This is a genomic window from Peteryoungia rhizophila, from assembly GCF_004912145.1.
Classification (GTDB): Bacteria; Pseudomonadota; Alphaproteobacteria; order Rhizobiales; family Rhizobiaceae; genus Allorhizobium; species Allorhizobium rhizophilum.
In genome coordinates, this window is record NZ_STGT01000003.1 from 891,070 (window position 1) to 944,742 (window position 53,673).

A 53,673-nucleotide genomic window follows, 5' to 3' on the forward strand; every position below is an offset into this window, starting at 1 on the left:
GTTCGACAGGATGTCGAACCCGACCCAGATCAGCCCCAGTGCGATCACCATGCCGAGCAGGCGCGTGTCGATCTCTGTGGCCTGGAAGAAGCGCTTCAGCGCTGAAACATTGGATGCCCGGGCTCCGTGCGCGGGTGTGGCAAGGCTGTGATCCGCCATACGAATTATTCTCCCCAGTCGTTTGTCGGCTTGCGAAGGCCACGCGTCTCGCGCGGGCTTGCGGACTTCGTGTCCGCCATGCGGATCGAGGCATCTTTTCTGTGGCGAAACCCGATGGAAGACAGCCCCTTAAAGCCGCGTTCCCGGTCCGTGCCGCAATGCTCCCGACCAGTCGAAACGCCGCAGCGCAATGGCTGCGGCGTCCCGGCTCAAGCTCTGTGCTCAGTCACTTCAGGATCAGTTGCAGGCTGCAACGGAACCGGCGGCAACGCCCTGGCATGCTTCTTCCTTGGAGATCCAGCCAGCGTCGATGACGGTGGCGAGGTTTTCCTTGGTGATCGGCAGCGGAGCGATGAAGAAGGAGTTCATTTCGGTGCCCTTCGGGCCGCCGGAGAACTTCACGGTGCCGGCGACTTCGTCCATCGACTTGCCAGCGGCCAGTTCGTTGGCGATTTCAGCAGCCTTCTTGCCGAGTTCGCGGCTGTCCTTCCAGACAGACACGGTCTGCGTGCCGAGAGCGACGCGGTTCAGAGCGGCCTTGTCGCCGTCCTGACCGGAGACCGGAACGGAACCGGCGAGACCCTGGGCTTCGAGAGCTGCAACCACACCGCCGGCCATGCCGTCGTTGGACGAAACAACGGCGTCAACCGCGTTGTTGTTGGCGGTCAGGAACTGCTCCATGTTCTTCTGGGCAGCTTCCGGCTTCCAGCCGTCGGTATAGGCTTCGCCGACATTCTTGATCTTGCCCGAGTCGATGGCTTCCTTCAGCACTTCGACCTGGCCGGAATAGAGGAAGTCGGAGTTCGGATCGGTCGAGGCGCCCTTGATGAAGACGTAATTGCCTTCCGGCTTCGCCTTGAACACTTCGCGAGCCTGCATGCGGCCCACTTCCTTGTTGTCGAACGTGACGTAGTAAGCGTCGGGGTTCTCGATCAGGCGGTCGTAACCGACGACCGGGATGCCTTCGGCAGTGGCCTTTTCAATGGCCGGGCCGATTGCTTCCGAATCCTGGGCGAGAACGATCAGGGCGTTTGCACCCTGCGCGATCAGGCTTTCGATGTCGGTCAGCTGCTTGGCGGCAGACGTCTGGGCGTCGGCCGAGATGTACTTGTTGCCGGCGGCTTCGAGGGCTGCCTTGATCGCGGCCTCGTCCGTCTTCCAACGCTCTTCCTGGAAGTTCGACCAGGAAACGCCGACGGTCAGACCTTCGGCATTGGCGACGGAATGCAGGCTCACGATGACGGCAGTCGCTGCCATCAGCTTCAATACGGATTTCATTTTAAACCTCCCAAGGTGAAAGCGGACCGTCGGAAGACCTCCCAACCTACGACCCGCTGCGAAACTGCCATTACCCCATGGACCCCCGTCCAATGGTTTTTCTCGACAGTCGAGAAAATAACTGTCAGAAGATTCTCACGCTGTCAACACGGGCCGGAGGAGCCTTGCAAAGACAGTGACCAAATGCTTTGGGAGGAGCATGCGGTGGACCAGACGAGAGCGGGCGACAAACCCAACATGACAGCCAGTCCGAGGGCGAGCACGGAAGCGGTTCGCCACCAGAACAACGGGCTCGTGCTGAAGGTGCTCCGGCGCGAGGGGCCGCTTGCGCATACCGATCTCTCGGCCGCCACCGGGCTTTCCTCGGCCACCGTTTCGGCCATCACCGCTCACCTCGAAAAGAACGGATTGCTGGACCGGCGCGAAGTCGCCAATGCCGGTCAGCGCGGGCGGCCGCGGGTTCTGTTCGCTCGGCGGCGAGACGCAGCGCATGTCATTGCGGTGCGCATTTCCTCGCATGCCGTCCAGTATTCGCTGGCCGATTATCGCGGCACGATGATCGACCGGTTCGAAGAGGCACGCGAGCAGGGTCCGGAAACGCCCCGACGTTTCCTCGAGGGCTTTCGCGCTGCGATCGCCAGGATCATCCAGCGCTCGCGCCTGCCCGCTTCGGCCATCTCGACGGTCTCGATCTCCAGCAAGGGGCTGGTCGATCGCGAAGGGGCGAAGCTCTTGTGGTCGCCGGTCTTCGGCTATCAGGAACTCGACTTTCAGACGGCCCTTTCCGACTTCGGCGAAAGCCGCATCCATCTCTTCAACGAGAGCCTGCTGGTCACCCATGCGCTGGCGCTGCGCCTGGAGAAGACCCGCGGCACGCCGCTGGTCTCGCTCGCGACACTGTCGCTCGGCCATTCGATCGGGCTCGGGATCGCCTATCGTGACCAGCATGGCGATCTCGAGATCCGGGCGCCGAATTTCGGCCATATGCTGCATGCCAATGACGGCAAGCTCTGCCGCTGCGGGGCGATCGGCTGTATAGAGGCCTCGGCCGGTTTCTACGGCATCCTGCGCATGGCCTTCGAAGTACCGCCGGACACGATCCCGGCGAAGTTCGTGCCGCTTTCGGAAATGGAAAAGATCGCGAGCCGCGCCCGCCAGGGCCACCGCGCCTCCGAATACGCCTTCCGCCAGGCAGGCCTGGCGCTCGGCCAGGGCCTTGCGCGGATGCTCAGCCTCGCCGAGGAAACCATGCCGATCGCGATCACCGGTCCCGGCACGCGCTTCATGGATCTGCTCACCCGCGGCCTCGACGAGGGGCTGGCGCAATCCCAGCATGTGCGGGTGCGCGGGGCGCCGGAGATTTTGATCATTACCGAGGAAGAGACGCTCGTCTTCGAGGGGCATGTCGATCGGGCGCTGACCGAGATCGATCAGGATCTGGGCGGGTGATGGCCTTTCTTGAGTGACGTCAACGCACAGGCTTTGCCCAGACGGTCCAGAGCCTCGTGGGCGACAAGGCGTCTCCGGCACCGGCAAGATAGAGCCCCCTGATCGAGCGAACTGCCGCCCATAACGAAAAGATGTATCCCACGTTGAGGAGCGAAATGTTTCGCATCCTGGCATGCGCTGCTTCGAGGGCATTCGTCGGCGGGAAGCCGAAAATCATCACGAGGAAAATCACCAGGAGCAGACCCCCGCTCACCAGCGCGACCGAACTGGTCTGGTACTGAAAGACAGCATGGCTGCGCACCCGCTCATCTTCGGAGGATCTTGCCCGAGAGGATCTCGCATAGGCCACCAGCAGCAAGGGCCAGAAGAACAGTCCAAACAGGATGAAGGCATAGTTTCGAGCCGTGTTGAATTCCCTGGCCTTGGATCCGATGGTCTCCGCCTCCGACATTGACACCTCCCATGATTGCAAGAATGATTTAGCTCCCGCAGCTCGATGGCACAATCCGACATCGATCCGACTCTCTTGGCGGGATTAACAAGGAGTGACCGCAAACTGTCGGATCCGAGCAACGCGGCGGCGAAATCTCGAGCGACACGATGCTGCTTCCGATTGGGTCGAAGGGAAACGAGGGTGGACAATGACGACGAGGCGCCAGATCTGACGCTGCCCCCGTGGCGCGAGAAGCTCGACGCTGTGCAGGTTGTGACTGGCCCTCCGGAAAGCCCAATGACCAAGGCCTCCACCGCGGTCCGGCGCGGGGACGATAAGAAGCGCTGAGGCACTGCCGGGGCCGCCGCCCCTCTGAACATGCCGATGAAGGCATGACGCAACGCCCATTTTCAGATCGACCTTTTAAGAAAGCTCATGCATAGGGGGCGGATCAAGTTTCGACATGCAAAGACGCGCGCGGCTGAGAGGTGAGACGCCATCCGAGCAGTTGAACCATCTCGTGGCCGTGCTTAGAGAGAGACCCCGATGATCAAGATCATGGTATTGCTGCATTCGGCTCAGGGCCGGGACTGGCAGACGCCGCCAAAGGGCACGAGCCTGAAGACCCTGGCTGAGGCTGAGGAACAGGGACTGATCGAGGTCCGTGGCGAATTTCAGAAGCGCCAGTTCCGGCTGACGACCCGCGGCTTTTCGACTGTCGAACACGACCGAAAGCGGCTTGCGGCACGTCTTAGCTGACATAGAATTGACCTTTCGGGCGGCTTGATCGCCCTGAGACCGCACCCTACCCTCATCCGACAAGGAGGAGGCGTTGCATGGCAAAGAATATTGCATCGGACGAATGGGCAAAGACTGGCGCCGGACCTTCGGCTTATGTCTTCGATGCCTATGGCACTCTGTTCGATGTGCATGCTGCCGTGCGCCGACATGCAGAGGCCATCGGGCAGGATGCGCAGGCTTTTTCCGATCTCTGGCGGGTCAAGCAATTGGAATATACCTGGGTGACGAGCCTGATGGGGCAGTACCGGGATTTCTCATTGCTGACCGAGGATGCGCTCGACTTCTGTCTCGCCCGGTTTCCCGCTGTCGATCGTGATCTCAAAGCCGACCTCCTGGAGGCCTACAGCAAGCTCGACTGCTTTGCCGAAGTGCCTGATGTCTTGAGCAGGCTGCGGGCAAGCGGTGCGAAGATCGCGATCCTGTCCAATGGCACGACTGCCATGCTGCAAGAGGCGGTCGCGGCGGCCGGCATCGGCCATCTCGTCGACGACATCTTTTCGGTGGATGCGCTGAGGATCTACAAGACGGCCCCGGCGGCCTATGCGCTGGTCACCTCGACCTACCGGATCGCGGCACCCGACATCGCTTTCCAGTCTTCCAACCGCTGGGATATCGCCGGCGCCAAGGCCTTCGGCTTCAACTGCCACTGGATCAACCGGTCCGGCGCGCCGGAGGAGTATATCGACCTTCCGCCGGACATGGTGTTTTCCTCGCTGGCAGGCCTGGTGGAGGCCTGACTGTGATCCGATGGCGGCGCCACTTGGTGTTCATCGCGAATGGCGCACCGACCATGGCGCAATGCGGGTCTCGCCGCTATAGAGGCTGCCACGAACAGGCGCCGATGCGCCGTTGAGCACGAGAGAAAGACGCGAGAGATGAGCCAGACCTGGAGCAAGCCCGTGATCCTGCATGGGATCGGCGAAGAGGGCGAGGATGTGGTGGTCGACTGCTCGCTCGGCGCCTCCTGGGCGCTGATCGAGGACTGGCCGGAGGAAGAGAGCGAGGTGCTGGACAAGGCGCTGCTGGTGCTCGGCGCCGTCGCGCAGGGCAAGGCCAAGGAAGAGGACGGCCGCAAGGCGCTGATTTCGGCAGCCCTCGCAGCCGGGGTGAAGATCACAGCCTGAGACGCGGCTGCCGCCTTTGCCTCACATCAGGCCGAGTGTCAGTGCTGCCAGCACCGCATATCGCCCGGCCTTGGCGATCGTCACCAGGAGAAGGAAGGTCGGGAAGGGCGTGCGCAGGATACCGGCGACAACGGTCAGGGGATCGCCGATGATCGGCACCCAGGAGAGAAGCAGAGACCAGATGCCGAAGCGGCGATACCAGGCTTCGGCGCGCGCGAGCTTGTCTTGCGATACCGGAAACCAGGGGCGGTGCCGGAAATGCTCGATGAAGCGGCCGAGCAGCCAGTTGACCACCGAGCCCAGCACATTGCCTGTCGTGGCCACGAGAAACAGGAGAAGCACCGGCTGGTCGCCCGCGAGGATGAGGCCGACGAGCACGGCTTCCGACTGGGCCGGGACAATGGTCGCAGCGAGGAAGGCAGCGAGGAAAAGTCCGAGATAGGTGGCGAGAGCGGTGATCACCGCCGAGCACTAGCGCGGCGCGGTCAGTCTGGCAATCGTGAGCGAAAGGCAATTCCCGAGCGTCCGGCGCTGCCATCCGCAGTCGGCTTCCATATACAAAGAGGCCGCCACGCATCCAGGGATGATGCGTGGCGGCCGGACGACCTGGGGGCTGGCCATCGAAGTTCGAGGTGATCAGACGACGCGGCGGGCGGCATCCTCGATTTTCTCGGAGGACGGCGTATCGACTTCATCCGCGTCCTTCACGGTCGTGCCTTCCACGCGGGCACCTGGCTTGAGGCCGGTGGGCGCCTGCTCGCGCACGGCATGCGGGGTCGGCGTAGTGATGGCACCGTGGTCGGGATCGTTGACGTCCTGTCCACGCACGCCGCCTGCGCCGGCCGTGTTTTCCTCCGGCGCATGGCGGCCCCCGCGCTCGCGGGTCGCATCCGTGATCAGCCTGTCGAGCTCGTCTGCGCTCATCGCGCTCAGATCGAAGTTCTGCATGTCGGTCTCCCTTTTGCCTGGCGGGCCGTAACTCTTGCAGTTCATCCGCCGTGTTCGTGCATTCAACGCGCGAGCGGCCGAAAGGTGCCGGGTGTCGGGATCACAACCTGCAACCGAATGCCGTATCGGACGTTCCAGTTTCCAAGAGGAGGACGCGCAATGGACTTTGCCGGCATCATGCATGTCATCACCCGGATGATCGAAGCTGGCGGCGTGGCGGTCATCGTGATCGGGATTGCGGTCGCGGCAATCGCCTATCTGAAGGCGCCGGGCTCGCTCGACGCCTACAGAAAGTTGCGGGCCGGCATGGGGCGGGCGATCCTGCTCGGGCTCGAACTGATGGTCGCGGGCGACATCATCAACACGGTGGCGGTGGAGCCGAGCCTCGATTCGGTGCTGGTTCTGGCAGTAATCGTGGTGATCCGCACCTTTCTCAGTCTCTCTCTGGAGGTGGAAATCTCCGGCCGCTGGCCTTGGCAGGGCGTGCGCAGCTCACAGTCGCTGCATCGGGGGAAAGAGAATGGGGACAAGACGGAGGACACGGAGTGACCGGCGAAACGGTTCCTACCGCAGGTCGTCAGCTCTTGATGATGCTGAGCGTTCCGTCGCTCTCGAGGATCACCGACCCGATGCCACTCAGTTCTGCGCTGCCATCGGCGCGTACCGCGCTCATGATCTCATCTTCTGTCAGGCGCTGGCGCATCATGGCGGCGTGACAGAAGCTGCCGTTTCTCACGAGAAGACTTGGCTCGGAGCGGACGACCCTGGCAATCCCGCGGGAGCGAACCGAGGCATAGGTGACGAGATATTGCAGAAGGATCAGCAGGCCGAGGGCCGTTGCGCCTTCCGCAAGCGCAATCGATTCCTGCAACAGGATCGCAGAGAGTGTGGAACCGAGCGCCACGGTCACGACGAGGTCGAAGGCATTGAGCTTGGACAGGGTGCGCTTGCCGGAAATGCGCAGGAAGAGAACCAGGGTGGCATAGGCGAGCGTTCCGACGAGAAGCGTGCGGATGATGGCGGGCCACCCCTGGTACAGCATGTTTTGCCAGTCCATTTCAGTCTTCCTCTCAGATCAGCCTCGGCCCGTCTCGTCCGGCCGGCGCTCTGCCGCATCTTTCATGTTCTGGTTCAAGCGGTGATTGGTCGGTTTGTCCGCCGTCGCGCGGTCCCTCGCCATCGCCTTCCACCTTCGTCAACGGCACGGCGCATGCTTCGTTCCCCGGTTGCGTGACGGAACCATTGATGCTCTAAAAGCGACATCGGCGAGGAGGCTTTGTCGCAGGAGGTGTGGCTGGCGTGACAAACTGGGGTCCCGACATGGTGCTGCGCTGGTTTCGAACCATCCAGATCGGCAGTGTCGTGCTGCCGGTCATTGGCTGCCTCACCTGGGGGTTCATCGCCTGGCAGGAGCAGAAGGCCATCGCCATCGACCATGCGGTCGATACGGTCGGGCTCGTCCGACAATATTCTCAACGGGTGATCGAGACAGAGATCATCAAGCATGGCGCGGCGCGCAGCCGGGCCTCGGGAGAGACGGCGGAGTTTCTCCGGTCTGAAGCCTTTCACAGTTTTCTCGCCGGCATCGATGCCCGCCAGCCGGACAATTTCGGCCTCGTGGTGATCAGCAACGAGGGGCGCATGGTCGCCTCCAGCCGCATGTTTCCCGTCGATTTCAACGTCGGTGCGCGTGACTATGTTCAGGCGATTCGGGACGGCAGCCGGCTCTTCATCGACCGCATCCGGCTGGAGCCGAGCGGCGAGGACGCCCTGATCGTGGCAACACCCTTCATCACCAATGATTTCCGCGGCATGATCGTTTCTTCGGTGGCCACCGAAACCACGCGCAACTTCCAGCGCACGGCGGCGATGAAGCAGGACGAGGCGGCCTCGCTGATCCGCGACGACGGCAAGCTTCTGGTGCGGCAGGTCCCGGGCGAGCCGATCATTCTTGCACGCGACACGCCGGCGCGGCAAAACATGATCGCCGCACCCGAAGGCGTTTACGAGGCATTGGCCGTTTCCGATGGGGTGAACCGCATTTATGCCTTCAGCCGGCTGGGGCGCCTGCCGCTCACCGCCAATTTCGGCGTTCCGACCCATGTCATCGCCACCGCCACATTCTGGAGCGCCCTGCCCGTCTGGCTGCTGATGGTCGCCATGGGCGCCTTCACGCTCGTGGCCACCGCGCTCGCCCGGCGCAGCATGCTGGCGCAGCGGGATTCCGACCTGCAGGCGCTGAAGCTGATCGAAGCGGAGAACCTGGCGCAGCAGCGGGCCGAACTGGTGCGCGAGATGAACCACCGGGTGAAGAACAATCTGGCCCTGGTGACCAGTCTCATCAACATCCAGGCACGGCGCGGCAGCATCGATGCGAAGGATCTTCAGCTGCGGGTGCGGGCGCTGGCGGAGGTGCACGACCTGCTCTACCGCTCGAACCATGGCGAAACGATCGATCTCGGCGACCTGTTGCGCCGGGCGCTCGACCCGGCGACGCTGGTGCCGGAAGACCGGCAGATCACACTGCAGACGAGCCTGCCCGACGGCGTCATGGTGTCGGCCGACCGTGCCTCGCCGCTGACGCTCGCAGCCCTCGAACTGGTGACCAATGCGGTGAAACATGCCTTTTCAGGGCGCGAACGGGGGATGATCCGGCTCTGTCTCGAGGAGACCGGGAATGGCGCGGCGCGGCTTACCATCGCAGATGACGGGATCGGCATGCAGGCGGATACCAAGCGCCGCTCCGGCACCGGTCTCGTGGATGCCTTCGTCCGGCAGGTCGGCGGCGAAATGACCCGCGAGACGAAGGACGGGACGCGCTACGAAATCCGCTTCAGCCTGTGAGGGAGACCGGGTCGGGGGTGCCCCGACCTCCCTCGCCTCCCCTCATAGCGTCATTTTTTCCTTCGGATGCGGGCTGTCCTCATAGGCACCCCAGATCGACTGGTCGAAATTGATCGTGGCGCCGGTCATCAGACCGCTTTCCTCCGACGACAGATAGGCGCAGGCGCGGGCGACCTCGGCCGGGTCGACGAGGCGGCCGAAGGGCTGGCGGGCGGCGGCTTCCTTCAGCCAGTCCGCCGGCGCGCCGTGATGTTCGCGCTGGATGCGATCCTCTCCATCGCTCGCCATCCAGCCGATGTTCAGTGCATTGCAGCGGATGCGGTTTTTCAGCAAGCCGAAGGCGACATTGCGCGTCAGCGTGTCGAGCGCACCCTTGGACGCGCAATAGGCGGCGATGAAGGGCTGTCCGGCCATTGCAGACATTGAAGATATGTTGACAATGGTGCCTTCGACACCGTCGCGCAGCATCAGCTTCACCGCATCCTGGATGAGGAAGAAGGGCGCGCGGGTGTTGATCGCGAACATGCGGTCGAACAATGCCTCGTCGGTATCGAGGATCGTGCCGCGGTCGGTGATGGCGGCGACATTGACCAATGCGTCGATGCGGCCGAATTTTTCGTCGGCGGCTGCAATGACCCGGCGGCAGTCGGCGACCTCACCGAGATCGGCGGCGACGAAATGCACCGGGGTGCCGTAGCGCTCCGTGATCTCACGCGCCTTGGCCTCGCCCTTGTCGCGGCTGCGGCCGCAGATAACGAGGCCCGCTGCCCCGCGCTCGGCAAACAGCCGGGCAACTTCCGCGCCGAGCCCCTGCGTGCCGCCGGTGACGACGGCGATCTTTCCATCCAGTCTTCCCATGGTCTTCCTCATGCCCTGCGCTTGGCAGCCTGTGTGTCGATCAGCGCTGCGAAGGCCTCAGGCTCCATCCCCGCCTGCAGCGCTTCCGCCATCATGGTATTCTGCGTCTTCGGCGCAAGCCCGCCTGCCGGCGGATCGCTGTCGAGATTGGTCGGGAAGGCGTAGCCTTCGGCGGTTGCGGCCATGGCATTGGCGATCTCGGCCGAGGTCAGCCTGCCTGCCTTCCGGGCGGCGAGAAGTGCCGGGTAGACCGCCTTGCACATGGCGTCCCGGTCGATGCTTTCCATGGCGCGGCCGAAGGCGGAGGAGACCTGCAGCAGGTTCGCCATCCGCCAGATGTCGGCCGACACATTGTTGCCGGCGCCATGCATCAGGGCCGGATTGAAGAAGACGGCATCGCCTTTCGACAGGGGCAGCTGCACATGGTGCTCGGCGAACACCGCCTGGAATTCCGGCCGACCGAAGGCGAGGTAACCTTCGAAGAAGGATTGCGAATAGGGCAGGAAGAGCGTCGGGCCGCTTTCGACCGGCATGTCACAATGGGCGACCGCCCCCTGCAGGGTGAGAAGCGGCGATACCGCATGGATATGGCCCGGATAGGCCTGCATCTGCGTGGGCGACATGAAGCCGAGGTGGTAGTCGCGGTGCGGGACCTGCGCCTTGCCGCCGGGGTTTACCCGGTTCATCTGGGCCGTCATCTGATAGCCCCGGCCGAGCCAGGCTTCAGAAGCCATGGCAATGGCGTCCGAGGCGTAATAGCGGGCGAAATTGTCGGGGTCGGTGAGTGCGTGTTTCTGCAGCGAATTCCAGATGCGGTCATTGGCGCCGGGTTTGGCGAAATGGTCGGCGGCTGCCTTGCCGCCTTCCTTCTCGGCCTGGACGATGGCGTTGAAGACCTCCGTCGCGCGGTCGACGACAGACAGGTCGGCAATCGCGTTCTTGATGACGATGACGCCGGGGCCGGTCGAGAAGGCATCGACCCATTCGGCCATCAGCTCGAGGCGGGCATCGGGTTCGCCTGCGAGCTCGCGGACTCTCGATCCGTCATAGATCAGCACGTTCTTCTCGACACCGATGGCGAAGGGCCAGTCGGCGGGATTGGTCTTCTGTCCAACAAGCGTTCGGAATGCCCCGACGTCGCCGGCCTGGCTGTCGAGCCAGACCTTGTCACGGCGGCGGCCGGTCAATGTCCTCTGGTCCATGATATCCTCCCGAAATCCTCTTGCCGCTTGACCATAGCCAAGAGGCGGGCGAGACATGAGCGGCCAGACACCTCAAAAACACCTCAATCAGACCTGAAGGCTCATGCCATGCGCCCGCCCTTTCCGCTCAAGGAGATCGCCCTGCAATCGGGTCTCAGCCTCGCCACCGTTGATCGGGCACTGCATGGGCGCAGGCATGTGGCGAAGGCGACAGGCTTACGCATCGAAGCGGCGATCGCCGAGCTGGAGCGGCAATATCAAGAGGTGCAAATCGGGGGCAGGAGGTTGGTGATCGACGTCGTCATGGAGACGCCGCAGCGTTTTTCGAACGCCGTGCGCGCCGCCTTCGAGGCGGAACTGCCGGGCATGCGGCCGGCGTCGCTGTCGGCCCGCTTCCATGTGGCCGAGACCATGGCGGAACGGGATCTGCTCGCCATCCTTACGCGCATTCGCCGGCGCGGCAGTCACGGCGTGGTGTTGAAAGTGCCCTCGACACCGGCGATTGCGGAGATGGCGGGGGACCTGATGGCGAGCGGCATTCCCGTGGTGACGTTCGTGACCGACCTGCCCCTCCCCGTGCGCCAAGGTTATGTCGGCATGGACAACCGGGTGGCGGGCTCGACGGCGGCCTATCTGCTCGCCCGCATGGCGGGAACCGCCGATGGCAAAGTTCTCGTGACCTTGTCCAGCGCCCGTTTTTCCGGCGAGGAGGAGCGCGAGCGCGGCTTTCTCGATGCACTGCAACGGGATGCGCCGCAGCTGGGGGCGGTGACGATCTCCGAAGGGTTTGGTGTGGACCGCACCACCGAACAGCTGGTGAAGGCAGCACTCGCAGCCGATGCCGACATCCGCGCGGTCTATTCGATCGGCGGTGGCAACCGGGCGATCCTCAGGGCCTTTGCCGAAGACAAGCGCCGGATCGACGTCTTTGCCGCCCACGACCTCGATGCCGACAATCGCGCGCTGCTGGCTGAGGGACAGCTGACCTTCGTCATCCATCACGATCTGCGGCAGGACGCGCGCAGCGCCTGCCAGATGGTGATGGCGCATCACCGCATGCTGCCGAGGGATTTCAGGATTGCCCCGTCGCGGGTGGCGATCGCCACGCCGCATGAAGTTCATCCAGCCTAAAAGGAGAAGCTTCCCGCCCCCTCAGGCCGCCCTGCCCACCGCATGCTGCATCTGGCCGGGCTTGAGCGCCGAGGTCTGGAAGCGGGAGACGAGGGCGTAGAGGTCTCTTGCGCCGTCGGCGAGGGAATTGGCGGCAGCACTTGCCTCTTCGACGGTCGCCGCACTCTGTTGCGTCACCTTGTCGAGCATGTTGATCGAGCCGTTGATCTCGCCGATCCCTTGCGCCTGGTCGCGGGCCGAGAGCGAGATCGCGTCGACATTGCCGTCGATTTCCTGGACCTGGTTGACGATCGATTCCAGAGCGTGGCCGGTCTTGTCGACGAGGGCCACACCATGGCGCACGGCTTCCGCCGACTTGGCGATCAGGCCCTTGATGTCCTTGGCAGCACTTGCCGAACGCTGGGCGAGTTCACGCACTTCCTGGGCGACGACCGCAAAACCCTTGCCCGCTTCGCCAGCCCTTGCGGCCTCGACGCCGGCATTGAGCGCCAATAGGTTGGTCTGGAAGGCGATCTCGTCGATCACGCCGATGATGTTTTCGATCTCGCGCGATGAGCCGGCGATCTCGTCCATGGCCGTCGTCGCCTGGGTGACGACGGTGCCGGAAGCTTCGGCATTGGCGCGGGTCTCGCTGACGAGACGGGTGGTGGCAAGCGTCCGGGTGGTCGTGTCCTTGACCGTACGGTTGATTTCTTCGAGGGCTGCCGCTGTTTCCTCGACGGTCGCGGCCTGGCGTTCGCCGTTGGCAGCGATGCTGTTCGACACTTCGCTGATGACGGCTGCGTTTTCCGACAGGGCCTGGGCGGCGCGCACGATGCCGGTCATGGTCTGGTCAAGCGCCTCGGCGGCGGTGTTGACGTCGATCCGGGTGTTCTCCAGAACCGGATCAAGCGGCTCGGTCAGGCGGACGGTGAGATCGCCATCCGCAAGGCGCTTGATGGCCTGGCCTATGATCTTGACGGCGCGCATGCGCGGGCTGATGTCGGTGGCCACCTTGATCACCTTGTAGACCTTGCCGCGGGAATTGAAGACCGGCGTGTAGGCCGCCTGGATCCAGACCTCGCGACCGCCCTTGCCGTAACGCACGAAGTTGGAGGCGATGAATTCGCCGGCGCGCAGGCGTTCCCAGAACTGGGCATATTCGGTGGTCTCACCATAGGCCGGATCGCAGAACATGCGATGATGCTTGCCGACGATCTCGGCATGATCGTAGCCCATGGCTTTCAGGAAATTCTCGTTGGCCTGGACGATGGTGCCATCCACCTCGAACTCGATGATCGCCTGGGACTGGTCGATTGCGCGCAGCCGGTTGCCATCATGCAGGGAGGCGATCTTGCTGGCCGTAATGTCGGAGGCGATCTTCAGGATGCGCACCACACGGCCGCCGCTGAAGACCGGATTATAGGTCGCCTCGATCCAGACATCGTCGCCAGCCTTGCTCTGCCGGCGGAACTGGCCGCTCTGGAAACGACCGGCCGCAAGCTCTGACCAGAAGCGCTGATAATCGGGAGAATTGCGGATCGCCTCCTCGCAGAAGATGCGGTGATGTTTGCCGACGATCTCCTCGAGACTGTAGCCGAGGGTCTTCAGGAAGTTCTCGTTGGCGTCGAGAATGGTTCCATCCGGCTTGAACGAGATCATCGCCTGCGCCGTGGAAAGCGCCTTCATGTCATCGGCAAGCTTGTTCGCGTTCAGGTAGTTCGACAGCATGTTTGCCCCCAGGCGTGAATACATGCCTCAATCAAACCTGCGTTATGTTAACGCCTGCTAAATGGCGGGGCGTGTTTTGCCACAAATGACGAACGTTAAACGGGAAATCGATGCGATAGACCCAAAAAAGGTTGAATTCGAAAAATCTCACAGGGCCTGGAAAGCAAGGCGACCCTCATTTTTGAGGGGTGCGGACTTGGGGTCCCGCCACTTTTCCCGGCCCGCGCGGCTCGGGGTCGCCAGATGTTCCATGCAGGGAACAATGGCCCTTGACGGAAGGCCGTAAAAAAACCGCCGGATCTGCACCCGGCGGTTGAAGGCGAATTTTCTGACGGCAATTCGTCTCAGACGAACTGGCTGAGGCCCGGGACCGAGGCGACGACTTCGTCGACCACGTCGGCGCCGGCGTATTCGCGGGCGACGGCCATGGTTTCCTTGGCCAGCGTGGAGATCTCACCCATGCCGAGGCCTTGCGACATCAGCTGCTGGCCGAGGCCCATGATGCCGCCGCCGCCGATGGCGCTCATCAGGCCGCCGAGCAGGCCGCCGCCGCCGGCGCCTTCGCCATTGTGCTTGGCGACGAGTTCAGCGGCACCGGGGATCGCTTCGATCATGCGGGCGACCGGGCCGTCTGCTGCTTCGCGCTGCAGGAAGCCGAGCATCATGCCGAGTGCGGTTTCGGCCTTGTCGGGGGAAATGCCGACACTGTCGGCGATGCGGGTGACGATTTCGCTCATTCTCGAAGTCCTCCTGAGGTGTTCTTTGACGTTAACGTCAACGTAATGGATGTCGTTTCCGAACTCAAGCGTCAGAGGAGCCGAGCCGGCGGAATTGCCGGAAACCGGAGGCGCCGACCGCCGGACGTTCCCGCAGCCGAGACGCATCATCATGGCGAGACATCCGACCGTTGTCGATGTCTCACACTGCTCCTATAAGAGCAAGCTGAAGTCCTGATGACGAAGGGGAGACACGTCCGCATGCTGCAAGAAGGTTCGCTCTATCTCGGCACCAGCCGCAATCCGGACGACAGCCTGAACAAGGCCGAATATCTGGCGCTGAAATACGGCAACCGCCACGGCATCGTGACCGGGGCGACGGGTACGGGCAAGACCGTCACCCTGCAGGTACTGGCCGAAAGCTTCTCCGAGGCCGGCGTGCCGGTCTTTGCCTCCGACATCAAGGGCGACCTCTCCGGCATTGCCGCCATGGGCGAGCCGAAAGACTGGATCACCCAGCGCGCCGAGCAGATCGGTTTCACCGATTATGCGCCGGCCGAATTCCCCGTGATCTTCTGGGATCTCTACGGCGAGAAGGGGCACAGGGTGCGCACCACGGTGGCCGAAATGGGGCCGCTGCTTCTCTCGCGCCTGATGAATGCTTCCGAGGCCCAGGAAGGCGCACTCAACATTGCCTTCAAGATCGCCGACGAGGGCGGTCTGCCGCTGATGGATCTCAAGGATCTGCAGGCGCTTTTGACCTATATGGCCGAGCATGCGACCGAACTTTCCAGCCAGTTCGGGTTGATCTCCAAGGCGTCTATCGCGACGCTGCAACGCGGGCTCCTGATCCTCGAGCAGCAGGGGGCGGAGAATTTCTTCGGCGAGCCGGCGCTCAAAGTTACCGACATCATGCGCACGACCAATGACGGGCGCGGCGCGATTTCGATCCTGGCTGCCGACAAGCTGATGATGAACCCGCGGCTTTACGCGACCTTCCTCTTGTGGCTGCTCTCGGAGCTTTTCGAGGAACTGCCGGAGGTGGGCGACCTCGACAAGCCGAAGCTGGTCTTTTTCTTCGACGAGGCCCACCTTCTCTTCAATGATGCGCCAAAAGTGCTGATCGAGCGTGTGGAACAGGTGGTGCGGCTGATCCGCTCCAAGGGCGTCGGCGTCTATTTCGTCACGCAGAACCCTCTCGATGTGCCGGAAACCGTGCTCGCTCAGCTCGGCAACCGGGTACAGCATGCGCTGCGCGCCTATACGCCGAGGGAGCAGAAGGCAGTGAAGACGGCGGCGGATACCTTCCGGCCGAACCCGGCTTTTGACTGTGCTGACACCATTACCCAGCTCGGCATCGGCGAGGCGCTGGTCTCGACGCTGGAGGCGAAGGGCATTCCCTCCATGGTCGAGCGCACGCTGATCCGTCCGCCATCGGGCAAGGTCGGGCCGATCGACGATGCGACACGGCAGAAGGTGATGAACCTCTCGCCGGTCGCCGGGCAATACGATGTCGATCTCGATTCGGAATCGGCCTACGAGATCCTGATGGCGCGCGCCAAGAAGGCGGCAGACTCCGAAGCGGCGAAGCGGGCGGCCGAGGAAAAGGCGGAAGGCGGCGACGGCGCTGCCGGCCGCTGGACGCTGCCCGGCTTCGGCGACGAACCGAAGGAGACATCCTCCGGACGCACGACGACCAAACGCAGCTCCGGATATCAGCGCGAGACGGTGATCGAGGCGGCGATGAAGAGTGCGGCCCGGTCTGTCGCGACCTCGGTGGGGCGGGCGCTGGTGCGCGGAATACTCGGCAGTCTGAGACGGTAAGGCGAGCAGACTGGCCGGTTTCCGCCAGCTGTTGGTTGCTGCACGCTGACACAACTTTAAGTTAATCATTCCCCATCAATGCACGCATTGTTTACTTGCGTGCAACTTCATGTATTCTCCATCTCAGGTGGTGCTCATCATCAGGATGAGCGTGATGGGATGCAGGCTGCGGTCTGTGCCTGGGGGACATGATGGCTCATTCTCGAGCGGTCACGCGACCGCGCGCGCCTTGGATATTTTTGTTCTTTTCGCTGGGGCTGACCGGCTGCAACGGTGCGGTCGACCTGGCAGACGGCATCGCGCCCGTGCTGCACGGCCCGAGCGTCGAAGCGGCCAGCATCAACCGCAAAGGTGTCCTCGACGGGCTTCGCAGGGATGCCGGTTACGGCGATGCCGCGTTCGGATGGTATGACGTGACGCTCGCCGGCTTCAACTATGTCGATGATGCCTGCTCAGCCTATTTCGATCGATTGTTCAAGCTCAATCGGCGCAAGGATGCGATCCGCTCCACGCTTTCGGTGGGCGGGCAGACGACCAATGCCATCCTCTTCGCCACCAAGGCGTCCCAGCTGTCGATGGCGGTGGTGGCACAGGCCTTCGGGCTCGCCTCCAGCCTGACAGACATCGTCAGCGGCACCTATCTCTACCAGTTGCCACCGGCAACGACGAAGTCCTTCGTGGCAAAGCTGTCGCGCGCCTATCGCGACGGTGTTGCCGAGGAGCAATTGGCGATAGACGGACCGGCCGAGGCCTATGGCTATATCCGCGGTTATCTGGACCTCTGCCTGCCTGCGACCATCGAGGCCTCGCTCGTCGAACATGTGGGGGCCGCGACCGCCGTACCGGTCCGCGCGCCCGGCGGCGGAAGCATCGGCGTGAAGGTCGGAAGCGAACGCAATCCCGAGGTGGCCGCAGCGCTACAAGAGCCGAAGGATGCGACCAAGCCGCTGCCGGCGCAAAAAACACAACCCGAATTCCGGCGGTTCAGCGACGCGATTACCCCGGAAAGGTTGGAGCGTATCCAGACGCTGGTCTGCGTCCCGAGCGATGGGAAAGCGGGCCGCGAGTCGGACCTCGCCATCCGGCAGTTTCTGGAGGGACGAGGGGCACTCCGCGCCGACTTCGATACCACCGGCCCTTCCAGCGCCGAGGTGGTGATGCTCAGCAATGCAGCCGCGACCATCGGCGGAAAGACCTGTGCCGAGCGTGGCATCAAGGACGCCTTCGACGCGGGACAGAAATCCCTGCGACCCGCAGACTGACAGCCATCGGGAGGACAAGGCCATGGCCATCATGAATGAAGACCGCACACTCCGGGAGACGGCCGGAGGCACAGTCAAAACGACGGTCGAGAGGGGCACGCGCGTCGATGTGCTGGATGACAAGAGCGGACTTCCCTGGACCATGATCCGGACCAAGGGGAGTGGCCAGGAAGGCTGGGTCACCGACGACGCGATCAACAAGGCATCCGATGAACTGGGCTCGCTCAGCCGCGAAGAAGTGGCCTGGGAATGTGTCGACCTCGCTGGCGTCTTCGATATCAACGCCTTCTATCTGATGGCGGTCGTACAGCTGCGGAGCAATGTCTCCGGACGCACCAACGAGGACGGCACGATCTTCGGGCCGATCGGCTTCTCGCAAGCCGAGTGGGCGCTCAATGCGGTTCAGCCCGAGTGGAAGATTGCGTTTTCACGAGAGGACATTACCCAATGGCGCGCCCAGATCCTGGTGTTTGCGGGGATGGCCTCGACTCGCCAGAGAGCGCTCGCCGAGACGCTTTCGCGGCAGCCGAGCATGGCAGAACTGCTGCTCGCCCAGGTGCTCGGGACGGGCGCTGCCACGCGCGCCATCATGACACCCGGGACCGACCTCAACAAGATCCTGTCAGAAGCGCGGCAGGCGGCCGAGGCGGAAAAGATCGACCCCGCCAATCTCGAAGGTCGTGACAAGCCGCTCCTCGCCACGGATGGCCGGACGTCTCTCGGCCTCGTCGCGGCGCAAGTCCAGGCCGCTCTGGAGGCGAGCCGCGGGCATGTGCGCCAAGAGGTGGAGAAACGGATCGCCAGGGCCGTTGAAGGCTTCGGCCCTGCCCTGCCTGTCGCGGGCATCAACTTCAACTCCCCCAAGATCCCGGCCTCGCGCCGGTCGATCGCGAGCCTGATCGCGGAGAGCTTCGCCGCGGCGGGTTTCGGCGCGATCCAGCAGATTGCCGCGATTGCCAATGCGATCGCCGAATCGGGATTGAATCCGGCTGCGGAAAATCTGAATGGCGAACGCAGTTTCGGGCTTTTTCAGCTGAACCAGAACGGTGGCGTCGGCACCGGCTTTCCCGAAGCCGAGCTAAAGGATCCGAAACGCAACATCGCGATCATGCTGGGCGAGATTGCCAAGCCCTATCAGACAACGCATCGGAAGCGCTTCATGGCGACGACGAGCCTTTTGGAAGCCGTCGAGATCTTCGTGCATCACTTCGAAAAACCGAGCGACAAGTCCGGCGAAACCACCGAGCGGTTCAAGATCGCGCAGACCCTCGTCGCCTGAGAAGGCAAAGGCGAAGGGCGTAGCGATTTACCGGCGCATCGTGGCCGGGTGTTCACACGCGTTTTTTGAGCGCGGCACAAGAACTGAGTGACGAAAGCTCGGCGTTTCGGCCGCGTTTTTGTTCACCTCCGGGCAACTATCCCTGATATATGCTGTGAGGTGATACAATTCGCGGGCAAAAGCCCGTGGGTTCATGGGGTCGAGTTTGGACAGCAGTCTGGATCACATCGTTCTGGTCAACAATGCAAAGCGCGCGCTGGAACGCGGTCGCTTCGAGCTCACCTATCAACCCATCTATTCCGTCGATCAGCGCGAAGTGGACAGCGTCGAGACCTTGCTGCGTTGGCGCATGGGGCCGGACCGACTGGCGGCCGCGCAGGATTTCCGCTCCGTTTTCCGCGATCCGATGCTGTCGCTCTCGCTCCGAGATTTCGTGCTTTCGACCACGCTGCGCCAGGCCGCCCGCTGGCGGGCGGAGGGGCATGATTTCGGTCGGATCAGCGTCAATGCCACGGCTTTTGACCTCTGTGCCGGGGATTTTGCACTGCGCCTCACCGACATGGTGCAGGATTTCGGCCTGACGCCCGACATGCTGGAAATCGAGGTGGCGGAGCCGGCTTTCTATGGACCGCTTGCCAAATCGGTCAGCCTTGCGCTCGAGGCATTGCATTATTGCGGCTTCGCGCTCGCCATGGACAATTTTGGCGCCACCCATGCCGGGCTCTCAGCGCTGAGAAACCACACCTTCCGCCGTCTGAAGATCGACCACGCGCTGATGCGCAGTGCGCTCACCAATCCGGTGGACAAGGCGATCGTGCGCCATGTCATCGCGCTCGGACACGACCTCGGCCTGATCGTGACGGCCGCCGGTATCGAAAACGAGGACCAGATGGAAAGCGCCGTGCAGCTCGGCTTCGACAGCGTGCAGGGCTTCTTCGTCTGTTTCCCCAAGGAAGCGGACCTCTTGCCTCGGGTCTGCCATGTGCTGAACCTGCAGGGCAGATCGGGCTGAAGCCGGCCTGCCCTTTCGCCGATCTGCCACACATGGCAGGATCGGCGCCATGACCCTGATCATCTATCCTCTCGCAGCCATTGCCGAAATCACCGGATGCTTCGCCTTTTGGGCCTGGCTGAAGCTCGACCGCTCGAGCCTATGGCTCGTACCCGGCCTCTTCTCGCTCGCGCTCTTCGCCTGGCTGCTGACGTTGGTGCCCTCGGATGCAGCCGGGCGCGCCTATGCCGCCTATGGCGGGGTCTATATCGGGGCCTCGCTTTGCTGGCTCTGGCTGATCGAGGGGCAGAGGCCGGATCGGTTCGACCTCACGGGTGCTGCGATCTGCCTCGTCGGGGCGGCGGTGATCCTGCTGCCACAGCGGGGCTGAGCGGGATTCCCCTCAAAAGGCAGGATGCCGGCTTGCGGAATTTCCGTATATACATAAACTATGGTGATCGTCTGGGATGAACCGAAGCGGCAGCGGAATCTGGCAAAACACGGGCTCGACTTTGCCGAGCTTGACGGGAGTTTCTTTGCTGCCGCCAGTATCCGGCCGGCTAAATCGGGTCGAACTATCGCGATCGGCGAATTGAACGATCGTATCGTTGTTGCGGTGATCTATATGCCGCTGGGTCGCGAAGCGCTGTCGATCATCTCTATGCGGCCAGCCAGCAGGCAGGAAAGGAGCCTAATATGAGCGGGAAATTTTCTTCCAAGAGGCCGCTGACTGACGAAGAGGAAGCTGAGATCCAGGCGATGATTGCCTCTGATCCCGACAATCCCGAAGTCACCCCCGAGGAGCTAAAGGAGTTTCGCCCTTTCCGCGAGGTGTTTCCGGATTTGGCCGCCTCTATCGACCGTAAGCTTGCGGGCCGACCGAAATCCGACAATCCGAAACAGGCGATCAGCATTCGGCTCGACCAGGAGGTGATCGATCGGTTCAAGGCGGGTGGCGAGGGCTGGCAGTCGCGGATCAACGAGGCCTTGCGCAAAGCGGTGGGATTGTAAGCTCCCTGTCCCGCTCCCCGGCATCTCACCAACTGCGCCACCCCTCGAGCAACATCAGCGCTGCGATCGCCACCAGCAGCCAGCCGGCGGCGCGGCCAATCCAGATGGTGATCTCAGGCCTTGAGACCAGTGCATCCCGTCCCTTCGACGCAGCGATCGCCAGTCCGCCGTAAACCAGCCCCTGCAGCAAAAGGGTGAGCGCGCCCATGGCTAGGGCCTGACGCCAGAAGGGCCCGTATTCGGGGCGCATGAACTGCGGATAGACGGCGAGGATGAAGAGCCAGGCTTTCGGATTGAGCAGGCAGGTGATCAGGCCCTGGGCAAAGATGCGGGCCGTTCTGTGCAGCTTTGACGCTTCGATGCCGTCGATGACGATGGCGCTTTTCGCCAGCGTATAGCCGATCCAGATCATATAGCCGGAGCCGATGACCAACATGGGGCCGGCAAGTTGCGGCACCAAGGTCGAGAGCGCTGTCACGGCGACAGTGCCGAAGAGGGTGTGAAAGGCGCCGCCGAGCATGATGCCGGAGGTGGCGGCGATGCCTGCGCGGCGACCACCGGTCAGGCCGTTGGCGATCACGAAGATCATGTCCATGCCGGGTACGACGATGATGCCCGCGAGCAAAAGCGTGAAGAGCCAGAAGTTTTCGGCATAAGTCATGTCAGTTGCCTGTCGCGTACGGTGGATCACCAATCGAGGTTTGCGCCGGATTTTCAGCGTGTTGTGGCGTGCTATACAGAGGACCAACTGACAGAGTTGTGTCAGTTGTGACGAGGGATCTCCCATGCGCAAGGCTTCCCGGCTGTTCGAGATCATCCAGATTCTGCGGCTTGCGGCCCACCCGATAACGGCACAGCAGATGGCGGAGCGGCTGGAGGTGAGTGAGCGGTCGATCTACCGGGATATCGCCGCCCTTCAGGCGATGCGGGTGCCGATCGAGGGCGAGCGCGGCATCGGCTATATCCTCAGGCCCGGCTTTCACCTGCCGCCGCTGATGTTCACGCCTGAGGAGACCGAGGCGATCGTGCTCGGCATGGCGCTGACCAAACGCACGGCGGACCGCGAGCTACGCGAAGCCTCCGGCCGCGTGCTGGACAAGATCGCGGCTGCGGTACCGGGGCCGCTCAGGGACGCGATCGTGTCGCGCTCGCTCTATGCCTGGGGGCGCGTGGCGGAACCACCAGAGGCAATCGACTTCTCGATGATCCGGCGGGCGATCCGCGACGAGGAGAAGCTCGACATCGACTATGTAAACGAACAGCGGGACGAGACGACGCGGCGGATCCGGCCGATCGCAGTGATCCATTATGCGGAAGCCGAGGTCGTTGTCGGGTGGTGCGAATCGCGGAACGGCATCCGTAACTTCCGCGTGGACCGGGTCAGTGCCTGCCGTGCGACAGGCGACCACTTCCGTCGCGAGGGGGACAGGCTGCGCAAGCTCTGGGTGGCGGGGTGGGAGACCGGCAAGGCCGTCTGAGCCCGCGCCCTGGGACCCGAAAAAAATACGCCCGCCGCTTGTTGGAGCGACGGGCGTCAGAGTGATTGAAGTCCTTCCGGAGATAACCTGTATCAGACCACGGCCAAACGACGGGCCTCGCGGAACGACACAAGCCGACCGCGCGCTTCGTCCCAGAGAACGAGCTTCACGCAGGCGAAGCTTTCCTTCAGCGTGATGCGGCTGATCGTCTTCAGTTCCGGGTGATCGCGCAGAACTTCCGGCAGGCGGTAGAAGGGGATCTTGCTCGACAGGTGATGCACGTGGTGCACGCCGATATGGCCGGTCAGCCAGCGCAGGCCCCAGGGCAGGTCGTAATGCGAGGCGCCGTGGAGCGCCGCGTGCTGGAACTGCCATTCCGGAGGGTTCGACCAGTGGGTGTCTTCGAACTGGTGCTGGACATAGAAGAGCCAGATGCCAAGGGCGCCAGCGATCAGCACGATCGGTAGATGCACGACGAGGAAGGTATCGAGGCCGGCGAGCCAGATCATCAGCGCGGCGACTGCGACCATGCCGGCATTCGTCGCCATGGTCGAGACCCAGGGCAGAGCCCCATCCTTCATCATGCCGAAGGGAAGACGCTGCTTCAACAGGAAGACCCAGATCGGGCCGATGCCGAAGAGCACGATCGGATTGCGATAGAGGCGATAGCCGAGCCGACCCATCGGAGACAGCGCGCGGTATTCGGCGACTGTCAGCGTGGTGATATCACCGACGCCGCGTTCCTCGAGATTGCCGGCAGTCGCATGATGCTCGGCATGCGCCCGGCGCCAGTAGTCGTAAGGCGTATAGGTCAGCACGCCCAGGAGGCGGCCGGTCCAGTCGTCGATCGAGCGGCGGGCGAAGAAGGCGCCGTGGCCGCAATCGTGCTGGATGATGAAGAGGCGCAACAGGAAGGCCCCGGCCGGAAGAACCAGGACGAGCCCCGGCCAGAAGTCGAAGTGGAAGCTCGCCCAGGCACCGGCCCAGAGAGCCAGGAAGGGAACGAGGGTGATTGCGAGCTCGACGCTCGAACGCGTCAGGTTCGGCTTGCGATAGGCATTGACGATCTTCAGCCAGGCCTTGGCATCGGGCGTCTCGTCTTCGGGGTTCTGATCGTCACGGTAATCGAATGCAGCGCTCACAGGCCGGCCTCCGAAAGGTTTTCATGATCGGGGAAGATGGCGGAGAGGCTGGATACGCCCATGATCGGGGCGCGCGACACGGGGCATCCGAAGGAGAGGCCCACAGCAATGGTCATGGTCGGCTGGCTTTCGTGGCTTAGAACTATGCCCGCCCTCCCATGGACGGGTTTGTCCTACTAGCAGATCGCGGCCGGCTTGTCGCCATGGAACTCTGAGGCGAGACCGGCTGCGGCATTTCGCCGATCCGCGATCCAGTGAGAGCTGCCACAATAAACGCCCCGGCCGGTTGCGGCACGGGGCGCAATCGCGTCTTCCAGTTATCGGCTTTGCCCGATCTTATTCGGCCGGCTGCAGCGTCGCGAGGATCTTGCCGACTTCCGGCAGGTTCTCCGCTTCGGTTTCGGTCGAAGCCCAATAGGTGACGATGGCGATCTTTTCGTCCGAGAGGCCGATGATGCCGACGCCAATCGCAACGGGGCCGTCCTTGTCGGTGCCCTTCCAGTCGATGGTCTGGAACGACATGCCGTTCAGCTGGTCCGTCGATTCCTTCTGACTGGCCGGGTCAGCCGTCACACCATTCTCTTCCAGAAAGGCGAAGACATCGGTCATGACCTGGTCCATGTCTTCGGCGCCGGCAATATCGAAGGAGATGTAGGTGCCGGCGTCGGGCGAATTGCCTTCGATGCCGTAGTCGGTTTCGGTCGGCTGCCAGTCATCAGGGATTTCGACCGTCGCGGCCGGTTCGTCGGCCGGAAAGGTGAAGCTGCCGGCAAATGCGGTGGTCGTCGTGATCAGAAGGATTGCGGTGGCGGCAAGAAACTTGTTCATCGAATGAGCCCGTTCATGGATGGGAAAGTGAGCCGGCGCCAAGCGCGGGGCCAGGGCCGTGCGCTATCTCCTAGCAAGCAGCCATCGAGAATGTCGTACTGTTTTTGCGTGGAATCGGAACGCTCTAGGCGAAGAGCGGGCAGCGCCAGAAAATGTCTTTGAGGATGGTCGAACAGCCGTGTACAACAGCCCGCGCAAGCTGTTTTCCCATTGGAGTTTTGCGGGGTTCAGCCAATGAAATCAGCTCGTTGACGCCTGAAATGCCTTATCGGCAGGCGGCCAAGCGGCGCATTTGCCATTTATTCTTGCGTCACAGCGACCGAGCCTCTATATTGCCGCCATCGAAGATTGCGAGCGACTTTGTCTACGCGCCCCGGCGCACGCCAGATTTCCTTCAACGTCGATATACCAGCCGTCGAATGTCTCGGCGGCACGCCCAACGATTGAAAGGAAATCGTTATGAACACAGGTACCGTAAAGTGGTTCAATAGCACCAAGGGTTTTGGCTTCATTCAGCCGGATGAAGGCTCTGCCGATGTGTTTGTCCACATCTCTGCCGTTCAGCGCGCCGGCATGCGCGATCTCGTCGAAGGCCAGAAGATCGGCTACGACATCGTTCAGGACAAGCGTTCGGGCAAGAGCTCGGCCGACAACCTGCGCGCCGCTTAAGAATTTGTCGCTCGCCCCGCTGATCACGGACGTACCGCAGAGGGGGCTGAGTGGCGATGGAAGGTCGGGTTTCGCCCGGCCTTTTTTATTGTTGGCCTGACGCAACTCCTGTATGCGATGGGCCAAACCCGATTTTTTCGGGATCTTCGCCGGGGCGTGGCGCGTTAGCCTGCAGTATCCCCTTTTTCGCAACACCAGATCAATCGGGCTCCACGCCCGGAAAGGAAAACGACCGTGCAAGTTCTCGTTCGTGACAACAATGTCGACCAGGCGCTCCGCGTACTGAAGAAGAAGATGCAGCGCGAAGGTCTCTTTCGCGAAATGAAGGCTCGCAGCGCCTTCGAAAAGCCGTCGGAAAAGCGCGTACGCGAAAAGGCTGAAGCCATTCGCCGCCAGCGCAAGCTCGCGCGCAAGAAGATGCAGCGCGAAGGCCTGCTTCCTGCTCCGAAGAAGGCTGCCGTTCGCGGCGCACGCTGATCCGACCTCCTCCGTGCGCCCTCGGGCGCGCGGATGTCCGACCAGGAGGAAGGCCACCGGCCTTTCCTCGGTCATCGGCCTCAGTCATTCGACCAGGCCGACGGACCTCACCCCATGCCGAGACAGGCAGCCAGGCTGCAGGAAGGCCCCGGACATGACCGCTACCAAAGACACATTCTTCAAGCCGGAGAAGGTTTCGCCGCAGGACAAGGCTGCGACAACCGACAGCGTTGCGCGCTCGCTGATCGCAGCAGAAGCAACGGCCCGCGAACGCAAGACCGAGGCTTTGAAGGCGCTCCGCATGCAGCGCGAGGCGACCGAAGCCGAGAGCGCGCCCCCTCCGAAGAAGCGCGCCGTGAAAAAGGCCGTGAAGCGCGGCTGAGGCCAGCGCACGCGACCGACACAACAGAATTCGACAAAGGCCGGAGCGGCAGTGTGCCACTCCGGCCTTTGCGCGTCATTTCGTGGCTGCGGTCAGGTTGAAATAGGCGCCTTGCGGATCCTGGCAGGCGGCGATCCATGAGCCGCCGGGAACCTGGTGGGGACCCATCAGGATCTGGCCGCCGAGCGACTTCACCTTCTCGATCGCAGAATCGATGGCAGGCACGATGAAGTAGAAGCCCCAATAGGGCATGGGCATTTCCGGCCGCTTGGTCATCATGCCGCCAATGCCACGGTCGCCCAACTTGAAGGTCTGGTAGATCCCCATGGCATCCATGTCGACGGCCATGTCCTTTTCCCAACCGAAGCGCGCGGCGTAGAAGTTCCAGACCTTCTCCCAATCGCCGGCCATCAACTCGTTCCAGCCGACGGTGCCGGTGCTGCCGGGCGTGGGCCAGGTGCCGGTGCTTCTGTCTTCCATCATCGGGGTCATGATGCAGACGACGGCGCCTTGCGGATCTGCAACGACGGCGAACCGGCCAACGCCGGGGATATCTTCCGGGGGACGGCAGATCACACCGCCATCGCTCTGATAGTCCGCTGCCGTTTTGTCGACGTCATCGACGGCGATGTAGCCGGTCCAGTTGGGCGGGATGCCCTGCCCCTTCATCTCCTCGGTCAGCCCCATCATGCCGGCAACGCCGAAGGGAAATCCGGGCACCGCGAACGAAGTGTAAGTGAAGCCTTCCATCGGCATATCGGTGGGTTCCCAGCCGAGCAGCGGACCGTAAAAGGCCTTGGCCGCAGCCGGGTCCGGCGTCATGAGTTCGTGCCAGATGAATGTGCCGTGCATGCGCAATCCCTCTCTGTTCAAATTTCGCGGCGTCAACCGACGCGTTTGGATTCGCTCGTCATGAATGTGTGGAAGCTGCCATCCGGCTTTCTGACGCTACCGGAGAAGGTTCTCGTGTCATCATCGATGAAATGGATGACATCGCGATAAATCTCGCTTCGCGATGGGTCCTCCATGCTCGGCCCCTCGGCCTCGAGCACGAGCGTCTGGCCGTCATCTTCCAGCCAACCCTTGTAGACCCAGAGCTTGTCCATCATCGAGCCGACCCAGGTGCCGACATAGTGGCCGAGGCGTGGATCGTAGCCGAGCGTCATGATCATGGAAGAGCGCGTGCCGTCGCCCATGCCGCCCTCCCCTTCCGACACGACCCAGAAGTCGCCGACGGAGCGGACCTTCTCGGTCCAGCGCTTGAGCGGATCCTCGGGGTCGTAGCCCTCGTGCCCGGTCGAGCTGACATAGAGCCAGTCGCCGACGAGGCGGTCGAGGACGCGGTGATGTTCGGTGGCTTTGGGGAATTCCATGATCGGCCCTCCTTCAGTGGCAGCAGCCGGCCGCTTCGACCGGTTTGGCGACATATTCGTCCTTGCGCTCGACAAAACTCAGTGTGCCGGTCTCGTTGCGACCGAGCGGTGCATGGTCGAGGATCATCAAGGTGCCGAGCGCCTCTTCGCCCCCGCGGGCATATTGCGAATAGGTATGAAAGATCTCGCCCTTCTCATTCTTGTAGAAGGCGGAGAGACCGGGCAGTTCGTCATGCGCCCGCTCGCGCGGCGTGTCGCGGAAGTTATAGAGGACAGAGCCAGAGGCGAGCTGTTCCGGCGTGAACGAGACGTGGAAATCGTAGTTGAACTCGCTGCCGAAGGACGAGACCCAGGGGAAGTGCCAGCTCATGCGGCGCTTGTAGGCATCGATCTTGTCGAGGGGTGCCCGCGAGACGCAGACGAAGGTGACATCATGATTGTTCAGATGCGGCAGCATTCCGTCGATGTGATCCGCGAAGAAGGAGCAGCCGGGGCAGCCGGCTTCCCAGTCGGGACCGAACATGAAGTGATAGACCATCAGCTGGCTGCGACCTTCGAACAGATCGGCGAGCGGGATCTCCCCCTTCGGAGTCTGGAAGCGGTAGTCCTTGTCGACCCGCACCCAGGGCAACGCGAGACGCTCCGCATTGACGCGATCACGATGGCGGGTGAGTTCCTTCTCCTGCACCAGCAGCGCCTTGCGGGCTTCCAGCCACTCCTCCCGCGAAACAACCGATTGTTTCATCTTGGCCTCCTCCTCTTGACATTTAGGTTGATATCAACATATTTAGTCCATGTCAAACGGGCCACTGATTCCCTATTCCACCACCATTCACGTCAAAGACACCTGCCTTTGCCTGCATGCGCAGCGCGCCGCCCGGGCGCTTGCGCGCCGCTTCGATACGGCCTTGAAGCCGGCAGGACTGACCAACCAACAATTCTCTTTGATGATGGCGCTGAACCGGCCGGAACCGCCACCGATGGGTCCTGTTGCCAGACTTCTGGCCATGGACCGGACTACGCTGACGGCAGCGCTGAAGCCGCTTTCGGCGCGCGGCTGGGTGTCGATCGAGCCGGACCCGAAGGACCGGCGCGGCAGGCGACTGCGTCTGACGCCCGAGGGGATGGAGGCTCTGTCGAGCGCCGTACCCATCTGGCGAGACGTGCATGCCGCAATCGAAGCCGGGATGCAGAGCGACGCGGGTATACTGCGTCAGGCGCTGATTGAGGTGAGCCTCTGATTTGGCTCCAATTCGCCCGGTTTCCCGGCAAAGTTCCAATCGACCCGACATCCCTCCATCCACTCAATAGCGGCCAGGAAGAACCTTCATGACGAACATCACGCTGACGACTTATGACTGGGTGCCGGAGTTGCCGCGCGGTTATGTCCGCGACCTCAGGATACGTTGGGCGCTCGAAGAAGCTGGCATGTCCTACAATGTGGCCAGCACCCCCTTTCGCCAACGCGAAGCGGAGCATCTCGCGCACCAGCCCTTTGCGCAGGTTCCCTGGCTGACCGACGGAGACCTGTCCATCTTCGAGACCGGTGCGATCCTGCTGCACCTGGGTGCACAGAGCCACCGGTTGATGCCGGGCGACCCGGCCGGGCGGGCCAAGGTGACCGAATGGCTGTTCGCCGCCCTCAACTCCGTCGAGGCGGCCAGCCTGCCCTGGTCGATCCTGTCCTTCTCCAAGCCGGAAGCCGGGATCCCGGAAGCCTTGGTGGGGTTCCTTTCCGCGCGGCTTTCGCGAATGGAGGCGGTGCTTTCGAGCGGCGACTGGCTTGCCGGCCCGTTCTCCGTCGCCGACATCGCTATGGCGGATGTGCTGCGGCTCGTCGGGCGGCTCGGTGGCCTTGGCGATTATCCCACCTGCCAGGCCTATGTCGCCCGAGCCACCGCAAGACCGGCCTTCATCAAAGCCCATGCCGATCAGATGGCGCACTTTGCTGCGGCCGACCACCGCTGACGGCCGAGCAAGGTTCAGACATCATCGGGGCTTCCGCATAGGCCCCTCTCGCTGGCGGGAAACCGGCAAAAGGTTTTCGTGAGGCGGCCAGGCGCCGGCTTTACCATGTTCGGGCCTTCGGGATCTTCGGCTGCGCGGCTGACGCAAAAAGGCCGGCGCGAGGCCGGCCTTCGGGCGGTGGATCTCGAGGGTCCAGTCGATCAGACAACCGTGACCGGAACTTCGGTCGAGGTGCGCATCGCGTGGCTGTAGGGGCAGACGATATGGGCTGCGGCAACCAGCTTCTCGGCCAGCTCACGCTCCATGCCGGGGATCTCGACCGAAAGCTTCACTTCGATGCCGAAGCCAGTGCCGTCCTCGCGCGGGCCGATGCCGACTTCGGCGTGGACCTTGGCGTTTTCCGGGATCTTCACCTTTTCCTTGCCGGCGACGGCCTTCAGCGCGCCGAGGAAGCAGGCGGAATAGCCGACAGCAAAGAGCTGCTCGGGATTGGTGCCGGTCGCGCCATCGCCGCCGAGTTCCTTCGGCGTGGTCAGCGTGACATCGAGAACGCCATTGTCGGAGGCGCCATGACCGGAGCGGCCGCCGGTGGCATGTCCATGTGCGGTGTAAAGAATAGCCATAGGGTGTTCTCCTTGTTTTGCGGTTGGTGAGTCTCTACATAGTACACAATTGATTTGCGCGCAATTGTTTTTTGCGCATTGAAATGTGCGCCAGTTTTGGCCACTGTGGAAACAATAGATGCCGAAAGGGGTTCATCAAGGGCCATGACCGACGAAACACTCGAAAAGGAACTGAGGCTGGACAAGCAGCTGTGCTTTGCCCTCTACGGCGCGGCACACGCTTTCACGCGCGCCTACAAGCCTCTGCTCTCGCCGCTCGGCCTCACCTATCCGCAATATGTGGTGATGATGGCGCTGTGGGAGGAGGACGACCTTTCGGTGAAGGCGCTGGGAGAGAAGGTCGGGCTCGATTCCGGCACGCTGTCGCCGCTCCTCAAGCGGCTCGAACAGATCCAGTATGTCGCTCGTCGGCGGGATGCTGCCGACGAACGCGTGGTTTTCATCACGCTGACAGAGGAAGGCCGGGCCTTGAAAGTGCGGGCGCTAGAGGTTTTTTCGACGATCGGCAGCCAGCTCGGTTGCGATGTCGCCGAGATCGAAAGCCTGCGCGACAGCCTGAAGCGGCTGAAGGGCCATCTCGAGATTATTCCGGAAGAATGAGCGTGGCCCCAAGCTCGGGCCCCTCCATCACCGATGGCGCTTTGCGTTCACGCAAGGGTCTGCCCTGAACGCAAGACGGGATAGGAACGCCCGCGCCTCGCTCTCGCCTTGTTCGCCTTCGATTTGAGGAGGCTGACCAGGGAGACCCGCATGACATCCACCCCGCCCCCCATCGCTTCGTTCCGCTTCGCCGCCAGACTGTCGGCTTTCCTCATTCCAGCCTTTCTCTTCAATACAGGCCTCGCGCCCGAGCATGCGAACGCGGCCGACCCTGTGACGGCGGCGGCGCAAGCGGTGGAGACGCGGCTCGGCATGCGCGTGGGCTTTGCGGTCATCGACACCGGCGGCGGCAAGACGCTGACCTACCGCGCAGACGAACGCTTCGCCATGGCCAGCACCTTCAAGGCGCTTGCCTGCGCATCGGCCCTCTCTGGAGGCCAGGCCGTCCTCGACAAGGAGACGCGCATCACCACGGCGGATCTGCGGCCGCATTCGCCGGTGACCGAAAAACGCGTGGGAACACGTCTTCCGACGCGGGAGCTCTGCGAAATCACCCTGCGCACCAGCGACAACGCCGCGGCCAATGCCGTGCTCGCCGCGATCGGCGGGCCGCCTGCCCTCACGACGTTTCTCAAAGGCATTGGCGACGGCACGACCCGGCTCGACCGGTACGAGCCCGAACTCAACCAGGCGACACCCGGCGATCCGCGCGATACCACGACCCCGAAGGCCATGGCGGAAACCCTGCGCCACCTGTTGCTCGATGGCGCGCTGGAGCCCGGAGCGCGCGAACAGCTGGAAGCCTGGATGGCGGCGAATGCCGTGGCCGGCGGATTGTTGCGGGCGGAGCTGCCGGCGGGCTGGACGATCGCCGATCGTAGCGGTGCGGGCGGCCACGGGACACGTGGCGTGATCGCGCTCCTGCGACCGCCTGAAGGTCCGCCGCTCGTCGTTGCGATCTACATGGACGGGCGCAAGCACCCGCTGAAGGTGCGGGACGCCGCGATTGCCGAGATCGGCAAGGCGATTTTTGCGGAATATGGGCGATGACAGCCCAGACGAGAATGGGTGGGGCGATCATTCGGCTTGGTCTCGCTCTGGCCCTGCCGACAGCGGTCGTCGCCGCGATTGCAGTTCCCGATACGCTCGCACTGGCGCAGGAGGCCGGCACGACGGCGGCAGAGCGGTCGGATTGGCAGCGGAAGAAGTGCGACGTCTACGCCCAGGCGCTCACCGAGATCCTCTATCACGTCGGACGCGAAGGCGTATCCGACCGGTTTCTCGCTCAGAACCAGGCCTTTATCGACAGCGGTTGCCTCGCCGACGTCGATGCCTGTCCGGAGACGGATGATGACGTCGAAGTCGCCAACGGGCTGACCATCGCCACCATGAATGCCGGAGCCGCGAGCTCGTTCAGCCCGTTTCGCTGTCGGGGGTGATGCAGGAGGCAGGATCGAGACCTGCGACGAAGGAACCGATCACCCGCCCGAGGGGTTGTCCTCCGGTCACCTGCGACCGCTCCACCTTCGGTGGACGTCGCACAGACCAGCAAGGAGAAATTTCATGCAATTGCCCCAGAACACCGTGATTGCCGTTGCCGACGGCGAGAAGCTGAGCCTCTTCCAGAACGAGGGCAACGCGCTGAACGTCAAGCTGAAGGCGATGCCGGCGGAAGAGATCGACAGCTCGAAGATCGCCTCCGGCGCCCGCCATTCCAGCAGCGCCGCCAATCCTGACGACAGCCAGCAGGAAGAAGACGGTTTCGGCAGCGGCATCACCGACATGCTGAACAAACAGGTACTGGATGGCAAGATCAAGAACCTGGTGATCATCGCTGCCCCGCGGACGCTGGGCGAGATGCGCAAGGGCTATCACAAGCAGCTCTCGGCCGTTCTGATCGGCGAACTGGACAAGGACCTGACCGGACACTCGGTGGAGGCGATCGAGAAGGCACTCGAGGCGGCTTAATGCCGCCTGCGCAGAACAAATGCCAACATGAAGAAGGCCCCGTCGTCACCGGCGGGACCTTCTGTCTGTCTTGAAATTGCTGAACGGCGTCGCCGGCCGTTACTGACGGACGACGATCTTCGCCTTGTTCGGCACACGCTCGTAAAGGTCGATGATGTCCTGGTTCATCAGGCGCACGCAGCCCGACGAGACGGCCTTGCCGATGGAATTCCATTCCGGCGAGCCGTGCAGGCGGTAGAGCGTGTCCTCACCATTCTTGAAGATGTAGAGCGCGCGGGCGCCGAGCGGATTGTCGATACCACCCGGCTTGCCGCCGTTGCGGACCGAATAGATCTCCAGTTCCGGCTGGCGGGCGATCATTTCGTCCGGCGGGGTCCATTTCGGCCACTTCTGGCGCCACTGGATGACGCCGGCGCCGCCCCAAGCAAAGCCGTCGCGGCCAATGCCGACGCCGTAGCGCATGGCGGTGCCGCCGCGCTCGACGAGATAGAGGAAGCGGTTCGGGGTATCGACGACGACCGTGCCGGGGGCCTCACCCGTGGGATCGATGACCTGCTGGCGATAGAAACGCTCCGGAATCCGCCAGTAAGGCACGGCCGGAATGACGTAGCCGCCATCATAGACTTCGCCATACATGGCATCGAGTTCAGGCGTGCGGCCCTTCGGGGCAGCCGGAACAACCGGGCCATCGAGGCGAACGCCAGGGGGGAGCGGGCGGGAGGTCGTGCAGCTTGCGAGCAGCGAGGCAGCGCCGAGCCCTGTCAAAGACAGGAGCGAGCGGCGGGACAAGGGAGGCATGGAAGACATATGGGTTACAAATTTCCTGTGGCAGCGCTGCGGATCAAGACGCTGGGAGGTGCGCTTTGTTCCGCGATGATGCGATGCAAACAGCAAAGGCTCAGTTAAAGCAACGGCGACCCCCTCTCACGTTTTGGAGAGAGGGCCATCGTCGCAAATGAGTGTCGCTAAATGACAACAATCGGGGTGTTGTCGGGCACGCGATCGAAGAGATCGATGACGTCCTGATTGAACATGCGCACGCAGCCCGACGAGGTGGCTTTGCCAACCGACTGCCAGTCGGGCGTGCCGTGGACGCGGTAGAGCGTATCCTTGCCGTTCTGGTAGATGTAGAGCGCCCGAGCACCGAGCGGATTGTTGAGGCCGGCGACCAGGCCACCGCGCGCGGCGGAAACGGGGCGCAGGTTGGGATTGTTCTCGACCATGTCGTCCGTCGGCGTCCAGTGCGGCCATTTCGCCTTGCGCTGGATGACACCACGGCCCGACCAAGCAAAACCGTCGCGGCCGAGACCGACGCCGTAGCGGACGGCCTTGCCGCCCGGCTGGACCAGATAGAGGTAATGCGCCTTGGTATCGACGACGATGGTGCCGGGGGCCTCCACCGTCTGGTAGCTGACTTCCTGGCGCAGCATGTCCGAGCGGACCCGATCGAGCGGGATCGGCGAAAGCGTGTGGCCGTCGTCGACAACAAGGCCATAGATCGCGCGGTGCAGCGGATTGGTGACCGGCAGGCCATAGGTCTGGTGGAACTGGGTCTGGTAGAGGCTGCGCTTCTGTGGTGCCGTCTGGTCGGCGGCCGGCGGGGTACGGGCCGGGTCGTACCAGACGGGGGCGACCTCGTCCTGGAAGACGTCGATGTTCATACGGCTGGTATCGGTCATCAGGATGCAGCCCGAGAGTGAGCCCACAAGAGCCGTGCCGAGCCCGAGCGACAGAAGCCGCTTCGACAGGAGAGAGGCCGTGGCGGCCGGACCGGACGGGGAAGGCTTGGACATGCTGCACCGATTCACTGACATCAATGGCCGCACCCTGTCAGCCGCGGCTGGCGCGAAGCTTATGGCGGGGCGCCGATCCCGGTCATTGAGACCGGTGCGAGTCGAGGGGCACGGCTCGGCATGCCGCGCGCCTGTCAGAGCAAACCGACACCCGAGGATTGCGACGAAAGTCGGACGTCACCTGGCAATCGTCAAATCCATACGACTTTTAGCAGTCCAACAATTAGCGTTTCATAACTTTTTAAGCGGCCAAGCGCAGAGTTGCTCATCATTTCACAACCGATCAGGGACAGACGCGCGTGCTCCAAAACATGAAAATCGGCAGTAAGATCTATCTGGGATTTGGGTCAGTTCTCGTCGTGCTCGGCGTAGTCGCCGGGGCCGGCGTCTATTCGAACCTCACCAACGAAGCATCGTTCAGCCAGTACCGGGAAAGCGCCAAGCAGACGAACGAGGCCGGCCGCATCCAGGCGAACATGCTGGAAGCACGTCTCGCCTTCCGCAAGTTTCGCGCCGAGCCAACGGAAGACCTGAAACAGGATGTCACGGCCCGTCTCGCGACGACCCAAGCTTCGGTCGACACGATGCTCGGTTACGATATGTCGCCCGCGGTGAAAACGACCGTCACCGGTTTCCATGGCTTGATCGGCACCTATGGCGACGGCTTCGAAAAAGTGGTGACGCTGCAAAACCAGCGCGAAGACATCGTCGACGGCACGCTCGACACGCTCGGTCCGAAAATGGCCGAGGAACTGGACGCGATCAGCCAGACTGTAGAGGTCGCCCAGAATTCCGAGATGTCTGCGCTGGTCGAACGGCTCAAGTTTGAAGTCAGCAGCCTGCGGCTCGGAACCAGCAAATACCTGCTGCAAAACGGTGAAACCGCTTTCGAAAACGCGATGCATTTCGCCGACAAGGCGCGCGAGGAAGTGGCAACAATCAAGGCCTCCGCTAGCGATCCTGCACTGCTCGCCACGCTGGAGACGCTGACAACAGACCTAGAAACGTATGAAGCGGCGATCCAGTCGGTGCATGACGTGATCACGAGCCGCAACCAGGTGATGAACGAAACGATGAATGTTGCGGGGGATACGCTCTCCACATCGGTGGAAGAGCTCAAGCTCGAGCTGAAGAAGGAACAGGATACACTCGGCCCGAGGATCCAGCAGACGATGCAGACCGCGGTTCTGGTCGGCAGCACGCTTGCCGCCATCGGCCTGGTCATGGCCGGCATCATCGCCTTCTTCATCGCCCGCAGCATCACCTTGCCGATCCGCCAGATCACCGGCGCGATGGGCGCGCTTGCAGACAACAAGCTCGACACGCAGATCCCCGGCCTTGCCCAGAAGAGCGAGATCGGCCTCATGGCGCGCGCCGTGGATGTCTTCAAGCAGAATGCCATCAAGATCCGCGATCTCGCGGCCCAAGAAGCGGCCCTGCAGGAGAAGAATGCCGACCTGCAGTCGAACATCGCGACCGTCGTCGATGCTGCGGTCGCCGGCGACTTTACCCGCCGCATCACCAAGCGCTACGACAATCCGGACCTCGACCGCTTCGCGGCGAACGTCAACACGCTGGTGGAATCCGTCGATTCCGGCATTGCCGAGACCGGCCGGGTCATCTCGTCGCTCGCCCAGGGCGATCTCACCGAAAGTATGGAGGGGCGTTATCAGGGCGTGTTTGCCGATCTCCAGGGCAATGTGAACGAAACCATGAAGAGCCTGCGGACGCTGATGCAGGAAGTCCGCCAGTCGGCTGATGCGATCAACGGTGGCGCCGACGAAATCCGCCAGGCCTCGAACGACCTGTCGCGGCGCACGGAAACCCAGGCCGCCTCGCTCGAAGAGACCTCCTCTGCACTCGAGGAAATAACGGTCGCGGTGAAGACGTCGACCGAGCGGGCGCAGGAGTCCAGCAAGATGGTGACGGAAGCGCGTCAGTTCGCGGAAGCCTCTTCCGGTGTCGTGGGCCAGGCAACGTCCGCCATGAGCCGGATCGAGCAGGCCTCGAAGGAGATCACCCAGATCATCAACGTGATCGATGAAATCGCCTTCCAGACGAACCTTCTGGCCCTGAATGCCGGCGTTGAAGCCGCGAGAGCCGGCGAAGCGGGCAAGGGTTTTGCCGTCGTCGCCCAGGAAGTTCGCGAACTGGCCCAGCGTTCGGCAACGGCTGCCAAGGACATCAAGGCGCTGATCACCAAGTCGTCGCAGGAAGTGCAGACCGGTGTACAGCTCGTGAGCTCAACCGGCCAGGCGTTGAGCGACATCCAGGGCAAGGTCGTGGGGATTTCCAGCCAGGTCACCTCAATCGCGACAGCCGCTCAGGAGCAGTCGACCGGCCTCACCGAGGTCAACATGGCCGTCAACCAGATGGACCAGATGACCCAGCAGAATGCCGCGATGGTGGAAGAAGCCGCTGCCAGTACCGCCAAGCTTGCCGAAGAAACGGCGCATCTGCGCTCGCTCGTTGCGCGCTTCAAGGTGCAGAGGGACGGCAACGCCCAGCGCTACGCCGCCTGACATCCGCGTTGCCTGTAAAAGATCAGCCCCCGGTCGCCCTGCGGCCGGGGGTTTCTCCTTGGGCAGCTCCTATTCGCCGACGGGTGCGCCTGCCGGCTTGTCTTCACCATGGCGGGGCAGGCGGATGTTGGGCAGCAGCAGCGCCGCGATCAGACCGATCACCATCATGCCGGACGCTGTGAGGAAGAGCGGCACGAAGGCGTCGGAATAGGCGTTGGCGACCAGCGCCCGGGCAGCCTCCGGCAGGGCGGCCAGACCCTCGGGGGTGAGGTTGCGGAAATCGACGCCGCCGGGCAGTGCGATCCGGACATGGGTGAGGCCGGAGCTGACGATGGCGCCATAGATCGAGATGGCGATCGCGGCGCCGCCCATGCGCGTCAGCGTCACAGTGCCGGTGGCGGCGCCCACATCGGCGCGGGAGGCGGCGTTCTGGACGCCGATGACGGGCACCTGTTGGCCGATGCCGACGCCGAAGCCCTGCAGCAGCATGACCAGCGCGATGAAGATCAAGGGCGTCCCGGCATGCATGAAGGAGAAGATGCCGAGACTGACGACACCCAGCGCTGCCGAGGCAATCGAGAAGGGCTTGTAGCGGCCGCTTTTCGCGATCAAGCGACCGGCGGCGATGGAGCCGATGGCGATGCCGCCTGTTGTCGCGACGAAGAGCAGGCCGGCCATGGAGGGCGATAGGCCGGTCGTCGTCTGCAGGAAGAGCGCGATATAGTTGACCGAGCCAATGCCGATCGCGCCCGAAACAATCGAGATGACCAGCAAGAGGTTGATGGTGGGTTTGGAGAAGAGCGAGAGCGGCACGACAGGTTCCGGTGCCCGGCGTTCGACGAGGACCCAGCCCGTGGCGCAGAGCGCACCGAAGGCGACGACCCCAAGGCTTTCCCAGGCGATCAGCGAGCCGAAGATCTGGCCGCTATCGGCCCAGAAGACGATGGAGGCGACGGCACCGGCGAGCAGGATCGCGCCGGCATAGTCGATCTTCGGCTTCCTGTTCGGCTTGCGGTAGGGCAGCAGGAAGGCGAGACCGGCGAGGACGGCGATGCCGATCGGCAGGTTGACGAGAAAGATCGAGCGCCAGCCGAAGAGATCCGACAGCGTGCCGCCGAGCACGGGGCCGAGCGCGCCCGAGGCCATCAGCACGAGGCTGGAATAGCTCTGGTAGCGGGCGCGTTCGCGCGGCTCGAAAAGATCGGCATTGATCGAGAAGATCGAGACCATGATGCCGCCGCCACCGAGCGCCTGCAGCACGCGGGCGGCAATCAGCGTGTCCATGGAGACAGCGAGACCGCAAACGAGCGAGCCGATGGTGAAGATCGCGATCGCCGCCATGATCACGTATTTGCGGCCGAAGAGGTCTCCGAGCTTGCCATAGAGCGGCATGACGGCGCTGGTCGTCAGCAGATAGGCAGAGCCGACCCAGCCGAAGCGTTCCAGTTCGCCGAACTCGCCGACGATGGTCGGCAGTGCCGTCGAGACGATCTGGTTGTCGAGGGTTGCCATGAACATGGCCGACATCAACAGGAGATAGACGAAGAGGCGGAGCCTCGGATCGGTGACCAGCGGCGTGTTGTCTGGGCTGGCAACCTCCCTGCCCGCGGCTGCAGGTGTGGGGTGCGGTTCGAAACGGGGTTCCGGGCCGGAGGGGGCGGCCGTGCTGTGCTTGGTCATGGATCGGGGGCTCCTGTCTGACCGCAAAATGTGCCTCTCGCATTTATATGTCAATAGCACATATTTGCTGATGGCATCTATTTCGCTTTTCGCGGTCGGACGGCTCTGCTATTGTTTTGTCATGACGTCTGCTTCGAACACCAAACCCGTGGCCCTTGGGCCTGAGAACCAATCCGAGACCACGCCCCTTTCGGGCGGAGCGCCGCTTGCCGCCATCGGCCAGGCGATGACACGCATGCGGCTGTTGATCGGCCGCCGTTTCATCGGACGCATGGCGCTCAGACGCATGGAGACGGGGCTCGAGCTCTCCGACATCGACGCCGTCGGCGTGATCAAGCGGATCGGCAGCCAGCAGGAAGTGACGGTGGGCACGATCGCCGAGCAACTGAGGATCGATCCGTCGCGCGGCAGTCGGATCGTGGCGGATCTGGTCAAGCAGGGACTGCTGGAGCGTGCCGCCTCTCAGGAGGACGGACGCCGCAGTCTGGTGCGCGTGACCGATGCTGGCCGCAAGGTGCTGGACGAGATCGAGGCGATCAAGCGGGAGACGATCAGGGAGGCCACGGCCGGATGGTCGGCCGAGGACGTGGAGGCGTTCGGGCGTCTCTACATGCGCTTCACGGAAGGGCTGGAGGCGCAGTTCGACCGCTTCGAACAGGACGAAACCCGCTAGGCGAAATCGGCAAGCCGTAGAATCGACCCGACCGGCATTCCCTCCCCCGAGAAAATGCCGGCCGGTCGTCATGGGACTGGTATCCACCGCCCTTTCCGCTCCGCCAGGACAGGAAGGGTTTGCGTCCCACGCCGAAGGGAATGGTTCAGACGGGTTTCGGACCTTGCAGAGCGTTGTAGATCTTCTTGCCGAGAATGGCGGCAATCGGGATCGAGATCACCAGGCCCGCCACAAAGGCGGCTGCGATCTGCCAACCCTCACGCATATCGAGCGACAGAACCGCGATCACCGCCGCACCGCCGACGGCGCTGGCGACGAGAATGTAGAGGACTGCAGCGAGGCGAAGCATCAGCGTTTTCCTTCGTGTTCCAAGTCTTTCGAGGATCACCTTAGGCGCTTCGGGACGGGTTTCCTTGATCTGGCTCAAGTCCTTGGCGGAAACTCCATAGACGAAAGACGAAGTCGTTCATGCGCGGCGTTAACACTGTTTTAAGCCTTTTCTTGCCGCCCCTGCCCCGTTCGGCCAAGGTCCGGTTCAGGATTCGAACAGGAAGATCAGGATGCCATCTCGACGCGCGGTCATTGCCGGACTGGGCGGGCTGCTCGCCACGGCGAGCCTGCCCGGCGGCATCCGTGCCCCGCGGGCACAGACGCTCGCCATGGCGGAATTGCGCGGCGGGTTCGATGCGGCGGAGGCCGGCATCCTGCCCGGAACCGAGGACGACCAGAGCCGCAAGCTGCAGGATCTGATCGACCGGGCCGCGGCGGTCGGCCAGCCCGTCTTTCTTCCGGCCGGCACCTATGAAGTGGCCAATCTGGAGCTGCGCGACGGCAGTCGGCTGACCGGCGTTCCGGGCCTCACGCGGCTCGTCTATCGCGGCGACGGGCATCTGATCGCAGCCCAGGACATCCGGCGGGTCAGCCTCTCGGGCATCACCTTCGACGGGGCCAATCGCTGGCTTGCGGACTACACGGAAGGACTTCTCGCCTTTCGCAGCGTCGACGAGGTGGTGATCGACGCCTGCGAGATCATCGGCAGCCGCAAATGCGGCGTCTATCTCGCACGCACCGGCGGCCGCATCGAAACAAGCCGGGTGACCGGGGCCGCAGAAGCCGGGATCTGGGCAATCGAGGGCCGCGCCTTCACCATTCGCAACAACCAGATCTTCGACTGCGGCAATGGCGGCATTCTCGTTCATCGCTGGACCAAGGGCGAGGACGGCAGCATCATATCAGGCAACCGGGTGGCAAGGATCGGCGCCACCAATGGCGGTACCGGGCAATATGGCAACGGCATCAACGTCTTCCGGGCCGACAATGTACTCGTCTCCAGCAATCACGTCTCCGACTGCGCCTTTTCCGCCATCCGGGCCAATTCCGCCTCCAACATCACGATCAGCGGCAACCAGGCCTTCCGCTCCGGCGAGACCGCCATCTATGCCGAGTTCGAATTCGAGGGGGCGCTGATCGAGGGCAATGTCATCGACGGGGCAGCGATCGGGATTTCCGTCGCCAATTTCGATCATGGCGGGCGGCTTTCGACGGTGAGCGGCAATATCGTACGCGGGATCGTCGACAAGGGGCCTTACGAGCCGACAGTGAGCGGCTTCGGTTTCGGCATTTCGGTCGAGGCTGACACGCTGGTGACCGGCAATCTGGTGGACGGGGCCGAAACGGCGGCACTCGCCATCGGCTGGGGACCCTATCTGCGCAATGTCATTGTCAGCGACAACATCCTGCGTGGCAGCCCTCAAGGCATGCGCGTGAGCGTGGTGGAAGGATCGGGCGAGACCGTCATCCGCAACAATATCGTGGACGGGGCCACGGCTGGCGCGATCGTGGGCTATCGCTGGAACGACCGGATGGGCGACGCGCTCGAAGACGGCGATACGTCAATGCCGCATCTGACGCTTTCCGGGAACCGGGTGGCCGGCGGCTGAGCGCGCACAGGTGCGGAATGCAACCATTAAGCCTCCGGAAACCAACATAAGATCTTCCGAAATGTCGTAATTTCTATTTAAGCCCCACCTGATCTAATCTGCGTCAGTCAACATGACGCGGGTGCCATGCTTCTACCCTTGCAGAACATCATTCTCGAGAAGATCGCGACAGGGCAGTCGTTGGCGGAGACTGTGGATTATCTGTGCCGCGAAGTGGAGACGATGAGGGACGATATCGTCTGCTCCGTCCTGCTGCTCGACGAGGAGCGGCGTCTGCGCCACCTGGCCGGTCCTTCGCTCCCGCTCGAATACACATCCGCGATCGACGGGATTGCCATCGGGCACGGCGTCGGGTCTTGCGGCACCGCCGCCTATCACGGCGAACCGGTTTTGGTCGAGGACATCGACACCCACGAATATTGGCAGCCCTACAAGCAACTGGCCCTGCCGCTCGGGCTGAAAGCCTGCTGGTCGACGCCGGTCATCGGTTCCGGCAAAGTGCTGGGGACGTTTGCCTTCTACTACCGCACGACGCGGGGCCCCTCCGAGCAGGAGCGGCTGATCGTCAATGCCTGCGTGCATCTCTGCGCCATTGCCATCGAACGCGACCAGCGCATGCTGGAGCGGCGACGCATGGCCGATACCGACGGGCTGACCGGCCTGCCCAACCGCAGCCGGTTCAACGAGGTGATAGCAGAAGTCTCCCGGCGCGAGCCCGACTGGGCCCTGATGCTTGTCGATCTCGACAATCTGAAGATGGTCAACGACACGTTCGGCCACGGCGCCGGTGACGATCTGATCCGGATCGTCGCGGAACGCATGAAGCAGGAAGCAGCCCCAGGCATGGCCTTCCGTCTCGGTGGCGACGAATTTGCCGTGCTCGTGCCCTGCATCGCGACAACCGATCCGGCCGTGCTCGCAGACACGCTGATCGCCCGCATCAAGGAGCCGGCCGACTGCGCCGGGCACCTGATCTACCCGGCAGCGACACTGGGCGGCGCCCGGGCGGGGCTGGAACGAAGCCCGCAGCAGGTGCGGCAGAATGCGGATTATGCGCTCTATCACGCCAAGGAACGGGCCCGCGGGCGCTACCTCGAATATCAGCCGGGCCTCGGCACCTCGATCGCCAAGCGTTTCCGCTCGGTGCAGGAGGTCGACCAGGCTTTGCGCGACGACCGCATCGACGCCCACTACCAGCCGATCATCGATCTCGCCACCGGGCGCATCATGGGCTTCGAATCGCTCTGCCGAATGAAGATGCCCGACGGGCGCCTGATTGCGGCCGCGCATTTTCACGAGGCCATGAAAGACGCCCATGTGGCGATCGAAATCACCGAGCGGATGCTGGAACGCGTAGCTGCAGCCGCAAGCGACTGGAAACGCGAAGGGCTTTTGTTTTCGCGGGTCGGTCTGAACCTCACGGCAGCCGACTTTCACCGGGGCGGACTGACGCGGCGGATCGTCGACGCCTTTGAGCGGCTCGGGCTTCCAGCGGGCACGGTCGTCGCAGAGGTGACGGAATCCGTTTACATCGCGCAGAAGGACAATGTCGTCGCCGAGGAGATCCAGGCGATGCGTGAGGCCGGCATCAAGGTGGCGCTCGACGATTTCGGCACCGGCTTCGCCTCGCTCACCCATCTGCTCACGGTCCCCGTCGACATCATCAAGATCGACAAGTGCTTCGTGCGGCGCCTGGCGGATGCCGGCAGCGGCAGCGTCATCACGCGGGGCCTGCTGGAAATCGCCAGGGGCCTCGGCATCTGGGTCGTGGCCGAGGGCATCGAAGAAGAGGCTCAGGCCGAGCATCTGCTTTCGCTGGATTGCAAGGCGGGCCAGGGCTATTTCTTCGCCCGCCCCATGGACCGGGACAGCGTGCGCGAGATGCTTGAAGTCAGCAATTTCCACCCGGAATGGGCACGGATCCTGCGCGAGCGACTGCTTCTCGACAAGGCCGGCTGAGACGCGGCAGGCGAAGCCGGCCACGTCTCAATACCCTTTCCGGACCTCGTTCAGGCGATGCGCCGCCAACTCGAGACCAGCCGGATCAATTCCCGCGCTTCCGGCGGCGGGCGCTTCTCGACCCGCCGATAAAGGCTGCAATCCCGCGTGCGGGTCAAAAGGCCCATGTTGACCAGCTCTCGCCTGATCAGGACATGGTCGCCGAAGCCGTTATGGCGCATCAGCACAGCATTGACCGCCTTCTCAACCACATCCTCCCCAGCGGGCAGGAAGGACCAGAGCACCCAGAGCGCCAGCTGCTGCTGGTGGAACTTGCCCGGCCAGCGGACGAGGATGTCCGTGCCGGCAAATCAGCGGGCGGTGAGCTCCACGCGACGGTAGTCGACTGCGGGCTGGGTTTCGGCCGCAGGCGGATTGGCGAGACGCTCTTCCGCCGCGCGGCTCGCCTTGAAATGCTGGTAATTGCGGAAGCCGACGGCGCGGGTCAGCATGTTCAGAAGCTCGACATGGCCGGGCAGGTCCGTCCGCGCATCGAGTTCGCGCTTCAGGTTTTTCGCCAGCGCCGACAGATCGGGCGCCGCGTAGGCATGGGTTGTCCTCGACATCTCATTTCTCCTGGTCGTGCCCTGGCGCCCGAAAGCAGCCAACATGGCCGGTGGTCACCGACTTCCGACGGGGCACGGGAAAACGAGCTTCGTCGACAAGAGAAAGGCAGGTTTAGCTCCCCTCATCGGGGCGGTGACGCCTGGGTGGACTGCGGACCCTGGAAGCCCAGAGATAAGCGCCGAGGCCGGCTCCTGTCAATTCCGGCAGCGATCAGGAAAATTCATCGGTCCCATCAGCGCAACCGCCTTTTCCGGACGGCGGACTGAGGATAGCCTCCGGCGCAACAATCACGGGAGTTCCACATGCTGAAAATCTACGGCGTCTACAAGTCGCGCGCGACGCGCATTCTCTGGCTGATGGAAGAGCTGGGCGCGCCCTTCGAACTGGTGCCGGTGCTGCAGGCCTACAAGCTCAAGGATCCGATGGCAGACGGCGTGCGGCTCAACACGCGCTCGCCGGAATTCCTCGCCATCAACCCGATGGGCAGCATTCCGACGATCGAGGATGACGGGCTGGTGCTGAACGAATCGCTCGCGCAGACGCTTTACGTGGCGAAGACATCAGGCGGACCGCTCGCGCCAAAGGATGCGGCGGAAGACGCGCTGATGCTGCAATGGACGCTGTTCGGTGCGACGTCGATCGAGACCGAGGCCCTGAAGATTGCGATGGCCAACAACGAGGGGCGGCTCGGCACCGAAGCCGGCCAGGCGGAAGCCAAGGCCGTCGCCCGCATCCTCGCCCGCCCCTTCGGCGTACTTGAGAAGCACTTTGCCGCCCATGACTACGCCGTGGGCGAACGCTTCACCGTGGCCGATATCAACCTCGCCGAGATCGTGCGGTATGCGCAGGCTTACCAGCCGCTGTTCGACGCCCATCCGAAGACGGCGGCCTGGCTCGCCCGCGTCCAGGCCCGGCCGGGCTTCAAGGCAATGTGGGAGAAGCGGCTGGCAGAGGTGGAGTAGGGGGCGACAGCTTCCTGACCGCTCAGCCGACAGTCTTCCTCGGTCGCCCGTCGCGCCTGCCCCCTCATCCGCAGCCGGGGACATCCTCCAGCCTATACCAGACCGGAATGCCGCGTTCGGTCGCGATGCGGACATCGTTGTCGGCACCCTTGGAAGCGCCGGGCAGGCGGAGGACGCCTTCGCAGAGTTGCAGTAACCGACCGGCGACCGGGTGGAAGATTTCCTCATAGAGTTCGTCGCCGACCGTCTTGCCGCCGGCCGCGTGCCAGATCGGCAACGCCACCCATTCGCCGATCATCGGCACATGGCCCGCCTTGAACAGGGCATGAGAGGGTGCTTCAAGCACCTTGAGGTTGGCGGCCATCTTTTCAGGGTCGTCTCCGGTACCCGAACGATAGGGACCGGCAATCAAAATCAGCATGTCATTCTCCTTGAATGTGTTCCGCCTCATGCGGGAACATGCCCACATCCGCACGATTCTTCTGGATTGTCGAATCTATTTCGTTATTATCAGGCAATATCGTGAACAATCGGGCAGAAACATGCTGACAGAACAGAGACGCCGGCAGATCCTTGATGTGCTGAAGCGCGACGGGCGGGCGGTGGCGGGCGAGCTTGCGCGGCTGTGGAATGTGTCGGAGGACACGATCCGCCGGGACATGCGCGACATGGCTTCGGCGGGGCTGCTGAAGCGCGTGCATGGCGGGGCGTTGCCGGTCGCGGCTCCGCTGCCCGAGCTTTCCGTACGGCGAAACCTTGGCACCGAGGAGAAGCGGCAGCTGGCAGCGGCAGCGGTGCGGCTGATCGAGCCCGGACAGCTGGTGTTTTTCGACGGCGGCACGACGACGGCGGAGATCGTGCGGCAGATCCCCCGGGACATGGCGCTTACCGTCGTCACCCATGCGCCGACGATTGCTGCCGAACTGGAATCCCATGGCGCCGTAGAGGTGATCCTGATCGGTGGGCGAATCTACAAGCATTCGATGGTGGCTGTCGGGCCGACGGCACTTGCGGCGATCGACAGGTTGCGACCGGATATATTCTTCCTCGGCGCCACGGCCGTCCATCCTATGGAAGGCTTGACTACCGGTGACTTCGAGGAGGCCGCGATCAAGCGGCGGATCCTGGAGCGAAGCCTTGCGACCTATTGCCCGGTGACGCTGGACAAGCTCGAATGTGTTTCCCCCTTTGGCATCGCCTCGATCTCCGAGCTGACGGGACTGATCGTCGCCGCGGAGTCAGCCCCGGACCTGGCCGACGGATACAGGGCGGCCGGAGCAGCGCTGGTCCTGGCCTGAACTTCAGCTCGGGTCTGCTACCCGCGTAAACGGCCTGACCAACACCCAATAGCCGGTGTGGCGATGGACGAGCCATGTGACGACGGCGAGGCGGAGCAGCTGAACGAGGACCATGGCTGCGGCGGCGCCGATGATGCCGCACAGGGGAACGAGGAAGAGCATCAGCAGAACGCAGGCCGCGACGGATATGGAGACGATCAGCAGGCTGAGTCGATAGCGCCCCTGGACGACGAGCAGTTCGGCCGCCTGGCCGGTCGCGCCACGGATGACATAGGCGAGGCCGAGCAATGCGAGGCAGGGATAGGCCGCGAGGAAGGCCGGGCCGAAGAGGGCGAGCAAGGGATAGCCGGCGACCAGGGTGAGCGCGACGGAGGGAATGGTCAGCCAGAAGGTGGCATTGGTGGAGCGAGTGATGCGGGCCTGGAGCCCTGCCCGGTCGGCCGAGGCCAGCGACAGCGAAAAGCCACGCGCAGCGACCAGCATGAAGCCGTATTGCACGAAGGCGGCTAGCGACAGTGAACGCTGGGCGGCGAAGTAGAGGGAGGCCTCATCCGGCGAGACCAGAAAGCCGAGGATCAGGACATCGATCCAGACGAAAAGCTCTTCCGCCGTCATGGCCGGCATCATAAGCACGGAGGCGAGCAGCCAGAAGCGGCGGCGCTCGCGGCTGGTCGTCGGGCGCGGTCCCTTCGGGAGCCGGGCACGCAGGAGAAGCGCCTGAGCGATCAGGACGGCGATGGAGGCGAGCACCACGATGGAGAGCACCGTCACGGCATCGAGGGGCACCCCCCCTGTCCGGGCAAGGCCGACGCCAAGCATGATCAGCACCGGCCGGAGAATGTAGCCAGGGATGGTGGAGAGCGCATACCAGCCGAACCCTCTGCAGACGCCGGTCAGGTAGGATTCGAGCGACAGGATCGGAAAGCCGAGGGCCAGCACACCGAGCGGCAGCAGGAAGGCCGGATCGACGAGGCCGGGCAGCACGGTGAGGAAAACGAGTGCTGCGGCCGCGAGCAGGCCGGAACCCGTGATAACGGTGCGGAAGCCGGTGGCGAGGTAACCGGCGAGATGGGCGTGTTTCTCGCGGCGTCCATAACGCGGAATGAAGCGGGCGGCGGAATCGTAAAAGCCGAGCACGCCGACCTGGCCGACGACGCTGGTCCAGGTCCAGAGGATGACATAGATGCCATAATCCTCGAGCGCCATGAGGCGGGCGAGCAGGATCTGCAGTCCGAGCCCGACAAAGGCGGCGGCGATGCGCACGGAAATGCTCACCAGCGCACCGCGCAGGCCGGGATCGCCGACGAGATCGCGGGCTCTCAGCCGAAGTCGTGTGATCATGGAATGCAGCACAGCACGAGGCTCATGCTGCCGCCATTGCGCCCCACAAAGCGGTGCAGCGCATCGACCACGCCCCGGACGCGGGTTCGCCAGGCCGGGCCGATGCCGTCGTATAACGCCCGCAGGCGCGGGCGAAGACCCGCCATCCAATGGCGGCAATAGAGCTGGCCGAGGCTGGTGAAGGGCACGTAACAGGCGATAAGCGGCTCGGCAGTGTTGGTCCAGCTCGATTTGTAAGTTGAGGGATCGTTGAGGAAATCGAAGCGGCGGATGCCGGTCTCGATCGCCCATCGCTGGGCGTTTTCCATCTGCACCTTGCCGGGCGAGAATTTCTGGTAGGCGAGATCGATGGCGCCGAGGAAGCAGTAATAATCCTGCCGGAAGCGCATGCCGAGTTCCATGGCGATCGGCACACCATCGAGTGTCAGGGCATGCAGGAAGACGCCGTCCTCGTCCCCGCAGGGCATGCTGCCGAGATCGCGCAGGAAGGCGGCGAAGCGCGGATCGAAGAGGTCGCGGCCGAGGCGGCCGGTGCCCTTCAGCCAGTCCTGCTTCATGGCGATGCAGTGGTCGATATGCTCGGCATAACCCCGGCTGCCGGCCGGATAGACGTGGTAGTCGAGGGCCCCCAGCTTTTCCAGCCGGTTGCGGCGGCTATTGCGCTGCAGACGCTGCTTCTTCGGCAGGGCGCGGTGGTGGCTTTCCCAGTCCGCGATGCCGGCGAGGTCGAGGATTGCGGATTGCTGCATCCCGTCAGGACTGGAGCCCTGGCCTTTCAGGATGCTGGCCAGCAGCGCGGATTGCGGCACATGGTCGAGGCAGATGGCGTCGCAGCCGCCATGCTTGCGGATTTCGTCAAAGACCAGCTGGCCGAGCGCGGCATCGAAGCGGGCGGGATCATGGAGCAGCGTCGCATACTGGTTCATCGGAGCCGTCAAGGGCACCAGAACGGTGATGGCGGGTCTGACCCGGCGCGTCATCAGTGGCCAGATCATCAGACATTCGGCACCGTCCCAGAGGACATAGACACTCGGGCAGACCCGATCGTCGGACTCGCCCTCGAGAAAGGCGCGGCACCAGTTCAGGCACCAGTCGAAACTCTGGAAATAGGCGAAGGGCTCGGGACACCGCGTCTCCAGCGCCTGCCAGGCCTTCTTCAAGGCATGGAGTTCCTCCAGGGTTTCACAGGATTCGAGTTCGAGCACGCGTCCGTTCCACTCGACGGGCACGGCCGAGGAACGGAGGGCGGTTTCGCCGGGGATCCGGTACTGGCTTCTCATCGAAGCATCCATGGAAATCGGCCTTGTCGGTTGCGCGCGATCGGTCGTGACACAAGTCTAACCCGAGAAGAGTTAAACCTCCCTTGAGGCAGGGAGAATGTCGTGCAACCAGCTGCAAACCAGCATTCTCGTGCTCAGGCCAGCAGCACGTCCGTCACCCTGACCGTGCCGACGGGCAGCCCGTTCCAGTTGGACATGCCGTGGCGGGACATTGAGAGAAGTGCGGCCTTTTCTGCGCTTCCGGCATCGAAATGGCGGGCGAGAAGTGCTGCGATCATGGCTTCGGCCGCACGGGTGGCGCCATCCTCGGCCTTGACGGCAAAGGAGAGGCCCTTGTCCGGCAGGAGCGCGCAGAAGACACCTTCGGCGCCGGTCTTGGCGAAGATTTTTCCGGGTGCCACCTGCATCAGCTTCGTGCAGAAGCGTTTCGTGCCGGCAACATAGAAGGGTTCGGCCATGCAGGCGGTGATCAGCCGGCGGGCGGCGGCGGCGCGGATGGGCTCGAGCCCCTTGCCCGTCGCGAGCTTCCCGAAACCGCGCGCGAGCCCGACGAGCGGCACGGCATAGGTCGGGATGGAACATCCATCAGTGCCGCAATTGTCTCTGGAGAGCACAGCGCCGGTGAGATCAGCCATGATGGCGCGGATCGCCTGCTGCAGCGGGTGATCGAAGCCGGCATAGCCGCGCGGATCTTCGCCGGTGTGGCAACAGGTGCAGACGAAGCCTGAATGTTTGCCCGAACAGTTGTTGTGAAGGGCCGTCGGCTTGTCCAGCGTGCGGGCTTGGTCAATCAGCACGGCCTGGTGTGACGACCAGTGGGCGCCGCATTCGAGCACGCTCTCGTCCCGGCCGGCCGCTTTCAGCATGGCGGCCGCGGTTGCCACATGCTCCGGTTCGCCCGAATGGGAGGCGCAGGCGAGTGCCAATTCGCGATTACCGAAGCCATAGGCGTCTGCCGCACCGCTTTCGACCAGCGGCAAAGCCTGCATGGCCTTGCAAGCCGAGCGCGGGAAGACGCCGGAATCGACATCACCGGCGGAAAAGACGGTTTTGCCCTCGGCATCGACCACGATCGCCATACCGCAATGGCGGCTCTCGACGAGTTGACCGCGCGTGACCTCGACCGTGATCGGATTTTCCATGCTGAGCCTCAAAATGCCAATATTGTCTGATGCTTGTTAAAGCATGCATCTCCATCCTGTTCGAGGTCAGAATTGAAGTTTCTGCTGCGCATCGTCTCCGTCATCCTGCTCGTCTTCGTGCTTCCGACCCTGGTTTCCGCCGGGCTCTGGGCGACGCGGGACCATCCCGACGGCTGGAGTTCGGCGAAATGGGGTTCGTCGGGGCTGCTGCCTTCGGCTGAGGAGAGCCCCGAGGCGGCGATCTACATATTCTCGGCGATGACCGGCGGCTTGAAGGGCGCGATTGCCAGCCATGCCTGGATCGTCACCAAGAACGAGAACGGCGACTATCAGCGCTATGACAAGGTGGGCTGGGGCTCGCCCATCCGCCGCAATCACCGGGCACCCGATGCCTTCTGGTATTCCAACCCGCCGCGGCTCGTCGCGGAGGTGAAGGGCGAAGAGGCCAAGCGGCTGATCCCGATGGTGGAAGCGGCGATCGCCGGCTATGCCTATGGTCAGCCGGGCGGTTACCGGATCTATCCGGGGCCGAATTCCAACACCTTCGTCGCGCATGTGCTGCGCGAAGTGCCGGAACTGGGCGCTGTGCTGCCGGCCGATGCCGTCGGCCGCGACTATCTCGCCGGCGGGGCCTTCTACCATCTCGACAAGGATGGACGGGACCTGCATTTGAGCCTCGGTGGCTTTGCCGGGCTGTCTGTGGGCGTGCGCAGCGGGCTGGAGGTGAATTTCCTCGGCCTGGTGGCCGGCGTGGATCTCGCACGGCCGGGCATCAAGGTGCCGGGCTTCGGCACGATCGGGCTTTGAGCGCCCTGCCCTCGAAACAAATCCCATGAATCAAAAGAGCCACCCGCGAGGGTGGCTCCCATGAGTTTAGTCCTTTGTCTGGACCCGGACGGGGAAACCGTCCGAAGGAAGGCTGGATCAGGCCGAGGGCTGCCCCGTCAAAACCACACCCTTACCAAAGTCACACACGCAGACCGAAATCTCATTAGACATTGGATCACCTTCCTTTCGTTACGTTGCCGATGATCAGAAGGTAGGACTGAAAGCGGCATTCGACAAGGCACATTGTGTAACGTTTCGTCGGGATATTTGAGTTGCACCGCAACAAGATCCGGCTAACATTCGCACCTGCCCGCGCTGCTTCGCGCCTTCGGCATTTCCCCCGACGTCAATTCGATCTTTCAGATGTCAGCCGAGATTGCCATCGGCCGGTGCACCTCAACGACTTGGTGCAAGCAAGCGGAACGGCATTCGCACTGACCGCTTTCCAGCAATCATGGTTGACCGCCCAGCCTTCGACGGTGAAACTCCCCCTTGTAATGGGAGGAGAATACCATGGACGAATCCATCCGCTGGCGAAACATGCGCACGGCGCCGCGGGACGGCAGCCGCATTCTGGTGACCATCCGCGCATCGGAACAGGGGCCCGGCGCCGTCGATCTGGTCTACTGGTCGAACGGCGACCGCTTCGGCAGTGACGGCTGGCGGTCGTCGGATTCGACGCCTGGGCTGATTGTCGCCTATGCGGAACCGGAGCTGAAATGCTGGATGCCGCTGCCGGGGGTCAACATGGATGCGATGCTACGGCCACCAGCCTGGGAAGGCGAGGACGAGAAGGAGCTGGATGGATCGGGGATCTGACGGGCTACAGGTTGCAGCTAAGCCATAAGACTACCACCGCACACGCACAATTTTGGAGACCACATGTTCACGCATATCATGATCGGCAGCAACGACCTTGAACGGTCGAAACGCTTCTATGACGCCACCTTCGTTGCGCTTGGGGGACAAGCTGGCGAGACGGATGCGCGCGGCAGGCTGATCTATGTCCATAATGGCGGACGACTTATGATCACCGCCCCGATCGACGGTGCTCCTGCAACCGCGGCGAACGGAGGTACGATCGGGATCCTCGCAGAAAGCCCGGAGCAGGTTCAAGCCTGGCATGACGAAGGGGTGGCGTATGGCGGCACGTCGATCGAAACCCCGCCCTCTGGACGTCCGAATGGGCAGTTTGTTGCCTACATGCGGGACCCGGACGGAAACAAGCTGACCGTGCGGTTCCTGCCGAAGGCATGACGTAGGGGGCGGATATTTGCTCGCCCTCAAGGCTGATTGAACGTCATCTGCAAGAGCTGGCAGGGAACGTGCTCTGCGTGATCAATCGAATATCTTGCCGATGACTTTCTGTTCGGCCTCTTCCCATTGACGCACGACGTCGCCGACTTCGTCGATTTCTTCGTCGCTGAGGTGATGGGCACCGTCCGCATCGATCCGGCACAGACTGAACGGCTTGCCGACGCTGGCCGAGGTGAGGTCGAGCGCCTGCAGAACCCGCAGCACGGCCGCGCAACCGAAACGCACCGACCGCTTGGACAGATGGAAGTGGGACAGCAGTGAACCGGCCTGCTGGGCCATGGCCGCACCGCTGCCGATCGCGTGGAAGCCGATATCGGCATAGTGGCCGATCATGCCCGACGGCGTGATCTCGATGATCCAGGGCTCGCCGTCGCGCCACCCGGCGGCCATCACATAGGCTGACGGCGTGCCGCCGCCTTCTTCGCCCGGCACGTCGGGGATGAAGGTCTCGTAGTGATGACGCAGGATCGGCAGGATATGTCCCTGCAATGCGCGGCCGATATCCGGCGCCTCCAGGATCGCGGCACTGTTGTCATTGAAACTGCGCTGGACATCCGTCAGCACGGAACGCGCGCCACTGCCGCCCCAGGCCGCTTGCGTTCCCAGTGGATGAAGCTTCTCGGCGGGATAGGTCATGCCTCGCCCCTTGTCGGTAATCTGGGAGTCCGAGCCGAGGACGACGCCATCCTGGCAAACGGTGGCAAGCACGACGGTCATATATAAATCCTTTCATGTTCAGCGTCCCGGACAGCCCCATCGGCCACCTCCAAGCGATGGCCCGACGATCGAGATCCTGACGCTCAAGACAATGCGAGGGAACGCATCATCGCTTACCCTAGACGCCTTCGGCCCTGATGCCGTTCCATCCAGGTCACCGCTATTTCCACCATGCCGTTGGGCACATACGGGGCAAGGCATGTACAGATGGCCTGGCTTCCGGGGAATTCGCCCGGACAATTTCCCCGTGTTTCCAACGGGCGCGGCCCGAGCGATAGGCCTATCGAGCTGTCAGATTTTGGTGTCTGGCCTGACGGAATGTTAAACTCCCCATCTCACTGTCCGCGAAGCCATGGCCCTCGACCGGGCCGACGCTTTGAATGAGGGGTTGGGTGTGCGCTACAGAGAGACCGACGATGTGTTCAAGACGCTGGTGTCGGAGCTGAACTCGACGCTCACCCCGACGACCATCATGGCCGTGACCATCCTTGCTGTCGGTCTGTTCGCCTATGAGAGCCTTGGAAGCACAACACTCCTGCTTGCCACGATCGGCGGAGCCATTGCTTCCCTGGCCAAATTCGCCGTCACCCTGGCCCATAGGCAGGCTGACGCGACGCAGCCTGTCTCGGTTGCGGATGCTGCCCGCTGGGAGAAGGTGCATGGCCTCTTTACCTTTCTCGTTGCGGCCTCTGTGGGTACCCTCGCCACCGTCGTGTTCTCCCATCGCGACCTATCGGTCCAAATCCTCGCCGCAGCGCTGATCTATGGATACTCTGCCGGGGTGGCGGTCAGGATATCGGTGCGGCCATTCATCGCCGCCACGGCGATCCTGATTGCAGGCCTGCCGACGACAATCTCGGTCATGTTGTATGGCGATACGGTCCACTGGATCCTGGGTATGATGTCTGTGGTCTTCCTGTACGCTGCGATGCAGAGCGTCCTGCATGTCTATCGAACGACCACCCGGCAAATCCGCCTGCGTCTGGAAATGGAGCGTCAGGCACGCCGCGATCAGCTGACTGGGCTAAGCAACAGAGCGGCGTTGATCGAGGCATACTCGAACCTCGATTGCGCTGACGATGCGCTC

The 53,673-nt window shown here is 63.0% G+C and carries 62 protein-coding genes (2 of these 62 cut by a window edge); 34 read left to right on the forward strand and 28 right to left on the reverse strand.

Annotated features, from left to right (window positions below):
- Positions 1 to 159: the 5' portion of a sugar ABC transporter permease gene (locus tag E9677_RS15555; protein ID WP_136558961.1), read on the reverse strand. Its footprint begins 1,155 nt before the window's first position; the window shows 159 of its 1,314 coding nt (coding positions 1-159); the start codon lies at positions 157 to 159; its stop codon lies beyond the left edge, outside the window.
- Positions 160 to 396: 237 nt separating this feature from the next.
- Positions 397 to 1,437, reverse strand: a complete 1,041-nt coding sequence (gene xylF, locus E9677_RS15560; RefSeq protein ID WP_136558962.1) for a D-xylose ABC transporter substrate-binding protein — start codon at positions 1,435 to 1,437, stop codon at positions 397 to 399.
- Positions 1,438 to 1,674: 237 nt separating this feature from the next.
- On the opposite strand from xylF, the gene E9677_RS15565 reads away from it, so the two are divergent.
- Positions 1,675 to 2,886 (forward strand): ROK family transcriptional regulator, encoded by a 1,212-nt coding sequence (locus E9677_RS15565; protein WP_136559084.1) that lies wholly within the window; start codon positions 1,675 to 1,677, stop codon positions 2,884 to 2,886.
- A 19-nt stretch (positions 2,887 to 2,905) separates the two neighbouring features.
- On the opposite strand, the gene E9677_RS15570 is transcribed toward E9677_RS15565, so the two are convergent.
- The gene (locus E9677_RS15570; protein ID WP_136558963.1) at positions 2,906 to 3,337 is read right to left on the reverse strand and encodes a hypothetical protein; all 432 of its coding nucleotides are present in this window, start codon (positions 3,335 to 3,337) and stop codon (positions 2,906 to 2,908) included.
- 528 nt (positions 3,338 to 3,865) lie between these two features.
- Here E9677_RS15570 and E9677_RS15575 point away from each other — a divergent pair.
- The 3 genes from E9677_RS15575 (at position 3,866) to E9677_RS15585 (ending at position 5,244) form a co-directional block, all read left to right on the forward strand.
- On the forward strand, positions 3,866 to 4,078 hold the full coding sequence (locus E9677_RS15575) for a hypothetical protein (RefSeq protein ID WP_235882971.1): 213 nt from the start codon (positions 3,866 to 3,868) through the stop codon (positions 4,076 to 4,078).
- A 77-nt stretch (positions 4,079 to 4,155) separates the two neighbouring features.
- Complete coding sequence (locus tag E9677_RS15580; RefSeq protein WP_136558964.1) at positions 4,156 to 4,857, forward strand: haloacid dehalogenase type II; 702 nt, start codon at positions 4,156 to 4,158, stop codon at positions 4,855 to 4,857.
- Between the two features lie 138 nt (positions 4,858 to 4,995).
- Positions 4,996 to 5,244 carry a DUF982 domain-containing protein gene (locus tag E9677_RS15585; RefSeq protein ID WP_136558965.1) on the forward strand — a complete coding sequence of 83 codons (249 nt, stop codon included), beginning with the start codon at positions 4,996 to 4,998 and terminating at the stop codon, positions 5,242 to 5,244.
- Positions 5,245 to 5,265: 21 nt separating this feature from the next.
- On the opposite strand, the gene E9677_RS15590 is transcribed toward E9677_RS15585, so the two are convergent.
- Both E9677_RS15590 and E9677_RS25420 read right to left on the reverse strand, forming a co-directional pair.
- Positions 5,266 to 5,703: a YqaA family protein gene (locus tag E9677_RS15590; protein WP_136559086.1), complete on the reverse strand. Its 438-nt coding sequence runs from the start codon at positions 5,701 to 5,703 to the stop codon at positions 5,266 to 5,268.
- Between the two features lie 177 nt (positions 5,704 to 5,880).
- A complete protein-coding gene (locus E9677_RS25420; protein WP_205910145.1) occupies positions 5,881 to 6,192 on the reverse strand; it encodes a VOC family protein in 312 nt (103 codons plus the stop codon).
- A 159-nt stretch (positions 6,193 to 6,351) separates the two neighbouring features.
- Between E9677_RS25420 and E9677_RS15600 the strand changes: the two genes are divergently transcribed.
- Entirely contained in the window at positions 6,352 to 6,741 is a 390-nt protein-coding gene (locus E9677_RS15600) for a DUF1622 domain-containing protein (protein ID WP_136558966.1), read from the forward strand.
- A gap of 28 nt (positions 6,742 to 6,769) precedes the next feature.
- Here E9677_RS15600 and E9677_RS15605 read toward each other — a convergent pair whose 3' ends face one another.
- Entirely contained in the window at positions 6,770 to 7,249 is a 480-nt protein-coding gene (locus E9677_RS15605) for a DUF421 domain-containing protein (RefSeq protein WP_136558967.1), read from the reverse strand.
- 242 nt (positions 7,250 to 7,491) lie between these two features.
- Here E9677_RS15605 and E9677_RS15610 point away from each other — a divergent pair, with 242 nt between their 5' ends.
- Complete coding sequence (locus tag E9677_RS15610) at positions 7,492 to 9,036, forward strand: sensor histidine kinase (RefSeq protein WP_136558968.1); 1,545 nt, start codon at positions 7,492 to 7,494, stop codon at positions 9,034 to 9,036.
- 42 nt (positions 9,037 to 9,078) lie between these two features.
- On the opposite strand, the gene E9677_RS15615 is transcribed toward E9677_RS15610, so the two are convergent.
- Together E9677_RS15615 and E9677_RS15620 are read right to left on the reverse strand one after the other, a co-directional pair.
- Positions 9,079 to 9,894 carry an SDR family oxidoreductase gene (locus E9677_RS15615; protein ID WP_136558969.1) on the reverse strand — a complete coding sequence of 272 codons (816 nt, stop codon included), beginning with the start codon at positions 9,892 to 9,894 and terminating at the stop codon, positions 9,079 to 9,081.
- 8 nt (positions 9,895 to 9,902) lie between these two features.
- A complete protein-coding gene (locus tag E9677_RS15620; protein ID WP_136558970.1) occupies positions 9,903 to 11,096 on the reverse strand; it encodes a phytanoyl-CoA dioxygenase family protein in 1,194 nt (397 codons plus the stop codon).
- 108 nt (positions 11,097 to 11,204) lie between these two features.
- Between E9677_RS15620 and E9677_RS15625 the strand changes: the two genes are divergently transcribed.
- Positions 11,205 to 12,227, forward strand: a complete 1,023-nt coding sequence (locus E9677_RS15625) for a LacI family DNA-binding transcriptional regulator (protein WP_136558971.1) — start codon at positions 11,205 to 11,207, stop codon at positions 12,225 to 12,227.
- A 21-nt stretch (positions 12,228 to 12,248) separates the two neighbouring features.
- Here E9677_RS15625 and E9677_RS15630 read toward each other — a convergent pair whose 3' ends face one another.
- Entirely contained in the window at positions 12,249 to 13,961 is a 1,713-nt protein-coding gene (locus E9677_RS15630; RefSeq protein WP_328591165.1) for a methyl-accepting chemotaxis protein, read from the reverse strand.
- A gap of 320 nt (positions 13,962 to 14,281) precedes the next feature.
- Entirely contained in the window at positions 14,282 to 14,674 is a 393-nt protein-coding gene (locus E9677_RS15635) for a DUF937 domain-containing protein (protein WP_136558972.1), read from the reverse strand.
- A gap of 240 nt (positions 14,675 to 14,914) precedes the next feature.
- On the opposite strand from E9677_RS15635, the gene E9677_RS15640 reads away from it, so the two are divergent.
- From E9677_RS15640 to E9677_RS15670, 7 genes are all read left to right on the forward strand, one after another.
- Positions 14,915 to 16,477 (forward strand): helicase HerA-like C-terminal domain-containing protein, encoded by a 1,563-nt coding sequence (locus E9677_RS15640; RefSeq protein ID WP_136558973.1) that lies wholly within the window; start codon positions 14,915 to 14,917, stop codon positions 16,475 to 16,477.
- A 239-nt stretch (positions 16,478 to 16,716) separates the two neighbouring features.
- Positions 16,717 to 17,739: a hypothetical protein gene (locus tag E9677_RS15645; protein ID WP_136558974.1), complete on the forward strand. Its 1,023-nt coding sequence runs from the start codon at positions 16,717 to 16,719 to the stop codon at positions 17,737 to 17,739.
- A gap of 22 nt (positions 17,740 to 17,761) precedes the next feature.
- Entirely contained in the window at positions 17,762 to 19,018 is a 1,257-nt protein-coding gene (locus tag E9677_RS15650) for a phage tail tip lysozyme (protein ID WP_136558975.1), read from the forward strand.
- A gap of 205 nt (positions 19,019 to 19,223) precedes the next feature.
- Entirely contained in the window at positions 19,224 to 20,030 is an 807-nt protein-coding gene (locus E9677_RS15655; protein WP_235882972.1) for an EAL domain-containing protein, read from the forward strand.
- Between the two features lie 49 nt (positions 20,031 to 20,079).
- The gene (locus E9677_RS15660; RefSeq protein ID WP_136558977.1) at positions 20,080 to 20,400 is read left to right on the forward strand and encodes a YnfA family protein; all 321 of its coding nucleotides are present in this window, start codon (positions 20,080 to 20,082) and stop codon (positions 20,398 to 20,400) included.
- Between the two features lie 60 nt (positions 20,401 to 20,460).
- Positions 20,461 to 20,709 carry a BrnT family toxin gene (locus tag E9677_RS15665; protein ID WP_136558978.1) on the forward strand — a complete coding sequence of 83 codons (249 nt, stop codon included), beginning with the start codon at positions 20,461 to 20,463 and terminating at the stop codon, positions 20,707 to 20,709.
- Positions 20,706 to 21,020, forward strand: a complete 315-nt coding sequence (locus E9677_RS15670) for a BrnA antitoxin family protein (protein ID WP_136558979.1) — start codon at positions 20,706 to 20,708, stop codon at positions 21,018 to 21,020. The genes E9677_RS15665 and E9677_RS15670 overlap by 4 nt, the downstream gene beginning before the upstream one ends.
- A gap of 25 nt (positions 21,021 to 21,045) precedes the next feature.
- Here E9677_RS15670 and E9677_RS15675 read toward each other — a convergent pair whose 3' ends face one another.
- Positions 21,046 to 21,681, reverse strand: coding sequence for a LysE family translocator (locus E9677_RS15675; protein WP_136558980.1), 636 nt, complete (start codon positions 21,679 to 21,681; stop codon positions 21,046 to 21,048).
- Between the two features lie 124 nt (positions 21,682 to 21,805).
- Here E9677_RS15675 and E9677_RS15680 point away from each other — a divergent pair, with 124 nt between their 5' ends.
- Positions 21,806 to 22,498, forward strand: a complete 693-nt coding sequence (locus E9677_RS15680; protein ID WP_136558981.1) for a helix-turn-helix transcriptional regulator — start codon at positions 21,806 to 21,808, stop codon at positions 22,496 to 22,498.
- Positions 22,499 to 22,590: 92 nt separating this feature from the next.
- On the opposite strand, the gene E9677_RS15685 is transcribed toward E9677_RS15680, so the two are convergent.
- Both E9677_RS15685 and E9677_RS15690 read right to left on the reverse strand, forming a co-directional pair.
- A complete protein-coding gene (locus E9677_RS15685) occupies positions 22,591 to 23,640 on the reverse strand; it encodes a fatty acid desaturase (protein ID WP_136558982.1) in 1,050 nt (349 codons plus the stop codon).
- 336 nt (positions 23,641 to 23,976) lie between these two features.
- Positions 23,977 to 24,468: a histidine kinase gene (locus E9677_RS15690; RefSeq protein WP_136558983.1), complete on the reverse strand. Its 492-nt coding sequence runs from the start codon at positions 24,466 to 24,468 to the stop codon at positions 23,977 to 23,979.
- 459 nt (positions 24,469 to 24,927) lie between these two features.
- Here E9677_RS15690 and E9677_RS15695 point away from each other — a divergent pair, with 459 nt between their 5' ends.
- The 3 genes from E9677_RS15695 (at position 24,928) to E9677_RS15705 (ending at position 25,996) form a co-directional block, all read left to right on the forward strand.
- Positions 24,928 to 25,137: a cold-shock protein gene (locus E9677_RS15695; RefSeq protein ID WP_006727165.1), complete on the forward strand. Its 210-nt coding sequence runs from the start codon at positions 24,928 to 24,930 to the stop codon at positions 25,135 to 25,137.
- 234 nt (positions 25,138 to 25,371) lie between these two features.
- Entirely contained in the window at positions 25,372 to 25,614 is a 243-nt protein-coding gene (rpsU, locus tag E9677_RS15700; protein WP_102021643.1) for a 30S ribosomal protein S21, read from the forward strand.
- Positions 25,615 to 25,768: 154 nt separating this feature from the next.
- On the forward strand, positions 25,769 to 25,996 hold the full coding sequence (locus E9677_RS15705) for a hypothetical protein (protein ID WP_136558984.1): 228 nt from the start codon (positions 25,769 to 25,771) through the stop codon (positions 25,994 to 25,996).
- 75 nt (positions 25,997 to 26,071) lie between these two features.
- Here E9677_RS15705 and E9677_RS15710 read toward each other — a convergent pair whose 3' ends face one another.
- Genes E9677_RS15710 through E9677_RS15720 form a run of 3 tightly spaced genes read right to left on the reverse strand, consistent with a single transcriptional unit; the run spans position 26,072 to position 28,114 of the window.
- Positions 26,072 to 26,848, reverse strand: coding sequence for a VOC family protein (locus E9677_RS15710; protein ID WP_136558985.1), 777 nt, complete (start codon positions 26,846 to 26,848; stop codon positions 26,072 to 26,074).
- 32 nt (positions 26,849 to 26,880) lie between these two features.
- Positions 26,881 to 27,369, reverse strand: a complete 489-nt coding sequence (locus E9677_RS15715) for a DUF1579 domain-containing protein (RefSeq protein ID WP_136558986.1) — start codon at positions 27,367 to 27,369, stop codon at positions 26,881 to 26,883.
- Positions 27,370 to 27,382: 13 nt separating this feature from the next.
- Positions 27,383 to 28,114 (reverse strand): DUF899 domain-containing protein, encoded by a 732-nt coding sequence (locus E9677_RS15720; RefSeq protein WP_136558987.1) that lies wholly within the window; start codon positions 28,112 to 28,114, stop codon positions 27,383 to 27,385.
- A gap of 49 nt (positions 28,115 to 28,163) precedes the next feature.
- Between E9677_RS15720 and E9677_RS15725 the strand changes: the two genes are divergently transcribed.
- Positions 28,164 to 28,610, forward strand: coding sequence for a MarR family winged helix-turn-helix transcriptional regulator (locus tag E9677_RS15725; RefSeq protein WP_136558988.1), 447 nt, complete (start codon positions 28,164 to 28,166; stop codon positions 28,608 to 28,610).
- A gap of 88 nt (positions 28,611 to 28,698) precedes the next feature.
- Complete coding sequence (locus tag E9677_RS15730; RefSeq protein WP_136558989.1) at positions 28,699 to 29,337, forward strand: glutathione S-transferase family protein; 639 nt, start codon at positions 28,699 to 28,701, stop codon at positions 29,335 to 29,337.
- 200 nt (positions 29,338 to 29,537) lie between these two features.
- Here the strand turns inward: E9677_RS15730 and E9677_RS15735 are convergent, their stop codons facing one another.
- Complete coding sequence (locus E9677_RS15735) at positions 29,538 to 29,960, reverse strand: organic hydroperoxide resistance protein (RefSeq protein ID WP_136558990.1); 423 nt, start codon at positions 29,958 to 29,960, stop codon at positions 29,538 to 29,540.
- A 144-nt stretch (positions 29,961 to 30,104) separates the two neighbouring features.
- Between E9677_RS15735 and E9677_RS15740 the strand changes: the two genes are divergently transcribed.
- The 4 genes from E9677_RS15740 (at position 30,105) to E9677_RS15755 (ending at position 32,528) form a co-directional block, all read left to right on the forward strand.
- Positions 30,105 to 30,560, forward strand: coding sequence for a MarR family winged helix-turn-helix transcriptional regulator (locus E9677_RS15740; RefSeq protein WP_136558991.1), 456 nt, complete (start codon positions 30,105 to 30,107; stop codon positions 30,558 to 30,560).
- A gap of 150 nt (positions 30,561 to 30,710) precedes the next feature.
- The gene (gene bla, locus E9677_RS15745) at positions 30,711 to 31,610 is read left to right on the forward strand and encodes a class A beta-lactamase (protein WP_136558992.1); all 900 of its coding nucleotides are present in this window, start codon (positions 30,711 to 30,713) and stop codon (positions 31,608 to 31,610) included.
- Positions 31,607 to 31,999, forward strand: a complete 393-nt coding sequence (locus tag E9677_RS15750; protein WP_136558993.1) for a hypothetical protein — start codon at positions 31,607 to 31,609, stop codon at positions 31,997 to 31,999. Before bla ends, E9677_RS15750 begins: the two co-directional genes overlap by 4 nt.
- Before the next feature lie 124 nt (positions 32,000 to 32,123).
- Entirely contained in the window at positions 32,124 to 32,528 is a 405-nt protein-coding gene (locus E9677_RS15755; protein WP_136558994.1) for a host attachment family protein, read from the forward strand.
- Between the two features lie 99 nt (positions 32,529 to 32,627).
- Here E9677_RS15755 and E9677_RS15760 read toward each other — a convergent pair whose 3' ends face one another.
- Entirely contained in the window at positions 32,628 to 33,335 is a 708-nt protein-coding gene (locus E9677_RS15760; protein WP_136558995.1) for a L,D-transpeptidase, read from the reverse strand.
- Between the two features lie 158 nt (positions 33,336 to 33,493).
- The gene (locus tag E9677_RS15765) at positions 33,494 to 34,321 is read right to left on the reverse strand and encodes a L,D-transpeptidase (RefSeq protein WP_136558996.1); all 828 of its coding nucleotides are present in this window, start codon (positions 34,319 to 34,321) and stop codon (positions 33,494 to 33,496) included.
- 311 nt (positions 34,322 to 34,632) lie between these two features.
- Here E9677_RS15765 and E9677_RS15770 point away from each other — a divergent pair, with 311 nt between their 5' ends.
- A complete protein-coding gene (locus tag E9677_RS15770) occupies positions 34,633 to 36,843 on the forward strand; it encodes a methyl-accepting chemotaxis protein (protein ID WP_235882973.1) in 2,211 nt (736 codons plus the stop codon).
- A gap of 69 nt (positions 36,844 to 36,912) precedes the next feature.
- Here the strand turns inward: E9677_RS15770 and E9677_RS15775 are convergent, their stop codons facing one another.
- Entirely contained in the window at positions 36,913 to 38,523 is a 1,611-nt protein-coding gene (locus E9677_RS15775; protein WP_235882974.1) for an MDR family MFS transporter, read from the reverse strand.
- A gap of 121 nt (positions 38,524 to 38,644) precedes the next feature.
- Here E9677_RS15775 and E9677_RS15780 point away from each other — a divergent pair, with 121 nt between their 5' ends.
- A complete protein-coding gene (locus E9677_RS15780) occupies positions 38,645 to 39,196 on the forward strand; it encodes a MarR family winged helix-turn-helix transcriptional regulator (protein ID WP_136559089.1) in 552 nt (183 codons plus the stop codon).
- A 145-nt stretch (positions 39,197 to 39,341) separates the two neighbouring features.
- Here the strand turns inward: E9677_RS15780 and E9677_RS15785 are convergent, their stop codons facing one another.
- Entirely contained in the window at positions 39,342 to 39,545 is a 204-nt protein-coding gene (locus E9677_RS15785; protein WP_136558998.1) for a hypothetical protein, read from the reverse strand.
- Between the two features lie 211 nt (positions 39,546 to 39,756).
- Here E9677_RS15785 and E9677_RS15790 point away from each other — a divergent pair, with 211 nt between their 5' ends.
- Positions 39,757 to 41,136, forward strand: coding sequence for a TIGR03808 family TAT-translocated repetitive protein (locus E9677_RS15790; RefSeq protein WP_136558999.1), 1,380 nt, complete (start codon positions 39,757 to 39,759; stop codon positions 41,134 to 41,136).
- Positions 41,137 to 41,262: 126 nt separating this feature from the next.
- Positions 41,263 to 43,095, forward strand: a complete 1,833-nt coding sequence (locus E9677_RS15795; protein WP_136559000.1) for a putative bifunctional diguanylate cyclase/phosphodiesterase — start codon at positions 41,263 to 41,265, stop codon at positions 43,093 to 43,095.
- A 50-nt stretch (positions 43,096 to 43,145) separates the two neighbouring features.
- On the opposite strand, the gene E9677_RS25790 is transcribed toward E9677_RS15795, so the two are convergent.
- Together E9677_RS25790 and E9677_RS25795 are read right to left on the reverse strand one after the other, a co-directional pair.
- Positions 43,146 to 43,430: a DUF2087 domain-containing protein gene (locus tag E9677_RS25790; RefSeq protein WP_328591170.1), complete on the reverse strand. Its 285-nt coding sequence runs from the start codon at positions 43,428 to 43,430 to the stop codon at positions 43,146 to 43,148.
- A gap of 15 nt (positions 43,431 to 43,445) precedes the next feature.
- On the reverse strand, positions 43,446 to 43,700 hold the full coding sequence (locus E9677_RS25795; RefSeq protein WP_328591167.1) for a hypothetical protein: 255 nt from the start codon (positions 43,698 to 43,700) through the stop codon (positions 43,446 to 43,448).
- Positions 43,701 to 44,003: 303 nt separating this feature from the next.
- On the opposite strand from E9677_RS25795, the gene E9677_RS15805 reads away from it, so the two are divergent.
- A complete protein-coding gene (locus tag E9677_RS15805; RefSeq protein WP_136559001.1) occupies positions 44,004 to 44,663 on the forward strand; it encodes a glutathione S-transferase family protein in 660 nt (219 codons plus the stop codon).
- 64 nt (positions 44,664 to 44,727) lie between these two features.
- Here E9677_RS15805 and E9677_RS15810 read toward each other — a convergent pair whose 3' ends face one another.
- Positions 44,728 to 45,084 (reverse strand): DUF4406 domain-containing protein, encoded by a 357-nt coding sequence (locus E9677_RS15810; RefSeq protein ID WP_136559002.1) that lies wholly within the window; start codon positions 45,082 to 45,084, stop codon positions 44,728 to 44,730.
- A 121-nt stretch (positions 45,085 to 45,205) separates the two neighbouring features.
- Between E9677_RS15810 and E9677_RS15815 the strand changes: the two genes are divergently transcribed.
- Positions 45,206 to 45,961: a DeoR/GlpR family DNA-binding transcription regulator gene (locus E9677_RS15815; RefSeq protein WP_136559003.1), complete on the forward strand. Its 756-nt coding sequence runs from the start codon at positions 45,206 to 45,208 to the stop codon at positions 45,959 to 45,961.
- Between the two features lie 3 nt (positions 45,962 to 45,964).
- Here E9677_RS15815 and E9677_RS15820 read toward each other — a convergent pair whose 3' ends face one another.
- The 3 genes from E9677_RS15820 to E9677_RS15830 form a co-directional block, all read right to left on the reverse strand.
- Positions 45,965 to 47,302: an oligosaccharide flippase family protein gene (locus tag E9677_RS15820; RefSeq protein WP_168801219.1), complete on the reverse strand. Its 1,338-nt coding sequence runs from the start codon at positions 47,300 to 47,302 to the stop codon at positions 45,965 to 45,967.
- Complete coding sequence (locus E9677_RS15825; RefSeq protein WP_168801220.1) at positions 47,299 to 48,582, reverse strand: GNAT family N-acetyltransferase; 1,284 nt, start codon at positions 48,580 to 48,582, stop codon at positions 47,299 to 47,301. Before E9677_RS15825 ends, E9677_RS15820 begins: the two co-directional genes overlap by 4 nt.
- Before the next feature lie 134 nt (positions 48,583 to 48,716).
- Entirely contained in the window at positions 48,717 to 49,724 is a 1,008-nt protein-coding gene (locus tag E9677_RS15830; protein ID WP_136559006.1) for an asparaginase, read from the reverse strand.
- Between the two features lie 72 nt (positions 49,725 to 49,796).
- On the opposite strand from E9677_RS15830, the gene E9677_RS15835 reads away from it, so the two are divergent.
- The 3 genes from E9677_RS15835 to E9677_RS15845 all read left to right on the forward strand — a co-directional run bounded on the left by E9677_RS15835 (position 49,797) and on the right by E9677_RS15845 (position 51,809).
- The gene (locus tag E9677_RS15835) at positions 49,797 to 50,531 is read left to right on the forward strand and encodes a DUF3750 domain-containing protein (protein ID WP_136559007.1); all 735 of its coding nucleotides are present in this window, start codon (positions 49,797 to 49,799) and stop codon (positions 50,529 to 50,531) included.
- Between the two features lie 534 nt (positions 50,532 to 51,065).
- Positions 51,066 to 51,371 (forward strand): hypothetical protein, encoded by a 306-nt coding sequence (locus E9677_RS15840; protein ID WP_136559008.1) that lies wholly within the window; start codon positions 51,066 to 51,068, stop codon positions 51,369 to 51,371.
- A 63-nt stretch (positions 51,372 to 51,434) separates the two neighbouring features.
- Positions 51,435 to 51,809 (forward strand): VOC family protein, encoded by a 375-nt coding sequence (locus E9677_RS15845; protein WP_136559009.1) that lies wholly within the window; start codon positions 51,435 to 51,437, stop codon positions 51,807 to 51,809.
- Between the two features lie 81 nt (positions 51,810 to 51,890).
- Here E9677_RS15845 and E9677_RS15850 read toward each other — a convergent pair whose 3' ends face one another.
- Entirely contained in the window at positions 51,891 to 52,586 is a 696-nt protein-coding gene (locus E9677_RS15850; RefSeq protein WP_136559010.1) for an Ntn hydrolase family protein, read from the reverse strand.
- 394 nt (positions 52,587 to 52,980) lie between these two features.
- Between E9677_RS15850 and E9677_RS15855 the strand changes: the two genes are divergently transcribed.
- Positions 52,981 to 53,673 carry the 5' portion of a GGDEF domain-containing protein gene (locus E9677_RS15855; RefSeq protein ID WP_168801221.1) on the forward strand. 432 nt of this gene lie beyond the right edge of the window, so the window shows 693 of its 1,125 coding nt (coding positions 1-693); its start codon is at positions 52,981 to 52,983; its stop codon lies off the right edge, out of view.

Excerpts from the sequence above, each read along its gene's own strand:
- E9677_RS15830 (WP_136559006.1), bottom strand. The coding sequence starts at position 49,724 with ATGGAAAATCCGATCACGGTCGAGGTCACGCGCGGTCAACTCGTCGAG.
- E9677_RS15615 (WP_136558969.1), bottom strand. The coding sequence starts at position 9,894 with ATGGGAAGACTGGATGGAAAGATCGCCGTCGTCACCGGCGGCACGCAG.
- E9677_RS15840 (WP_136559008.1), top strand. The coding sequence starts at position 51,066 with ATGGACGAATCCATCCGCTGGCGAAACATGCGCACGGCGCCGCGGGAC.
- E9677_RS15825 (WP_168801220.1), bottom strand. The coding sequence starts at position 48,582 with ATGAGAAGCCAGTACCGGATCCCCGGCGAAACCGCCCTCCGTTCCTCG.
- E9677_RS15565 (WP_136559084.1), top strand. The coding sequence starts at position 1,675 with ATGACAGCCAGTCCGAGGGCGAGCACGGAAGCGGTTCGCCACCAGAAC.
- E9677_RS15625 (WP_136558971.1), top strand. The coding sequence starts at position 11,205 with ATGCGCCCGCCCTTTCCGCTCAAGGAGATCGCCCTGCAATCGGGTCTC.
- E9677_RS15750 (WP_136558993.1), top strand. The coding sequence starts at position 31,607 with ATGACAGCCCAGACGAGAATGGGTGGGGCGATCATTCGGCTTGGTCTC.
- E9677_RS15605 (WP_136558967.1), bottom strand. The coding sequence starts at position 7,249 with ATGGACTGGCAAAACATGCTGTACCAGGGGTGGCCCGCCATCATCCGC.
- E9677_RS15710 (WP_136558985.1), bottom strand. The coding sequence starts at position 26,848 with ATGCACGGCACATTCATCTGGCACGAACTCATGACGCCGGACCCGGCT.
- E9677_RS25795 (WP_328591167.1), bottom strand. The coding sequence starts at position 43,700 with ATGTCGAGGACAACCCATGCCTACGCGGCGCCCGATCTGTCGGCGCTG.
- E9677_RS15635 (WP_136558972.1), bottom strand. The coding sequence starts at position 14,674 with ATGAGCGAAATCGTCACCCGCATCGCCGACAGTGTCGGCATTTCCCCC.
- E9677_RS15680 (WP_136558981.1), top strand. The coding sequence starts at position 21,806 with ATGCGCAAGGCTTCCCGGCTGTTCGAGATCATCCAGATTCTGCGGCTT.
- E9677_RS15760 (WP_136558995.1), bottom strand. The coding sequence starts at position 33,335 with ATGTCTTCCATGCCTCCCTTGTCCCGCCGCTCGCTCCTGTCTTTGACA.
- E9677_RS15850 (WP_136559010.1), bottom strand. The coding sequence starts at position 52,586 with ATGACCGTCGTGCTTGCCACCGTTTGCCAGGATGGCGTCGTCCTCGGC.
- E9677_RS25420 (WP_205910145.1), bottom strand. The coding sequence starts at position 6,192 with ATGCAGAACTTCGATCTGAGCGCGATGAGCGCAGACGAGCTCGACAGG.
- E9677_RS15780 (WP_136559089.1), top strand. The coding sequence starts at position 38,645 with ATGACGTCTGCTTCGAACACCAAACCCGTGGCCCTTGGGCCTGAGAAC.
- xylF (WP_136558962.1), bottom strand. The coding sequence starts at position 1,437 with ATGAAATCCGTATTGAAGCTGATGGCAGCGACTGCCGTCATCGTGAGC.
- E9677_RS15665 (WP_136558978.1), top strand. The coding sequence starts at position 20,461 with ATGGTGATCGTCTGGGATGAACCGAAGCGGCAGCGGAATCTGGCAAAA.
- E9677_RS15585 (WP_136558965.1), top strand. The coding sequence starts at position 4,996 with ATGAGCCAGACCTGGAGCAAGCCCGTGATCCTGCATGGGATCGGCGAA.
- E9677_RS15775 (WP_235882974.1), bottom strand. The coding sequence starts at position 38,523 with ATGACCAAGCACAGCACGGCCGCCCCCTCCGGCCCGGAACCCCGTTTC.
- E9677_RS15570 (WP_136558963.1), bottom strand. The coding sequence starts at position 3,337 with ATGTCGGAGGCGGAGACCATCGGATCCAAGGCCAGGGAATTCAACACG.
- bla (WP_136558992.1), top strand. The coding sequence starts at position 30,711 with ATGACATCCACCCCGCCCCCCATCGCTTCGTTCCGCTTCGCCGCCAGA.
- E9677_RS15765 (WP_136558996.1), bottom strand. The coding sequence starts at position 34,321 with ATGTCCAAGCCTTCCCCGTCCGGTCCGGCCGCCACGGCCTCTCTCCTG.
- E9677_RS15690 (WP_136558983.1), bottom strand. The coding sequence starts at position 24,468 with ATGAACAAGTTTCTTGCCGCCACCGCAATCCTTCTGATCACGACGACC.
- E9677_RS15650 (WP_136558975.1), top strand. The coding sequence starts at position 17,762 with ATGGCCATCATGAATGAAGACCGCACACTCCGGGAGACGGCCGGAGGC.
- E9677_RS15695 (WP_006727165.1), top strand. The coding sequence starts at position 24,928 with ATGAACACAGGTACCGTAAAGTGGTTCAATAGCACCAAGGGTTTTGGC.
- E9677_RS15670 (WP_136558979.1), top strand. The coding sequence starts at position 20,706 with ATGAGCGGGAAATTTTCTTCCAAGAGGCCGCTGACTGACGAAGAGGAA.
- E9677_RS15755 (WP_136558994.1), top strand. The coding sequence starts at position 32,124 with ATGCAATTGCCCCAGAACACCGTGATTGCCGTTGCCGACGGCGAGAAG.
- E9677_RS15580 (WP_136558964.1), top strand. The coding sequence starts at position 4,156 with ATGGCAAAGAATATTGCATCGGACGAATGGGCAAAGACTGGCGCCGGA.
- E9677_RS15810 (WP_136559002.1), bottom strand. The coding sequence starts at position 45,084 with ATGCTGATTTTGATTGCCGGTCCCTATCGTTCGGGTACCGGAGACGAC.
- E9677_RS15725 (WP_136558988.1), top strand. The coding sequence starts at position 28,164 with ATGTCAAACGGGCCACTGATTCCCTATTCCACCACCATTCACGTCAAA.
- E9677_RS15820 (WP_168801219.1), bottom strand. The coding sequence starts at position 47,302 with ATGATCACACGACTTCGGCTGAGAGCCCGCGATCTCGTCGGCGATCCC.
- E9677_RS15675 (WP_136558980.1), bottom strand. The coding sequence starts at position 21,681 with ATGACTTATGCCGAAAACTTCTGGCTCTTCACGCTTTTGCTCGCGGGC.
- E9677_RS15730 (WP_136558989.1), top strand. The coding sequence starts at position 28,699 with ATGACGAACATCACGCTGACGACTTATGACTGGGTGCCGGAGTTGCCG.
- E9677_RS15815 (WP_136559003.1), top strand. The coding sequence starts at position 45,206 with ATGCTGACAGAACAGAGACGCCGGCAGATCCTTGATGTGCTGAAGCGC.
- E9677_RS15630 (WP_328591165.1), bottom strand. The coding sequence starts at position 13,961 with ATGTATTCACGCCTGGGGGCAAACATGCTGTCGAACTACCTGAACGCG.
- E9677_RS15620 (WP_136558970.1), bottom strand. The coding sequence starts at position 11,096 with ATGGACCAGAGGACATTGACCGGCCGCCGCCGTGACAAGGTCTGGCTC.
- E9677_RS15805 (WP_136559001.1), top strand. The coding sequence starts at position 44,004 with ATGCTGAAAATCTACGGCGTCTACAAGTCGCGCGCGACGCGCATTCTC.
- E9677_RS15600 (WP_136558966.1), top strand. The coding sequence starts at position 6,352 with ATGGACTTTGCCGGCATCATGCATGTCATCACCCGGATGATCGAAGCT.
- E9677_RS15770 (WP_235882973.1), top strand. The coding sequence starts at position 34,633 with ATGAAAATCGGCAGTAAGATCTATCTGGGATTTGGGTCAGTTCTCGTC.
- E9677_RS15575 (WP_235882971.1), top strand. The coding sequence starts at position 3,866 with ATGATCAAGATCATGGTATTGCTGCATTCGGCTCAGGGCCGGGACTGG.
- E9677_RS15660 (WP_136558977.1), top strand. The coding sequence starts at position 20,080 with ATGACCCTGATCATCTATCCTCTCGCAGCCATTGCCGAAATCACCGGA.
- E9677_RS15785 (WP_136558998.1), bottom strand. The coding sequence starts at position 39,545 with ATGCTTCGCCTCGCTGCAGTCCTCTACATTCTCGTCGCCAGCGCCGTC.
- E9677_RS15705 (WP_136558984.1), top strand. The coding sequence starts at position 25,769 with ATGACCGCTACCAAAGACACATTCTTCAAGCCGGAGAAGGTTTCGCCG.
- E9677_RS15845 (WP_136559009.1), top strand. The coding sequence starts at position 51,435 with ATGTTCACGCATATCATGATCGGCAGCAACGACCTTGAACGGTCGAAA.
- E9677_RS15790 (WP_136558999.1), top strand. The coding sequence starts at position 39,757 with ATGCCATCTCGACGCGCGGTCATTGCCGGACTGGGCGGGCTGCTCGCC.
- E9677_RS15740 (WP_136558991.1), top strand. The coding sequence starts at position 30,105 with ATGACCGACGAAACACTCGAAAAGGAACTGAGGCTGGACAAGCAGCTG.
- E9677_RS15735 (WP_136558990.1), bottom strand. The coding sequence starts at position 29,960 with ATGGCTATTCTTTACACCGCACATGGACATGCCACCGGCGGCCGCTCC.
- E9677_RS15715 (WP_136558986.1), bottom strand. The coding sequence starts at position 27,369 with ATGGAATTCCCCAAAGCCACCGAACATCACCGCGTCCTCGACCGCCTC.
- E9677_RS15795 (WP_136559000.1), top strand. The coding sequence starts at position 41,263 with ATGCTTCTACCCTTGCAGAACATCATTCTCGAGAAGATCGCGACAGGG.
- E9677_RS15720 (WP_136558987.1), bottom strand. The coding sequence starts at position 28,114 with ATGAAACAATCGGTTGTTTCGCGGGAGGAGTGGCTGGAAGCCCGCAAG.
- E9677_RS15640 (WP_136558973.1), top strand. The coding sequence starts at position 14,915 with ATGCTGCAAGAAGGTTCGCTCTATCTCGGCACCAGCCGCAATCCGGAC.